Genomic DNA, 47,018 nt, shown 5'->3' with positions numbered 1-47,018 from the left:
AGCCTATGAGGCGAAGCGATGGAATGAGGAAATGTGGGCACAAGCATCTGAGCAATTTATAAACTATCGTGGACATGGAGAACATGCGAAGATGCTTAGCGGTGAACAGATTCCTAAAAATGCTTCCATACTCGAAAGCATTCTCCAAGAGATTTTTGTCCTGAAATAAATGTTGTACCGATGAAAGTTTCGTTTTCATGATTTCCCCTATAAAGAATTTGAATTTGTAGGGGAAATCACTATCTATCTTTTCGAGAGGAGCAGCAGATGAATTTTCAAAAACAAGCGCAAGCATCCTTAAAAAAACCTGTATTCCAGTGGATATTAACGCATGTAAAACCATATCGTTTTTGGGTTTTTCTCTGTATCGTTACTTCTCTGATCGTAGCGACAGTCGAAATTTGGATGGGAATCTTAATTAGAACGATGGTTGAAAATACAAATGACTATCAGAAGCTAGTAAGTTTTGCTACCCTGATTTTAGGATTAACGCTTGTCGGCTTTGTTTCAAAATATTTGATAAAATTTTCAGCCGTTAAATTTAGCGCAAACGCTCTCCGGGATTTAAAAAATAATGTTGCTTATCATATCGAAAAGATGCCGATTTCAGCGATTGAAAAATATCACTCTGGAGATATTACCTCTCGCTTAACAAACGATGCCACGGTATTACAGAATTTTTTGCAGCAACATTTCTACCAAATTTTTTATATGCCTGTTATTTTTATTGGAGCACTTTGCTTACTGGTTTCTACTAATTGGAAATTGGTTGTGTTAAGCATCTCCATTTTGCCCGTAGCAATCTTGATTATGAGTGTTTTGAGTAAACCTTTGCAAAAACATACGGAAGAATTACAACAGAACCTAGGGAAAGCTAACTCCATAGCTCAAGATACGTTGGCAGGGATACATATGGTCAAAGCTTTTAATTTAGAAAATGTGTTATTTGAGAAATATTCGTCTACTATGTCTATCGTTTTGCAGAAAGGAATTTTGGTAGAAAAGAAGCGGGCATGGATGACTGCACCTGGTATGTTGCTTTTCTCTGCGCCAATCGTGTTTTTTATCGCATACGGAGGATATTTAATTCAAACGGGAGAATTAGATTTAGGGAATTTGGTCTTGTTTAGTTATTTGCTTAACTATATTATCGAGCCACTTTCTCTGATGCCTGTATTATTTGCACAAGTTCAAGAGGTTTCAGGGGCATCAAAACGCATGTTCGATATTCTGGAACAGCCAATTGAACAAGAGAATAAGCCATGCTTGGACATAAAAGCAAACACACAACCAGTTGTTTTTAACAATGTATCATTTGCCTATGATGGTCATGAAAAAATATTGGATGAGGTTAGCTTTGCTTTATCTGAAAACAAAACAATTGCATTAGTAGGGGCTAGTGGAAGCGGAAAAAGCACAATCTTAAAACTATTATGTGGTTTTTACCCTGCGACACATGAGGGGGAAGTCAGCAGCATCACTGTTTTCGGACACACTCTACAGGATTGGAACCTAAGCGACATGCGTAAGTATATATCCCTGGTATCTCAAGAAAGCTATCTTTTTCCCGTTTCTATTGCCGAAAATATAGGGTTCGGAAAAACAGATGCTACAAGAGATGAGATCATTGCCGCAGCAAAGGCAGCAAATGCCCATCAATTCATTATGGAACTTCCTGAAGGCTACGAAACCATAGTTGGAGAAAGAGGTTCACGATTATCCGGGGGACAAAAACAGCGCATTGCAATTGCTCGGGCTATCTTAAAAGATGCACCAATTCTGCTGTTAGACGAACCGACCTCCGCGTTAGACACCCAATCCGAAGCACTGGTGCAAGAAGCACTCGAACAGATGATGAGAAATCGTTCGGTTCTTGTTGTTGCTCACCGTCTCTCAACGATTAAGGAAGCTGATGAATTGCTGGTATTAGATAGGGGACATATTGTCGAGCGTGGAACACATACGGAGTTACTCACGAAAAATGGAGTATATGCGAGACTTTATCAAAAGAAATTTATTGAGGGGGAAAACAAAAGGATGGCAGACGAGGAGGTATACTCATGTTCTTAAAAAAATGGATAAACGAACTTGTATATCTGCTATCTTTTATGGGTTCTAAAAAGAAGAAATATATTTTTGGTATGCTAGGGGATGGATTTATACAAGCTTGTATTGTGATCATTTTACCGTTTGTATTTAAGGATGTAACTGATTTTGCTAGCAGCAGCGGCAGGGATACGGCTTTGTTAATTCGTGCGGTACTCATGATTAGTGGGACTCTACTTCTAGTGAGTATCCTCTCCCCGACGTTTAGCTATATATACCGTCGTACTGTCAAAGAGGTAATGGCTGATGTGAGGCTGATCTTGTTTAGACAAGCAGGGAGATTGCCATCCCGCTACTATGAACAGCATCATTCCGGCGATATTATGTCCAGATTGAGTAATGATTTACTTACGATGGAGCGGACGTATTCAGAACATATCAAGACGATTGCGATCGTTCTCATTTCTTTACTAGGTTCCTTGACGGGTATGTTTTTATTAGATTGGAGATTTGCTTCGGTACTGGTTGTCCTTAGTGCAGTAACTCTTTATATTAATACACGGTTTGCTAAATCTGTGCGTAAGGTAAGTGATAAAACACAGCTGCAACAAGGATTTTTGACGGAAAGATTGAATGATTTTTTAGCCGGGCTGCCTATTGTTAAAATATTTCATTTAAAACAAGCTGTAACCGAACGCTACATCGAGATGAATGAACAAGTAACATCTTCAATAATTAAACAAGGGCACAAAAATGCATTGTTAGAAGGAACCAACTTTTTCATTAATTTTTTAAGCTTTGGTGGGATGCTGGTTTTTGGGATTATCATGGTTGTGCAAGATGTAATTGGGGTAGGTTCTCTTGTAGCGATCATTCAACAGCAACTATTAGTAACAGTAGGATTTCTTCACCTGGGCCAGGTTTTATCCATTCTGCAAAGCTCTCTTTCAGGAGCTTCTCGTGTTATTGAGCTTCTCTCAGAACCAATCGAACCCCAACGTTATCTCTTTTTATCCGAAGAGCTACCTTATCAAAAGGAAAAGGTGCTAGAAATGAATCAGATTGTTTTTGAATATGATTCGGACGCAAAAGTACTGGATGATTTTTCATTTTCGATTGGAGAGGGAGAAACGGCTGCTCTTGTAGGAGCCAGTGGCAGTGGGAAAAGCACAGTGATTAAATTATTACTGGGGTACTATCCAGCTAAAAGCGGAACCATTCGCCTGTTTGGCAAAACAATTGGAGAATATACCCTGCAAGAGACGAGAAGCCTGATAGCCTATGTTCCACAGGATGCTTATTTATTTGAGGGAACAATTGAAGAAAATATTCGCTATGGAAAGCTAGATGCTACTCAGGAAGAAGTCGTCGAAGCTACTAGAGCAGCATACGCACATGATTTTATCATGGATCTTCCAAATGGCTATGAAACGCGTGTAGGAGAGCGTGGCGCCATGTTGTCGGGTGGTCAGCGTCAGCGGATAGCGATTGCTCGGGCCATTGTTAAAAATGCTCCTATCCTTTTATTGGATGAAGCCACCTCAGCGTTGGATTCTGGATCGGAATATTGGGTGCAAAAAGCCTTAGCCGAACTAATGAAAGATAGAACAACTCTGATCGTCGCACATCGTCTTTCTACAGTAGAGCAAGCTGATATGATTTATGTTGTAGATAAAGGAAAGGTGGTTGAAAACGGGAGTCATCAAGAACTTCTTTCGAAAAATGGCTTTTATTCTACCTTGTATAAGATGCAAACAAGCCTTTCAGATGAGCATGAGCTCACAGCATCTCCTATTTAACCATTTTTTCTCTCATAGCAGAAATAACAACTTACCGCTTGACAGCACAAAAAAGCTGACTATAATTAATAAAAAGCAACAATATTTCTGCTTGTTAAAATTTACATATGAAAAGCATTGAAAAGGATAGTAGATAATCAAGTGTGTAATTAGAGAGCTGCCCCTTGGCTGGAAGGGTGGTGACAGACTGATTATTGAATGTCACCTTTGAGCTTTACTCGCCAAAGATTGAATAAGATCGAGTAGTGAGTAACGGTTGGTCTCGTTAATAGACCTGAGTCATAATAATTGACTCACAGAGCTTGTTTTTGTGAAAAGGCAAGAAAACTGAGTGGTACCGTGTAAAATATACACCTCAGGATGAAATGATACATGTTATTTCGTTCTGAGGTTTTTATTTTTTTATAAAATGATGTAAAATTTCATATTTTCATTACTTGCAATGAATAGGAGTAGTAGGAAGAAGCTCTAGATGTACAGAAATCCGTTCCACGGCTGAGAGAACGGTCACTATCTTTTTCCGAAGTCGCCTACGAGCAGTGTATGTGAACAGCAATGCTTACGTAATATACACCGAATGATCCACGTTATAGGATGAAAGTCTATGACTTCATAATGTCTAATTCTCGTGAGTGAATTAGAGAAAACTGGGTGGTACCGCGAACCTCTCGCCTCAGTCATCATTTTTGCGATGATAAGGCGGGAGGTTTTATTTTTTTGGATAAAAAGGAGAAGAAAAAATGAAACAGCTATCGTGGAAGGAACAGTTGTATATTGGACTTATGTTATTCGCTTTATTTTTTGGAGCAGGCAATCTAGTATTTCCCCCTGGGCTTGGTTTTTCGGCAGGAGAAAATGTATGGCAGGCTATGCTTGGCTTTCTCATTACCGCTGTTGGTTTACCTATCTTAGGGGTAACTGCGATTGCGAAAAGTGGGGGTTTAGATGTCTTAACGAATCGGGTGCATCCTATTTTTGCTATCATATTTACCTTGACTACTTACTTATGCTTGGGGCCCTTTTTAGTCATACCTCGTGCAGGTAACGTTGCATTTGAAATGGGTGTTGTTCCCTTTTTACCTGATTTTTTACGTGCTAATTCTTTGACATTAACAGTGTATACGATTATTTATTTTACCGTTAATTTTTGGCTCTGTCTCAATCCTTCCAAGATGTTTGCGCGTATTGGAAAAATTTTAACGCCTATTTTACTTAGCATGATTACAATTATTTTTATACAAAGCCAGTTTTATCCGATTGGTGATTTTGGGAAACCAGTTGGAGCATACCAACAGTCCGCTACCTTCAAAGGCTTTATGGAAGGTTATATGACAATGGATACATTAGCTGCATTACTATTTGGAGGAGTAATTGTTGCAGCCTTTGAGAGAAAAAATATCTCTAATAAAAAACATATTGCCCGTCTTACGATGAGAACAGGAGTATTTGCCGGATTCCTATTAGCTCTGATCTACCTTATGCTGGGATATCTAGGAGCGGTTAGCCAAAGCTTATTGCCTTCTTATCAAAATGGAGGAGAGATTTTGACGGCTGTTTCCACCAATTTATTTGGACAATATGGAACGATCTTACTAGGAACAGTATTTACTCTTGCTTGTATCACAACTTCGGTTGGCCTGATAACCTCCTGCGGACAGTATTTCGCAAAGCTTATGCCACGCTTTTCTTATGCGGTGTGGACGGGAATCGTGTGTTTTACGAGTATGATTATTGCTAATTTGGGACTTAATCAAATTATTGTTTTTTCAGTACCCATTCTGCTAGTGATCTATCCATTAACAATTGTGTTAATCGTTTTATCCTTTGGACATTCCCTTTTTAAAGGATATAAGTCAGTTTATAAAATGAGTTTGCTGGGAACGGCTATGATTAGTTTAGTAGACGCCTTACAGCAAAGTAAAATCGTGGATGTTTCGTACATTACAGACGTATATCGTTACCTTCCGCTGTATGAGCAAGGAATAGGATGGGTACTGCCAGCCTTAGTTGGAGCATGCATTGGTTTTTTATGGGAGAAAGGAAAAGAAAATCAGTTACAGCCAGGGAAAAAAGAGAATGAATCCCATACTTCCTTTTCACAAATAGAGGAAGGACAGTAAATAGATAAGGTGTTGTGAATAAATCGCTCTATATGAATACAGACAGCAAAACGTGAAAAACACACGTTAAGACTTTTACGGCGCATTTACGACCTGTAATTTTTTTCTGCGCCTTGGAATCGTGTTCCCCATTACTGTCGCAAAAGGCACCTTTCAAGTCACTTTTCAAACAACAAATTGGTAGGTAGGCACCTGTGCATATTCTGCAGCCCCCAAGGGGGGTACGGTCTGAAGGAGTTCGATAAAGCGAGGGCCAATTGACGCTCGGAATTTACAGATGTTGTGTCTTTGATTGTGTGATCCGGCTTTGCTCACATTGGGCGAGCCGGTTTTCGCTGTGTTTGGTGGGATACAAAAGACAGAGTCATCTATCCCTCAGCGATGGAATTAGAACAGGTATCCTTGGACGGAAGAGGCGTGCTGTCGTTGACGCGATCTGACTGTGCGGGCCTTTGCTTCCTTGATTGGCGGCGGTGAAGGCTTCACGGGTAAACGTGAGGAATGCCTGAAGGACCCTTGAACACGGTTATTTTCGTTTACAGGTACGGGCGCCTCCTGAACAGTCCATCAACGTTACACAATGCAGGGATACATAACGCAGCGACCAAAGGGATCTTTCTCACAGCATAGCTCGGATCCCACGCTGGTGATCTTCCTGAACGCTGTTTTTTACGTCCATTTTCGGTACATGAGAACACACTCGCCCAGTCAAAGGGAATTTCTGTTAATACACTATCATAGATCGTGATACGGAGGTGAGATCACTTGAAAAAGAAAAAATCTAAGTCTAAGCAATTCAAGAAAGTGAATGGTCAATTGGTTGAATTTCGTTATCCTAGCTTTCGCGAATGTATGACTGAATGTATGCGTGTAAGTCCGCCTCATGAAGATGGCACCATGTGTGAAACGATATGTATGCCGTATCGAAGACCAGAATATCTAGTGGATGAACTGTGTTACTCTCGTTGCCGTCGGTATGAATCTCACAGGTATTGTGATGCAATTTGTGCAAGGCCTCTAGATGTTTATCCTTGAAAACGTGGAGGTGTTCCGGGGTTCTCCGGTATTTAGCCACTTACATGCACTGTTAATCGGAAATACGTGGTTCAAAAAATTCCTTCAAGTGCATTTCCTCCTACCTATCGAACTATTGTGCATTATTGTAATATCGGAAATTCAACTATGCATCTTACACGTTTTGTTAAGTTAATCGATGTTTTGCTTTGTCTGGGGTACCGCCAACCAAATGACATAAAACCCTCGCTAAGAATTTGAATGCAATAAAAAAACTCGACTTCTGTACGTTAAGGTGTTCCGAGAAAATAAATTAGTAGCCTGATGATGTTAATTTAACGCAATTTCTCCATTTAAAAAGGCTCTTACCTTTGATAAATAAGTAGTAGACAAATTCTTAACATCCTTACAAAAAGCCAGTCAAAACACGAAAATAAAGTGTTTCTGGCTTTGGTTTTTGTGCACTCTCGATACCGGTAATTCCCATACCAATTAATCCCCTATCGCTTTTTGCGTTGGATCATCCATTTTACTTTTTCGCAGTTGAGCATGATCCAGTCACCTCACTTTTGATTGTTAGCACCTATTCTTCAGTTAAAAGCTGTTTAAGAGTCCGTAATCTTTTCAGATCAGCGGGTGACCTGAAATGTAATCCAGGATGAAGATGGTTTTCTCGATTCATCCCATTTCCCGGAGGTGCGGTTGCTAAACTGTTCTGGCGAGCATAAGATTCGAGTTTCCCCATAATCAGCGATGCCAAAACCGTTCCTTCCCGGATGAAATGCGCAAGCCGCAATACATCATCGCAGTTCTCCTAAATGATGTTTGCATTGATCTGTCCGCGCAGCAGCTTCTCCAGTTTCGGAAAATCGCTGGGCTTTCCGATGGTATACAGCTTGGAATCAGAAAGGTCGCGCAGACCCGGCGCAATGTATCCTGAGAAATCTAAGTGTTTCTATAAAATTTAATCATTACAAAGATCCAAATGTTAGAATAAGGACCGTGCAACCGTTTCTTCTTGTTTGGTATAATACATGGTACAAAGCATGCGAGGAGATGTTCATGATAAAAATACTTGTGGTGGATGACGAGAGCAGCATCAGGGCGGCTGTAGCTTATGCGCTGCGTAGGGAAAGGTATGAGGTGGAGATGGCTGCGCACGGCCAGGAGGCGCTGGACAAGGTGGAGGCGTTCCGGCCTACGGTTATGGTGCTCGATGTCATGATGCCTCGTGTAACCGGTTATGATGTATGCCGCAAGTTGGATGGACAGCCGCGGCCAGCGATTCTGTTGTTGACTGTCAAGGATGATATTGTCGATAAAGTGCTGGGCCTGGAGCTGGGCGCTGACGATTACATGACCAAGCCCTTTGATATGCGGGAGTTGCTGGCCAGAGTCAAGGCTCTATCACGCCGGGGAGGTTGTGTACAACAAATGCAGCAGGACCAGCAGGATGTGCTGAGACTGGGAGATTTGACCGCAGAGATGTTCAGCCGCACGGTGTCTATACAAGGAGAACTGCTGGATTTAACGCCTAAGGAATTTGATCTGCTGGTCTTACTGATGCGCAATCCGGGGCGGGTCTATTCACGAGAAGTGTTGCTGGAGAAGGTGTGGGATATGGATTTTGCAGGCGGCACCCGCACCGTGGACATCCATGTGCAGCGTCTGCGCAAAAAGCTGGGCATCCACCACGGGCTCATTCAGACCGTGTACGGAATCGGTTATAAAAGCACGAGGTCACCCTAGATGAACGGAAAATTTCGGCTGGGCCTAAAGGGGAAAATGTCTTTATTACTCGCCCTGCTGCTCGTTTTTGTCGTAACCTGCCTGAGTGTGCTGGTGCTGAGCGGCATCCGGGAGAACCAGCGAACCATGCTGGAGCAGTCTTTTACCCGGCAGGTAGAAGCTACCAATCTGCGCGTGCGGGAGGAATATCTGACCGAAGGCAGGATGCCGCCGGACCAGTTTATGATGCAGTCGGGCCAACGGCTGGCCGTGGATTTGGGCGCACAAAGCGGTATGGCGGTGACGTTGTATACGGTGGATGGCTCCATTGCCGGCACCTCGCTGCCATTTCAGCCCGAGGCCGATGTGCAGGATGCTCTGAAATTTACAGCCCAAGGGGAGTCGGCGTACATTACCGAAGGGGGTCAGCTGTTGTTTCTCGCTCCCCTGTACAATGCCGAACAGCGTCTGGGCACGGTGCAGTTTCATGCTTTGCTCACCGAACAAAAAGCTTTTTACGTCCGTATTCGCCGGTTGTTTCTTCTTGCCGGAGCCACCGTGCTGGGTGTAGGATTCCTGATCGGTTACGTGTATGTCCGGCGGCAGGTCAATGTCATTGACCTGCTGAACAGGGCGGCATCGCAAATTGGGCAAGGAGATTATTTATCGGCCCCTTCGGTAGTCAGAAAGGATGAGCTGGGTGAGCTAGCACAAGGAATCTATGAAATGAGCAGAAGCATCTCCACGTCTGTCGGTGCTCTGCATGAGGAAAAGCAGAAGCTGCTTGAAACGGTGGGTCGACTGCGAGAACTGGAGCAGCAGCAAAAGCAGTTCATCGGCAATATCAGCCATGAGCTGAAGACGCCGTTAACCTCGATTATCGCGTACGCCGACCTATTGAATATGTACAGCGATGATCCTGCCCTGTTGGATGATGCCGGAAGACGCATCCATGTGGAGGCACAGAGGCTGTACAGTCTTGTGGAGAAGGCGCTTCAGCTGTCAGCGATGGATGTTTACGAGTTTGAGACACATGCGAAGGCAGTTCCTCTGCAGCTATTGCTGGAGGAAGCTGTGGCCCGGCTGCAAGGAAAGGCGGACAGCTGCAGGGTTACGATCCATACTTCGCTTGCTGCAGGTGAGGTGTGGGCCGATCCTGAGAACGTGATGCACATAATTCTAAATTTACTGGACAATGCGGTAAAATATAACCGACCAGGCGGACAAGTTCACCTGCTTAACTACACTGTAGCATCAGCAGACGAAGCACACCGGATGATCATCGAGGTTGCCGATACAGGAATCGGTATTCCGGAGGAAGCCGTATCCCGCATTTTCGATCCGTTTTATACGGTTAGTAGAGACCGGTCAAGAGCCAGCGGCGGAACAGGACTTGGGTTAGCCCTGGTTCGCAATCTGGCCGAGAAGCAAGGGGGAACGGTAGAGCTTGCCGAGACAGGATCGGACGGGTCACGTTTCAAGGTTGAACTTCCTATATACACCAAAGACAAAGGCGAAGCCCGGAATGAATGAGATCATCCGGGCTTTATGCCATGATTCAGCCGATTCCGGCTTCCTGAATTGTTTACATGTTCGTTACAAGGCAGATATGTTTTCGCAATATTGTCTCTTTATACTAAAGAACCATGGGGAAGCTTGCATCGTGTTGAATCGGAAGGAGACAACAACTGGTTCAAGCGACCTGGGTCTGAATAACATTTTTGAGCAGGAGGACCCCGATGACGATCAACAAAGGGAAAAACATCGCCGGACTGCTTGCCGCGACCTTGCTGTCAGCCGGCATCTTATTCGGATGTAATGCAGAGCAGAAGAGCAGCACGTCGGTTACAACAGACCAAACCAGCGCAGGAGAGGGAGGAGGAAAACGTGAACTGACAGTAGTCAAAGAGAGCAAACCACCTGCTGAGCAGGGAATTGCCGTTCAGCGCATACACCGGATTGATGGCGCAAATATCGAGAAATGGCTGTCAGACCATGAACTGGATATCCAGGTAACCACGTTGGAGAAGCAGGCCACCGCTACGAAGGAAGGGCAATATAGCTACCGCCGGTTCCGTTTTGATCTGCAGACAGGAAAGCGGCTTAGCATCAAGGAACAGGCAGGAGCGGGTCAGGGAGAGATCATCAAATCATTCCTATCACCTGATGGGAAATACAGCTTCATTCAGACCTGGAAGAATAAATATGAGGCCGTGAATGCGATCAAAAATATGGCTACAGGGGAGCAGCGTGAAGTCACGGTCGACAATTATATGGAAGTAGGAGGTTGGCTCAATAATGACTCCTATATTCTCGCAGCCGGCTCGATGAAGGATCGAGGCGAGATATGGAACATATCCGTGGACGGTACCCGGGAAAAGATCGAGCTGAAGGATTCCGAAATAGAGAGCTTCACCGAATTTGCCGCGGGTAACGGGAAGATTTATTACAAAGATGCCAAAAGCCGCCTGAAAAGCTTCACTCCTACACAATCTCGGCCAACCCTGCTTGCGGCGGATGTCTCCACCTTGAGCCTGTCTCCCGATAGTCAGCGGATTGCCGTCTCTACGGCAGGAAGCGGCGGGCAAGAAGAATCGCGCCTGCTCATCTACGATACGGGCGGTAATGTGCAAGGTTTGCTGATCGGTAAAGGTGATTTGCTGTCCCATCAATCTTGGTCCCCCGATTCCTCCAAGCTGGCCTTCGCGGTTTATACCGAGGATAAGGGCGGCATGAATGGTATCTATATTTTTGATACTGTCTCCGGTAAGGTATCGCCGCTAGGGTTATCGTATTACCCGGCATATCCGCTAAGCTGGAACCCTTCTGGCTCCAGGCTGGCTATCACCGTGGATGACAAAGAGAAGCTTATCGTAACACATATTGTCGATTTCAAAAAATGAATTTGTTCAGAAAAAGGAGAGATTCGTTGTGAAAAAAACACTTTTGTCCGCCATTGTATTGGGAATGACTTTATCGGGAGCCGCCGGTGTGTATGCTGGAAGCAAGCTGGAGAAGATCAACGCTTATCTTAATCACGGCATTATCTTTAAAGTAAACGGAACCGTTCAATCATTAACAGACAGTAATGGCAAAAAGCTGGTGCCGATCACCTATCAAAATACGACGTATTTGCCTGTGCAGGCCATTTCCAACATGACTGGAATCAATGTCGGGTTCGATGCCGCCAGCCAGCAGATTCGGCTGGAAACGAAGCAGACCGGCGATAGCCACCCTGCAGGTGAATGGACAACGATCAATTACAATGAAGCACAGATAAAGGCGATCAAAGAGGCTTACGCCAATTTCGAATCCTTTGAGACGGCCTATGCTCCAAAGCAAATGGCCAAAAATGACAGCTACGTTAAAGCGGCAGCTTCGGGCGATGGAGTCAATTTGATTTTTAAGCATATGACCGTTAATGTGTCGCCACGGGATTATTCCACCGGCTATAAATTCAAGGAGGTCAAGCTGTCCAACGGCGTCAGCGCGAAGTGGTATACACCTTCCAATACTCCGCTGCTGGGTTTCAAACTGGACGACCGGACGGTGACGATCAGTTCCCCTGACGGTTCCCTGAGCAGTAGCCAGATCGAACAGGTCGCTGTTAGTGTAGCTGAACTGAAGTGAGGAATAGCATAAGTACAGTTTTTCAAACGAAAAGGAATTCCTGATTTGGGGTTCTTTTTTGTTTTAATTTGCTTAAATCGGAAACGATATATGGTCCAAAGTCAGCTTTTTTTGTTTTAGCGATATATATTCCCTCCTAATTCACGTATTAACCCTAGCTTTACCGTAAATTGGGAGGTAAATATTTGTATTATTTTTTCTAATAACATTAAGCTACCGTACCCGTTAATGCTCGATTGGGTAGCACTTAATCGTTTACTTCTCTTCGAGTACACAATTCCTTTCTTTTTTTCTTTAATAGCTTGAACCCTCCGTCGCTTTTGAATCTGTTCTTCTGTCAGCCGATGAATAATAACCCGGGTTGGTAGCTTTTGATACTGACTTATGTATCTATTTGTCCACGTAAAATGGCTTCTAGTTTTGGATACTTACTTGCTTTATCTATTGTAAATAATTTTGAATCGGATAAATCTCTTATTCTTGGAGCAAATTTAAATCTCAATAAATGGGTCAATCCGAAAATCTGGTGTGTGTAAACAGCAGTGTCTCTATAATGCTCTTCTACGTTTAGATCTTTTTCATGATCCAATAAACCATCGAAAACATGAATTGCATCCCTTGAATTAGTATGAATAATCTTTGTGAAGTAAGAAGAGAATTGATCACTTGTAAATCGATAGATGGTGGCTCCTTTTCCAGTTCCGTAATGTGGGTTTGCATCTGCATGTAGTGATGAAACACCTGGCTGCATTCTCATACCATCTGACGAAGATGTTGTACGGTCGTCCCAATAGAAAGGTAATTGTAATTTGTGTGAAAATTCACTAATACGGCTTGGGCTTTATTCATTGCATCTTCATACATGCGCCATTGAGACACATTGGCTAATTGCTTATATGTAAGCCCGGGGTGAGTTGTCAGGTACTCTTTGCTTTTCAGATTCGTTCATTCCTCGGATAATCTCTACAGCTTGTAAAAATGGTTCATTTGCCTTTGTAGAATGAAATCCCAATACCCTTAATAGCGTTGGCGTATATTTTCTAAGTGAATAAAATCGTTTTTGCAGTAAGTCTAAATAATCATAGTCGGCAGGACGTGCTTCTTCCACCGAAGAGACAAAAGAATTCCATTCAATAACGGATTCTAAAACCTTAAAAACGTCTAATTTTTCCTCTTTTGCTTTGATTAAAGCTTGTCCGATGTTTGTAAAGTGTATAACCTTCGCATTTAGCTTTTTACCGTTTTGTTTCTGAATTTCTTCTTGAGCCTTAAGGCCTTTTGATAGCAGACTGAGTATTTGTCTGTCATGAATTTCAAATGCCTTATCCGTTACCTTCTGGATAAGATGTAATAAATAGACGGTTAATATCGAATATCGTTTGCTTTCTTGAAAGTCGCGGAATGCTTAAGGCTCAACCTAAGTGAGTAGCCATAGCAGGCGATTGCGATGCAAATGACCGTTTCATTCGATTCCTCGTATGTATTCGAGTTGTTCTATTACTTTTAGAAATGTTTCGGGTGAAGGATGACCCGGTGGTTCCTTTAACCAACCCAATATCGTTTTATTGGATTCGGATGGATGCTGAAAAGTAATCAATCATGTATCAATAGGGTGTACTCTATTAAAGGATCGCGAACACTCAAAAAATGTTGGAGGACATAAGGAAGGTGACATCATTTATGTTACAGATCTAAATCGAATTACTCGAAGTACACAAGACCTGTTTGAATTAATCGATTACATACGTAGTAAAAAAGCAAATTTAAAATCACTAAAGGATCTTATAGAAGGAACTGGCATTTCACAAATTCTCTTTATACCGATCTATCCAGAAACGAACCCTAGAAACCCCATAGCTGATCAGTTAAATTCCTTTTATGTAAAAGATGTGACGGACTAGAGCAGCAACCCTGTGACTCCCCTTTTAACATACGATGTTTTTCTTGAAGAAAAGAAATTGTCTTTTGTACAACAAGATAACCGTTTGGGGTTATTTGTTAATGATAAATTGATTAGTATTGTATAGTATCGTATTATTGGGAGCGTCAGGCTTCGAATTGGTTAGAAGCTGGGATTGCTATATATAACTATGATTTATTGGAACGGTGGATATGGAACAACCTTTTTTAAAGCTTGGATAGACCATTTATCTTTGCCTTTAGTAAGAGTAGGTTTCACAACAGGTTCAGGGAATCAGCGTATGATGCGTTTAGGTGAGAAGTTGGGAATGAAGCTAGAAGGAAGACTAAGAAATTGTAGACTGGTTAACGGTAAATATTATGACTCAGCAAATTAACACTACAAGAATCAGAATCACATTTATGGAAATCAGCGGATATCCTACGTGGATAAGCGGATTCCAGTGATTATAAATACTATATATTCATATTCGGAAAAGATTCCGGTTGAGAAAAGCAAATCCATACAGGAGAGTTGATAACTATGAGCGATAAAATACTTGTTGTGGACGATGAACATGAAATTGCCGATTTGGTTGAACTATACTTGAAAAACGAGAATTATACGGTTTTCAAATACTATACCGCCAAAGAAGCGTTGGAATGTATAGACAAGACCGATCTTGACCTTGCCATATTGGACATCATGCTTCCCGGCGCAAGCGGCCTCGCTATCTGCCAAAAAATAAGGGACAAGCACACCTATCCAATTATCATGCTGACCGCGAAAGATACGGAGATAGATAAAATTACAGGGCTAACAATCGGCGCGGACGATTATATAACGAAGCCCTTTCGCCCGCTGGAGTTAATTGCGCGGGTCAAGGCTCAGTTGCGCCGATACAAAAAATACAATGGAGTAACGGAGCAGAACGAAAATGTTATCGTTCACTCCGGTCTTGTCATTAATATAAACACGCATGAGTGTTTTCTGAACGAGAAGCAGTTATCCCTCACTCCCACCGAGTTTTCAATCCTGCGCATCCTCTGTGAAAACAAGGGGAATGTGGTTAGCTCCGAGCAGTTATTTCATGAGATATGGGGCGACGAATATTTCAGCAAGAGCAACAACACCATCACCGTGCATATCCGGCATCTGCGCGAAAAAATGAACGACACCATTGATAATCCGAAATATATAAAAACGGTATGGGGGGTTGGCTATAAAATTGAAAAATAAAAATAAGAATAAAAAAACCGATTATTCCAAACTGAAACGAAAACTCTACCAGTATATCGTTGTGATTGTTATGGCAGCAGTTGTGTTCGTGTTGTTTTTGCGTTTATTTATCAAGGGGACACTTGGGGAGTGGATCGTACGTTTTTTGGAAAACAGTTATCACTTAGAGCGTCAGGACGCGATGATAATATATCAGTATACTATACGGAACAATACAGAAATCTTTATTTATGTGGCGATTGCCATTAGTATTCTTATTCTATGCCGCGTCATGCTTTCAAAATTTGCAAAATACTTTGATGAGATAAATACCGGCATTGATATACTTATTCAGAACGAAGATAAACAAATTGAGCTTTCTGCGGAAATGGAGTTCATGGAACAGAAGCTCAACACATTAAAACGGACTCTGGAAATGCGAGAGCAGGATGCAAAGCTGGCAGAACAAAGAAAAAATGACGTTGTTATGTACTTGGCGCACGATATTAAAACGCCCCTTACATCCGTTATCGGTTATCTGAGCCTGCTTGACGAGGCGCCAGACATGCCGGTAGAGCAAAAAGCAAAGTATGTGCATATCACGTTGGACAAAGCGTATCGCCTCGAACAGCTAATCGATGAGTTTTTTGAGATTACGCGGTATAACCTCCAAACGATTACGCTCACGAAAAAGCACATAGACCTATACTATATGCTGGTGCAGATGACCGATGAATTTTATCCGCAGCTTGCCGCGAATGGAAAACAGGCGGTTATCCATGCTTCCGAGGATTTGACCGTAACCGGCGACCCCGATAAGCTGGCGAGGGTCTTTAACAACATTTTGAAAAACGCCGCTGCATACAGCGAGGACAACAGCGTCATTGACATTACGGCGGGCCTCTCCGGGGATGTGGTGTCCATCGTTTTCAAGAACGCCGGAAGCATACCCAAGGATAAGCTCGCTTCCATATTTGAAAAGTTTTACAGGCTGGACGATGCCCGTTCTTCCGATACGGGCGGCGCGGGACTTGGATTGGCGATTGCAAAAGAAATCATTGTTCAGCATGGCGGGCAGATTTACGCGGAAAGCAATGATAACTACACGACGTTTACAGTAGAGCTTCCGGCCTTGCCAGACTCGGTTGATAAAAGGAGTTCCTAAGAAATGAATATCGTTTCTTAGGAAAATCTTAAGGTTATCTTTACTTTTTCTTAGGAAATTAACAATTTAATATTAAAAAACGGCTCGTTCTTGCGCGGTAGACTAAAACCGTAAGAACGAGCTTTTTTCGTTTCGCCAGAGAAGGATATGACAAGTTATGCGTGGATTAAAATACAAGGCCGGTGGTTCACATAGGTAAAACGGAAAACTGGGCGGCGAAGCATTGGATGTATTGGAGGGAGAGGAAGGGATTTTCTACTTTGATTACACACAAAAACGAATTGATAATCAATTTTTACTGAAACTTCAAAGGGTGCCGAACGTGATAATCAAGCCGCATGCGGCTTACTATACCGAACAGGCGTTGCGTGATGCCGTTGAAAATACAATCAAGAACTGCCTGGAATTTGAGAGGAGAGAGACACTTGTATAGATTAAAAATAGCCATCCTGTTTGGGGGCTGCTCAGAGGAACATGATGTGTCGGTAAAATCAGCTAAAGAGATTGCCAACAACATTAACACAGAAAAATATGAGCCAATATACATTGGAATAACCCGATCCGGCGTTTGGAAAATGTGCGAAAAACCATGCATGGATTGGGACAACGAAAACTGCCGTTTGGCAGTGCCTTTCTCTGGACAAAAGAATGCACGGGCTGCTTGTCATGCGGGATAAGGGATATCAAATACAGCGTATAGATGCGGCATTTTCGGTTTTGCACGGCAAATCGGGTGAAGACGGCGCCATACAAGGTTTATTTGAATTGTCCGGCGTCGAGAAAGGAGGAAACTGAAAATGAAGAAGTGGGGTTTTTTATTGTTATTTTTATTGTGCTTTGGTTTTGCCTTCATTAATAAAGCACCGTTTTTTCAGGATAAAGTAGAAATTCAAAAATATGATCAAAATCACAAAGATCATTTAGATAAAAGAGGGACTTCTGAAAGTACCCAAACAAAAACGATTACAAAAGAACAGATTTATCAAGGAAATCTGCTCTTAATCAACAGTAAATATCCTGTTCAACAAAAGAGTATAAAATCGGATGTCATAAATTTATTTACGCACAAAGAATTGACAAAGGGATATGGGTTACTTGATAACGAAATTAAATTATCAGAAGAAATAGCTGAAAAATTTTCTGAAATGATAGCTGCGGCTGAAGAGGATGGGGTTAGTAATTTCTTAATTAGCAGTGGTTATCGAGACATTGATGAGCAAAACAGACTGTACGAGGAGATGGGGGCTGACTATGCTTTGCCAGCTGGTCATAGCGAACACAATTTAGGATTAGCGCTTGATGTAGGGTCTACTCAAATGAAGATGGAAGAAGCACCTGAAGGAGAGTGGATAGAAGGAAATTCCTGGAGGTACGGCTTTATATTACGCTATCCATTGGATAAAACGGATGTTACAGGAATTCAATATGAACCTTGGCATATTCGCTATGCCGGCTTGCCTCACAGTGCGATTATGCAGGAAATGAATTTAGCTTTGGAAGAATATTTGGATTATTTAAAAGAAGAAAAGAGCATTTCTGTTAGTGTTGCTGGGAAAAAATATACAATTTCATATTATCCCATTCCTCAAAACGAGACAATTGAAGTTGAAGTACCAGCGAATGAACAGTATGAAATATCTGGTAATAATATTGATGGAGTGATTGTGACCACATTTTCTTGAATTAGGTTCTAAAATGATAAAGTCATAGGATTTAAATGCAAAGTTAGGAGACGTATTCTATATGCTTACACTTACAGTTTTGTATACTTATTTTTGTACTATTATTTTTTGTATTGTGTTTCAAATTGGATTTTTAGTAAAGGCGCAAAAAAATTTATCTATTAAGCATTTTCTATGGGTGTATGTTTTTCTTTTCTACCTTGCGCTAGTGTATATGGTGACGGGGATAGGGAATATATGGGTAATAGGAAGATATGAAACATTAATTCGTATAAGTGAAATCAACTTACTCCCTTTTGCTTCTGAAGGCAGTACTACGTATATTTTGAACATTATTTTATTTATGCCGTTAGGCTTTTTATTACCAACTATTTGGCCGCAGTTTAGATCAATTAAAAATGTTGCATATACTGGATTATTTTTTTCATTGGCTATTGAGCTAAGTCAATTGCTAAATCATAGGATTACAGATATTGATGATTTACTTATGAACACCCTAGGAGCGATTATTGGGTATTTAATGTATAGTGCTTTATTTGTAATGGTACATAAAAGAGGTGAAATAAAACCTGATATTAAATCCTCTCTAGTAGTCAAATACGAGGCTGTTTTTTATTTAGTTTGCTCGTTTATAGGTATGATATTACTTCATTATCCAATTTTATTTCGAAAAATTATCTAAATGAACATTATGATTGTCTGTATATATAACAAGGAAAGGGGTTAGGTTATCAGTTGCCTGAGGGAACAAAAATTATTTGACAAGAGAGATGTTGATAGTATGAAAAATATCGGCATTACCATTTATGGATGTGAGAGGGACGAGGCTGAAGTGTTCAATGAACTTTCGCTACGCTTTAGCGTCATACCTGCCATTACAAGCACTTGATAATGGTTACGGTTATACAGCTGATGGGGGAAAACATTCCCGTTTCGTGGTAAAGGGATTAATCTTATGCCAACACTTGATGAAGTACTTATATCATTTTCCAGATCGTTCTTTTCTTATTCATATTAAAAGTGATGATAAAAATGAAGGAATCCATGCGCCCTCTGGGTTAAAAGAGATGCAGGATACGCCGCCCAGTCATTTAACTAACAAAAAAAGGACCCTCGTCATGAGGGCCTTTTTGCCTTTTCTATGGCTGTTGTTGAATCTTGTACAGACCGTTCTATAAGGTAACTGTTATTTACAGTATCTTTCAAAAGACCTCTTCCACTCCTGATATTTTTTGATTTTTGCATTTACAGCAATCCCATTTATATATGCATTTGTTTTGCAATAGACCGTTTCCTTGATTTATAGGGGAAGCCGGTCTATTTACGTTGGGGTGATGAAAGGAACAGGCATCTTAATTACAGAAACATTTCAAGCACACATAAAATGACGATTGTACCGCTGATGAGGGTCCCAAATTTACCAAGAGGCAAGGAGCAAATTTTGATCTTTCTTACTTTTTCTCCATAGGCTAGACTCATCCACAAAGTGAAAAAGTTGGAAAGAGATGCTGTGAAACTAATCGTAATTACAGGGAGTTTATGAAAAAAAGCACGCACTTTGTTTGATAAGGTATGAATCGAAAAAGCAAGTAGCAGAATCGTTGCTTCTCCTATTTTTAGTGGAGCAGGTTTATGACAATAGGAGCATTCAGCAGTGCTAAGCATGTGTGTGAACTGTTTCGAAAAAATGTTTTCAAGAATGATCACATTTTTTCGATCGATCGCTAATAAAATAATTTGACTAACAATCACACTTGCGAAGAAGCCAACTACAAGAAGGGAAATCCAGTGACCAAAATAAATGCTGCCTAGGCCAAAAAGAAAGTATATCAGAGGGATCCAGATCGCAGTTGCGTTCGAATTATGAAGCTCTCGTAAGCTATGAACTAAAGTAGCACCTAATTGATCCAGACTAGATGACGAAAGAAGACCAACTAATAACAATGCATTCATTGGAATACACTCCTTTTTTATAATGAACTTAGTTGAGTTAATTACTTTTCCTACGTGAAAGTTATCTATTTCATGAAAAAGCTTTTTCTTACTTGTATGTTACGAAAACGTTTAGAAAATGTGCGTATTGCCTGTGCCCAATGTTTACTTTATCTAAACAGGTTTGCATTCATAAATGTAAATGGGGGAGGATGGGGAATGGGAAACCAGTCAAAAGAGACGGAATTAGGAATTCTCATTAAAAAATTGCTTCAGGAACGGTCAATGTCCATGCGCAAATTAAGCAAGCAGTCTAGAATCAATGTTGCAACCATTTCCCGAATTATTAATGGGAAACAAGCCGCTCGCCCAAGGCATTTAGAGCAAATCAGTAAGTGTCTTGATGTATCAATGGAGCGTTTATATGTAGCGGCTGGGTATCCTTTAACAATCTCTAATGAGTCTCTACCATCCGATATTCATACCTCCATTGATCACATTCAAAAGGTTCTTGAATCATCAGGTCTATTCGACTGGAAATATACGACGAAGCAGGTACAACAAGAATTAGAAAAATATGAAAAGCATGCACAAACGAATGAAGGAAGCAGAATCATTAAAGAAGAGTTTCAAGAGAAAGTGGAGAATGTGAACGGAGAAGGACCGTTTATTGATCAATTAAAAGAAATGTATGCGCGATTTTGTCATGATGAGATTCAACCATTAGAGAAGGCTGTAATTGGCAGTGCGCTGCTATATTTTATTTTGTCAGTTGATATCATTCCTGATTATGTCTTTCCCATTGGATATCTGGATGATGCGATTGCAGTTCAACTGACATTGCAAAAGCTAGGGATACTAGAAGAGAAGAAGAGGAATGAGGAAAGGGAATAAACTTTTCAGTAATTAATAACAAGGGGCTTGTTCAGATATAAACGTAAAAGTTTTCTTGATCAGGAACAAATGTTTGCTATATGATGAGTAGAAAATAGAAGGTACATATAAATGAAATAGATAGAACCTGATGGCTAATAGCATCAAGAACAAATTACACTATGTACTAATTGTACATATAAAATTAAAAAAATGGTGGTTTGTAATATTTCCTTTTCCCCTTTTAGCTCACAGCTTATCCCTTTAAACGAAAATACTTATTCCTTTTGCTGAAAGGGGAAAAGAAAAAGAAACCATTGTATATTTTTTCCTTTTATGTACAATTAGTACATAGTACAAAATAGAAAGAAGGTGACATTCCACTATGTCAGAACGAGAAAGCACTGGGTTTTTAATGAAACAAAGGGCTTTTCTTAAGCTATATTTGATTACTATGGTGGAAAAGAAAAAAGGATATGCCCTACAAATGCTTGATATTTTACAGCATGACTTCAAAAATCTTGGTTATCGACCTAATCACGCGGAGATTTATCGTTCTCTTGATGATCTTGTAGAGGATGGAATTTTATATCGTGTAAAAAAGCTTCAGCCCAATATGAATTCGAAACATAAGGAAGTTGTTTATTATCATTTTGTTTCGGACGGCGGATATGAAACAGCGATGCGTTATAAGGCAAACGTAAAAGCGGATTTAGACAGATGTATCAAAATATTGCGAAAAGCAGTTGCAGATAATTATTAATAGCATCATGAGCTCGTTACGGATAGCCCGATTTCTTACTTAGAAATTAGGGCTTTTCTTGCTTTTTATGCGTAAACATTAACAATGCTTGCAATTTTTTAGATCAACATTCGTGAATGTCTGAAAAGTAGCGAATATCGTGTCGCCACGAACAAAGGAACTAAATGAATTGACCTGAAGAGAACGTATTTTTCAAATCCGTCATCAAGGGGTAAAGGTCTATTTGGAAAAGGGACGGCATATGGAAATGAGAGTTGTTGTGAAAAAGCTGGCCTCGGTCGTGGGATCACTACTATAATCATAAAAGTAGTTTGCTGGAGATTGCTGGCAAGCTCTTCTTTGAAACCCTCGTTGGGACAGCAAGCTCTTATATCAGTAATCATGAAAATACAAACTAAAACATAGATACTGGATGGATGCATGATGGATTGGACAGTTCGTACTGTTGATGGTAAATTCTCCACTCAATATGAGCATACTGTTGTGATAACAAAGGATGATCCCCTAATTCTTACGGAGCAAGACTGGTTCTTCTCCAATATGACGAAACATGCTGTTATTCTTTTATTTCATTTCCAGAGATTCAAAACGTGAAAAAAATTTCAACCAGATACTTATACATGGTATAAGAACCCTTCGTTTTTGGAAACAACTGTTTTCAACAAGAATTAAAAAACGGAGGATAACTGATGACACGTAATGACATAGGAAGGGAAGACCTGCCACGCTTTCCCGAGCCATATTGGAAAGATTTCGTTCAACTGCCGACATTTCCGGCATTGCAAGAAGACCTAAAGGTAGATGTCGTTATTATTGGTGGGGGAATAACTGGAATCACAGCTGCCTATCTTCTCGTAAAAGAAGGCTTGAAGGTAGCATTGCTAGAAGCTGATACTTTAGTAAATGGAACTACTGGGCATACAACAGCTAAAATTACAGCCCAACACAATTTGATTTATGATGAATTAATCAGTCATATGGGACAAACAAAAGCAAGACTGTATTATGAAGCCAATTCAGAAGCACTCCAATTTATAAAGCAGGCTGTTTCGGAGCATCACATCAACTGTGATTTTAGTCAGCAGGATGCCTATATTTATGCTACCACCAAAGAGTATGCCCGTAAGCTGGAGCAAGAGTATAGGGCCTATCAACAGCTTCGTATTCCTGGAGAGCTCGTCAATGACATCCCCTTTGATATTGACATTCATAATGCGTTATCGATGAAAAATCAAGCACAATTCCATCCTTTAGCCTATCTAGACAAGCTTGTGCAATTGATTGTTGAAAATGGAGGCCTCATTTTTGAAAATTCGATGGCCATCGATCTCGAAGAAGGCGATCAGCCAACTGTAATTACCCGCGAAGGTCCACGAGTTACAGCAAATTATGTTCTTTCGTGTTCCCATTTTCCTTTTTACGACGGTATGGGTTTTTATTTTACAAGATTGCACGCACAAAGATCATACGTAATTGCCATTAAAACGAAAAATGAGTTTCCAGGTGGCATGTATATTAGCGCAGATCAGCCAACACGATCCCTAAGGTCCGTAACGATGAATGGAGAAAATCTTGTGCTGATCGGAGGAGAAAGTCATAAAACCGGGCAAGGAAAGGACACTCTTGAACATTACAAAGCCTTAGAAGCATTTGCTCATGAAGTATTTGATGTAAAGGAAATCCGCTATCGCTGGTCAGCTCAGGATCTCGTTACCTTAGATAAGGTTCCATATATCGGAGAGATTACTGCGAGTCATCACAATATTCTAGTGGCAACTGGCTACCGAAAATGGGGAATGACAAATAGCACTGCCGCAGCACTGCTTCTTCGAGATATTGTGTTAAAAAGAGACAACCCTTATCTTGATTTATATCGTCCTTCACGGTTTTATATAAATCCTAGTTTGAAGGAATTCTTTGCAGTAAATCTTGATGTCGCTAAGCATTTAATCAGTGGGAAACTTGAAGTCCCCGATCTGAAAATAGAAGAATTAGCGAATGGGGAAGGCGGTGTTGTTCTATATAATGGAGAACGTGCGGGTGCTTATAAGGATGAAAAGGGTGAATTATTCGTCGTAGATACGACATGTACACATCTAGGGTGTGAAACAGAGTGGAATCATGGGGACCGGACCTGGGATTGTCCTTGCCACGGCTCAAGATTTTCACATGCGGGCGAAATTATAGAAGGTCCAGCAGAGCTTCCATTAAAAAGATTACAATAAGTCTCTTAGAAAAGAGGGCAATGAATAAGTCAATGCCTTCACATAAAAGAATTGAATTTTCTCTTTTTTGCGGTATTAGGCTTACAAGGGATTGTGTTAACTGATCACCGAATTATTTTCTTCCGATATGAGATCGGCTAAGAGGCTGTAACAACCCCCCTGATACCGATAGCTTAAGGGAAAGCGGAGACAGAGAATTCTTATAGAGAAAGACCTCAGGAGATGCGGGCACCTCGTGAGGTCTTTTCTCATGTTTATTTACGGTCTCGAATCTCTTTTTGAATCTGTTTATATGCTTTTTTGGAGCCTCTCTCTAAATCTCTCTGTAATTTGCGGGATTGATAACTAGTAAATAACGTATTTACATCATACCCCTTTGGATATAATTCGATTGCAGTCAGCTCCAGACTAACCCGTTTGCAATTGACCTCGATGAAATCTCCTTTATACAACACAGTAAGATTATTGGAATGATCCTTTTTCTTGTATACGATTCCAAAATCATCATATTCCCATAATTTAACTTTATCCCCAACCTCATATTCATACGTGTCTGCTTGTTGGCTCGCTATCTCTTTGGCTTTTCGCTTTTTATTTTCACGTATGGGGTTCAAATTATATTCTTTATTTCTCATATAATCTGCCGCCCGTTGGAGAACATTTTCATGCAAGTTCATTTTTTTCGAAATCCATAAGGCATTACTTTCCCCGGACTGTCCAATTATTAGTTTATACATAGGAGATAATGTCTCATTATTAAATTGCATAGCAGCATTCATGAAATCAGGATGAATCTCGGAATAGCGTTTTATTTCTCCGTAATGGGTAGTTGAGACAGTAATGCACCCCATGTGGTAAAACTCTTCTAAAATAGCGATCGCAAGTGCAGAGCCTTCAGTAGGTTCCGTACCGCTACCGATTTCATCAAACAGTAAAAGCGTATTATTCGTAGCAGCTCGCATGATTTCAGAAATGTTTTTGACATGGGAGGAAAACGTACTCAAAGCGTTTTCTATACTTTGATTATCGCCAATATCAACAAAAATCTGATCAAAAATCGCAACCTCCGTAGATTGATCTGCTCTGCTATGAAATCCGCACATCGTGGCCAATGCTACGATGCCGATGGTTTTGAGTACAATTGTTTTACCACCAGCATTAGGACCTGTGATTACTAAGCTTCTATAATTTTTCCCAATCTCAAAGTTTAAGGGGACGGTATCACCAGGTAATAGAGGGTGGGTGCATTCCACCAATTTTAAATAACCATGCTCATTAAGCCTAGGTGCTATACCATCAATGCTTTTACTATATTTTCCTTTTGCAAAAATCATGTCATATTGACTAATTGCATCAATATTTATCTTGATAGCATGTATTTCTTCGACAATCATGCCAGATAGAGTTGCAAGAATTTGATACTCCTCGATTGCTTCATCCGCTTTGAGTGTGGCTAGTTCCATGCTTAACTTAGAGATCGCGGCAGGCTCAATAAAGACAGTCGAACCTTTGGAGGATACCTCCACAATGACACCTGCAACGTGATTTTTATAGGAAGCCTTGATAGGAATCGTATATCTGTCATCTTTTTTACTGATGAAATAATCTTGGATATACTCTTTATTTGCACTGCTTTTTAGAAACTTCGTCAGTCTTTCTTCTATTTTTTCTTCTGTAGCCTTCAGGTGATTTCTAATCCGCTTTAACTCCTTGCTAGCCTGCGAATCTACGTGAGTACCTTTAATCGAAAAATGAATTGTATCTTCAATAGCAGAGAATTCTGTTATTGAATGTGCATACGAACAAAGCAGTGGAGCTAAAAATTCTTTGTCTCGCATAAATGTTTTTACTTTCCTGCATCCACGCAAAAAGTCTGCAAAACCAACCAGTTCTGAAGGCTCAAGAATGATTCCCTTTTCCAATTTATCAATCATATGTGCAATCATAGAGGTACCTAACAAGGGCAAATGGCTGTCTGTATCTAATATTTTCCGAGCCTCAGTTGTTTCCGTAAGGCGATGTCTAACCACATTTAGCTGGGTGCTTGGTTGTTGCTTCTCAAGCATTTCCTTACCTAAATCACTGACGCAATATGATTTCACGAGTTCTTTTAACTCCTTGAACTGTAATTTATCAAATGTATTTTGATTCATTTCTATTCTCCTCACAATGATATGGAATCGCTATGAAGATACCTATTTTTAGATTTCAATGAGGCAAAACATAAAAAAGCCGCGGCGACACCGCAGCTTTGCATACATTCATAGGAGCACTGTAAAGCCATCATCCATTATCGCTTGAACTAAAATGAGAATAGAGATGGAATTACACGCTTTTCTACAAGTATGGGTAGGTATCTTCATAGGTATACATAAATAAATCAATGAGAAAATAAGGGTACCCAAAATAAGGGATACGCCTATGTCAATGATTTATTTTGAATAAAATTTTCCTATTTAGAAGATACGACCAGACTCAAAAAAAGCACCTCTCACATATATTTGTTCACTCAATGAAATCTAAATAATTAGAGTCATTATACCTTATTTCTTTGAAACAGTAAATGATGTAACTAGCATATTTTGGATTTGATCAGAAAAAAGGATCTTCACCAGTCTTTTATTTGGTAATTTTAAACATGTATTTATCTGTAACTTTTTTACATTTCCAAGAATATATTGGATTCTTGTTTTTTAATCTACTATTTTGTAAAAAGGTACGCTAGATAAGTCTTTTTGATTATTGTAAGGAAAACCCTATCATTTATAGGACAAGAAAATGAGGGGAGAGAATTGAATCAGGATTAGCTCGTAAGCTTTAAAATCATAGACAGATATAATAAGGACTTTGATTGTTTTATGCTCTAAAGTAGCAAATAATTCTTTTACTAATTATAAACTTGAAGACTGCCATCCATAATAAGCCTTCATCATTTCGTATTTCAAGGTTTTTATTTTTTAACTTTTCTGTTATTTTAGATATTTATTATTACTTTTACTTGATAATTTGGTAATAAAAAACAGAATGAAAAGACAGAATATTGATAATTTCACTTTAAAAAATAATGATACAATTGTAAAAACACAACTTATTAACAAATACTTACACTAAATTCTAGTAGGAGGAAAAATTGGGATGCTCAACCACGGACAGATCTTTCCGCTCACTCACTCCCAGAAACGTATCTGGTTTACAGAGGAATTTTTTCCTAACACCAGTATTTCAAACATCGGGGGTCTCATTAGGCTGCAAGCAGAAAAGCTAGACTACACCCTGTTGCAAAAAGCAATCCAAACATTTATTCAAATGAATGATTCTATTCGCCTACGCATTATGCTGGATTCTCAGACCAATGAACCAAGGCAGTTTATTGCACCTTATCGAGAAGAGGCACCGCCCATCTTAGATTTTAGTGACAAAATGAATGAGGACGAGCTCTACTCTTGGGCTAAAGAAAGATTTGAAATACCATTTAAGCTTTTAAACGAACAATTATTCGAATCTTCCGTCATTAAGTTCAGTGAGCAGGAAGGGTATATTTATCTAAAAACTCATCACATCATTACGGACGGCATGGCTTACGTTCACATTGTGAATCATATTATTTCCATCTATACGGAATTGCTTGCCGGTACAGATGTATTAAACTCTCAAAACATGCATGTACCAGCTTCTTTTATCGATTTTATTCATGATGAGGAAAAGTACATAAGCTCAGTGCGTTTCCAAAAAGATCGAGAATTTTGGCATGAGGAGTTTGCTACTTTACCGGAATTTACCGGGTTTAAAGCTTATGACGCTTATTCAGTAAGTACGAAAGCAAAAAGAAAAAGAATCATAGTGCCACAGGAATTACGAGATCAGGCACAACGATTTTGCTCGGAAAATAATATTAGTATTTTCACGTTATTTATGTCGATGTTTCACGCCTATGTGTATCGTTTGACAGGACAAACAGACATCACCATCGGTACAACCTGCAATAATCGGACACAGCGTAAAGAAAAAGATATGGTTGGTATGCTAGTTAGTACAATGCCGTTCAGGTTTCAAGGTAATCCCGAACAAGATGTTCTTACGTTTATTCGGGATGTAGCCAAGAAGCAGAATAAATTATTTCGTCACCAGAAATATCCATATGATCAAGTCATGCAAAAGGTTCGTGACAAGCATCCACATGTAAATAGTCTGTTTCGCCTTTTTGCCGGGTATCAAATCCTCGATTTTGAACAAATAGCGGGGGTTCGTTATACGGCAGAACAGTTGTTTGTAGGTCATATGACAGAAGAGATTGCTTTACATATTCAAGAGCATAAAGACAAGGACTTATTGACTATTGAAATAGATTATGTAACGGAAATGTATACGGAGGATGAGATAAATAGACTGGCAGATCATCTATTACGCATAACTCAGGATTCAATCTCATTCCCAGAGAAAAAGGTTGCTGAGCTAGAAATGCTCTCGGAAGAGGAAAAACACAATCTTATTGCTTTATCCAATCAGACTGTGAAGCCATTCCCACAACAGAAAACGATTCATCAACTCTTTGAAGAGCAGGCGGCAATGAACCCTGATCAGATAGCTGTCTACTTTGAGGGTTCAAAGCTTACGTACCAAGAATTAAATGAAAAAGCAAACCGACTATCCCGTTGCCTTCGTGATATGGGAGTCACCACCGATCAGCTTGTAGCCATACTCGCAGACCGTTCTGTGGAAATGATTGTTTCCATTTTAGCTATTCTTAAAGCAGGGGGAGCCTATGTTGCCATAGATCCTGTGCATCCATCAGAGCGTATTTCTTACATGCTGCAGGATAGTGAAACCAATATTCTGCTTGCTCAAAAACAATATGTAAAAGATATCTCGTTTGACGGACACATCCTAGAGCTGGATGATGAGAATCTTTTCGTTGGAAACCCTTCTAATCCTACATGGGCAGTGCAAGCGACTGATCTTGCTTATGTCATCTACACTTCCGGAACAACAGGTAAGCCGAAGGGTGTTATGGTTGAGCATCGCGGAATTGTTAATTTACAACAATTCCTTTCTACACAATATGGACTCTGCAAACTGGATCGAGTCATTCAATATGCTAGCTCCTCTTTTGACGTATCTGTAAAAGAAATCTTCATGTGCTTGCTACACGGTGCTACCTTGTATATTCCGACCAAGGAAACAACACAAGATCCAGCCCTATATGAAAGCTATTTGAGTAATCATCAAATCACAGTGGCCGTATTGCCGCCTATCTTTGCTGTTCATATAAATGCAGACAAGCTTCGTTCCTTACGCCTCTTATTTACAGGTGGCTCTGCAACGACATTAGAAATGGTGCGCACTTGGAAAAATCGTGTGATGTATGTAAATGCATACGGTCCCACAGAGGCGTCCGTTCAGGCAACGGCATGGCTTGCTGAAGAGCGAGAAGACGGCATGATCTCTATTGGTAAGCCGATTGATAATGTTCAGGTGTACGTTCTCAACTCCGAGCATCAACTGCAGCCAGTTGGCGTAGCCGGAGAATTATGCATAGGCGGGGTGGGGTTAGCGCGCGGTTACCTTAACCGCCCTGAGTTAACCCAAGAAAAATTTATCGCTCATCCATTTAAAACTGGTGAAAAAATCTATAAAACAGGTGACCTGGTAAGGTGGATGCCAGATGGCAACCTAGAATATCTGGGACGTATGGACGATCAGGTAAAGATTCGTGGCTACCGTATTGAACTACTAGAGATTGAAGCACAAATGCTAGAAATCGAAGAGGTTGTTCAAACTACCGTCATCTCGTTTACCAACGATAATGGCCAGACTGACCTATGTGCCTACTTTGTGGCTACACGAGAAATGAGCATTCTGGAGTTGCGGCAATCCATTGGTAAAAATCTGCCAGCTTACATGATTCCTTCTACGTTTATGCAGCTTGACGAAATGCCGCTTACTGTAAACGGCAAGATTGACAAGAAGGCTCTTCCAAAACCAGAGGGAACGCTCCATACTGGCTTGCCATATGTGGCACCTCGAAATGAGGTCGAGGAATTACTCGCCAGCGCATGGGAAAAAGTTCTCGGGGTAGAGCGCATCAGCATTATGGACAACTTTTTTGAGATCGGCGGAGACTCGATTAAAGCCATTCAAATTTCAGCACGTCTGCATAAAGACGGTTTAAAAGTGGAAATGCGCGATATATTTAAGCATCTATCTATCGCCGAGCTAAGCAAATACGTCAAGGTAGTGAAAAACTCCTATGATCAGGGCATGGTGGTAGGTGATGTTCCTCTTACTCCGATTCAGCATTGGTTCTTCCATAATCAAAGAAATAATAGACATCATTTTAATCAAGCTAATATGCTGTATCGGGCAGAGGGTTTTGATGCTGAAATCATTAGAAAGGTGTTTGAGCGTATCATCGAGCACCATGATGCATTACGAATGACCTATTCTACTCTGGAAAATGAAAGCATTCAGCAGGTAAATCAAGCATTCACTACTGATCGCTTTGATTTTGAAATAATTGATTTGACCGATAAAACAAACGAATCAGTTATAAAAGATCAAATGAAACAGCATGCTGATCGTCTTCAAACAAGCATCGATCTCGAAAATCGGGGGCCGTTGGTTAAGGTAGGTTTGTTTAAAACCGCTTCAGGAGATCATTTATTGATCGTGATTCATCATTTGGTTATAGATGGAGTCTCGTGGCGTATTTTATTAGAGGACTTATCAACAGGTTATAGCCAAGCAGCTAGAGGAGAAGCTCTCTTGCTTCCATCAAAAACAATCTCGTTTAAAGAATGGTCGAATCAGTTGCAATCCTATGCGGCAAGCAAGGCGTTTCTTAAAGAAATACCTTATTGGAGAAAGTTGGAGCAAACCGCAATTCAGCCTTTACCAACTGACGGACCTATAACAAATAATCTCAAAAAGGATAGCTCGGATATTCACATTGAACTTACTCCACAACAGACTAAACAGCTATTAAAAGATGTACACCATGCTTATCACACTGAAATCAATGACCTCTTATTGACTGCATTAGGTTTCACCGTGAAAAACTGGACAGGAGAAGAGAACGTACTCCTATTACTCGAAGGACATGGTCGTGAAGATATCATTGCAAACATGGATGTTACTCGTACGATTGGCTGGTTTACATCTGCATATCCGGTTATTCTGCCAATCAAAGAAGATGAATTGTCGAAACAAATTAAGCTTACGAAAGAAGCATTGAGAAGCATCCCAAATAAGGGTATCGGTTACGGTATCTTACAATATATAACCCCGAAAGAGCATACTGAATCAATGTCATTTGCGTTGCAGCCGCAGATTAGCTTTAACTATTTAGGGCAATTCGATCAAGACACTGCTACAGAGGTGTTCACTTCTTCGCAGATGTCTAACGGTGATTCCATCAGTCCATACTTTGTGCGTAATCAATTACTAGAATGTAATGGTGGCATTTTCGACGGTAAGCTGCAAATGATTTTCACCTACAATCATCACGCATACCATGAATCGACTATTCAACACATTGCCGAACAGTTTAAGACAAATTTGCTACAGCTTGTTGATCATTGCGTAACAAAAACGGCAAGCGAGCTGACTCCATCTGATGTAGGGGCTCAAAATCTTTCTATCGAGGAATTCGAAAGTATTCAAGCAATCTTGCAAGAGATGATCGGACAGACAAGCATCAGCAAAATATATCCGCTGTCACCCATGCAGGAAGGTATGCTATTTCATTCTGAATTGCAGCCTGACAGTCCCGCATATTTTGAGCAAAATGGAATCCCGCTTCATGGTACCCTTGACCTAGCTCTTCTGGAACAAAGTTTAAACGCGGTACTAGCTCGCTATGATGTACTCCGAACTGTGTTCGTCCATCAGGAACTGAAACGCCCGGTACAGGTTGTTTTGCAGGAGCGGAAAACAACCATCCAGTTTGAAGACATTTCTCATTTAGACGAGGTAAACCAGCAATCATATCTTGATTCCTACAAAGAGAAGGATAAGCAGAAAGGCTTTGCAATCACTAAGGACGTACTCCTTCGCCTTGCGGTGTTAAAAACAGGGGAGAACACCTATCAACTGTTCGTGAGCTTCCATCATATCATAATGGACGGCTGGTGCTTTGTTCTCGTATTGGATGAACTGATACGTACGTACCATTCCCTGCTGAACCATACAGCAATTCAGCTTCATGCTGTTTATCCATATAGCGACTATATTGAATGGTTGGAGAAGCAAGACAAAGAAGATGCTCTTACTTATTGGAAAAATGAGCTTCTCGGATATGAGCAGCTAGCTACTCTACCGAAATGGCGCTCGCAGAAAGCGAGAGACTACGTTCAAGCTAACCATCTTTTCCATTTTGATAAAGAGACGACGCTTGGACTAGAACGGTTAGCAAAACAACATCATACTACATTAAACAATGTGTTCCAAAGCCTATGGGGCATTCTTTTAGGGCGTTATAACGGAGTAGACGATGTTGTTTTTGGCGCTGTCGTCTCTGGCCGAAACGCAGATATACAAGGTATTGAACAAATCGTAGGCTTATTTATCAATACGATACCTGTACGCGTGCAGCCATTTGCCGAAATAAGCTTTACTGAGTTATTACAACAGGTAAAAGAACGCGGAACTGCTGCGTCTCAATTCGATTATTTATCACTTGCTGAAATACAGGCTATGAGCTCTTTAAAGCAAGGATTATTAGACCATCTTCTCGTCTTTGAAAACTATCCAACGCCTGACAAAGAACAAGTGTCCTCCAATCAGCGGAGATTGGACTTTGAGTTTGCAAGGATGGAGGTATTTGAGCAGACGAACTATGATTTTAATGTGCTCGTTGCCCCTTATGATCAACTGTATGTAAATTTTAGATACAACGAACAAATCTATGCGCCTCAGCTTGTAGAAAGCATAGCTTCCCACTTGACAGAATTGGCACGTGCGGTTGTTTCCCAGCCAGAAATGAAGCTAGGCAGTATCAATATCTTATCTGAGGCTGAAAAACATCAGATTCTTCATGAATTTAATCAAACAACAGCAGATTACCCACGTCATAAGACGATTCATCAGCTATTTGAGGAGACTGTTGCTAGAATTCCTGACAATACTGCTGTTTATTTTGAGAATGAAGAATTGACCTATCGTATGTTACATGAGCGTACGAATCAGCTAGCTCGAACACTACGAGCGAATGGTGTAACACCGAATAGTATTGTAGGAATCATGCTTGATCGCTCCTTTGAGATGATAATCGGTATTTTGGGTATTTTGAAGGCAGGAGGAGCTTATCTGCCGCTAGATCCGAAGCATCCACAGGATCGTTTGGAATTTACGCTGGAAGACAGTAAGGCACAAATTTTATTAACCCAGTCACAATACAATGGACTAGTCGATTTTAACGGTCTTGTCATCGAGATAGATCAACCTGCTGCATATCACACAGACAACACCAATTTAGAGCATGTGAATCAAGCGAACGATCTGGCTTATGTTATCTATACATCCGGTTCGACAGGTAAACCAAAAGGCGCCATGATTGAACATACGTCTGTGCTTAATCGCCTGCTCTGGATGCAGAAAGCTTATCCGCTCACTGAAAATGATGTCATCTTGCAAAAGACTCCGTTTACCTTCGACGTTTCTGTATGGGAAATGTTCTGGTGGGCATTTGTAGGAGCCAAGGTGTGCTTCCTCATACCAGAAGGAGAAAAAGATTCGTCTACTATTGTAAATGCAATTGAACACCGGCGTGTGACTACCATGCATTTTGTACCGTCGATGCTTCATGCCTTCCTGGAGCATATCAATTTACACGTATCGGAAATCGAAAGACTGGCAAGCTTGCGTACGGTCTTTGCTTCTGGTGAGGCATTGCAAGCCGCGCATGTAGAACGTTTCCAATCGCTTCTTCACAATACGTACCAGACCAAATTAGTGAATTTATACGGACCAACAGAGGCTACTGTAGACGTTTCGGTATTTGAATGCTCCGTAGAAGAGAAAATCGATACTGTACCGATCGGAAAACCGATTGATAATACACAGCTATACATTGTCAGTAAAGAAAATCAGCTCCAGCCTGTAGGAGTAGCAGGTGAACTTTGCATTGGCGGGGTACAATTAGCACGCGGTTATTTGAATCGACCGGAGCTAACAGTTGAAAAATTTGTTTCTAATCCGTATGTAAGCGGAGAACGAATGTATCGAACAGGGGACCTTGCACGATGGATGCCGGATGGAAATATTGAATATTTGGGGCGTATCGATCATCAGGTGAAAATTCGGGGCTTCCGCATAGAGCTTGGCGAGATCGAAACCCAGATATTGGCTTTCGAGGGGATAAAGGAAACCGTTGTGATTGCAAGCGAAGACAATCAAGGAGAAAAATATCTGTGTGCCTATTTTGTAGCTATCAAAGAGATAGACTCCACTGAATTGCGAGACTTTTTAGCAAATGACCTGCCTAGCTACTTTATTCCAGCGCGATTTATTCAGCTTGAAAAAATGCCGCTTTCTCCAAACGGTAAAATTGACAGAAAAGCGCTACCTAAAGACGAATTCATTGGGAAAACTGCTGAATATATTGCTCCACGCACAAAATTAGAAGAAAAGCTGGTTTCAATATGGCAGGAATTGCTTGGCATCAGTCCTATCGGAATTCATGATGATTTCTTTGAACTCGGCGGACATTCTCTCAAGGCTACCATTCTTGCATCTAGATTGCACAAAGAATGCGATGTACAAATTGCATTGCGTGATCTGTTCCAATATAAAACCATAGATTCATTGGCAACACTCATTGCAAATACACAGAAGTCTCATTATTCGGAAATACAACCGATTAAGCCAAGCCATTATTATTCTGTGTCCTCTGCACAGAAGCGCGTGTTAATTATTGCCCAAATGCAAGGTGCAGACTTAGCCTACAATATGCCTGTTGTATACAAATTAAGTGGCTATATCGACCGGTATCGACTGGAAGAAGCATGCAAAAATCTGGTACAACGTCACGAAAGTCTGCGTACTTCGTTTGATTGGATTGATGGGGAGCCTGTACAAATTATCCATCCATATGTTGATTTCAACATGTCTCGCAAGGAGCTGTTCACCGATCCTTCAACTCATGAAAAAGCCGTAGCTAGTACAGTGCAGTCATTTATTAGACCTTTTGATCTAAATAAAGCTCCGTTATTTAGAGTGGAATTAGTCACTTTAGAGGAAGATGAGCATATCCTCATGATTGATATGCACCATATCATCTCAGATGGTGTCTCCACAAACATCTTACTACGTGAGCTATCGAAGCTGTATGCCGGGGAAAAGCTACCAAGTCAACGAATTCAATACAAGGACTTTGCGGCATGGCAACAAGAGCTATATCAGACCGATATGATGCAAAAGCAAGAGGCTTATTGGCTAAAAACATTTGAAGGAGAAATACCGACACTTCAAATGCCGACAGATTATGCTAGACCATCTATCCAAAACTTTGAAGGAGACATTGTTTCGTTTAACATCGATGCTGAATTGACCAATGGCCTTCAACATATTACCTCACAAACGGGTACAACAATGTATATGCTTCTTCTTGCAGCGTTCCAGGTCTTGCTTGCTAAATACAGTGGACAAGAAGAAATTATTGTGGGAAGCCCAGTGGCAGGCAGACAACATGCTGATGTTGAGGAAACTATCGGAATGTTTGTTGGAACACTTGCCATGAGAGGATTCCCCGCTTACGAAAAGACATTTGCCAGCTATCTTAATGAAGTAAAAGAAAGCACTTTGCAAGCGTTTGAAAATCAAGATTATCCGTTTGAAGAACTCGTGGAAAAGCTTGATGTTAATCGTGACATGAGCCGCAATCCGTTATTTGACGTTATGTTTGCCTTACAAAACGTCGGCAATGAAATGCTGAAACTAGATGGGGTTGCAACAACTCCTTACGAAGCCATCTTCAATCTAGCTAAATTTGATATTACATTAGCGGCTTTTGAAGTAGGAGAAGAGATCAATTGCTACTTAAACTACAGCACGAAATTATTTAGAAAAGACACCATTGATCGTTTAGCAGGACACTTCGTTCAAGTATTGCGTTCCATTGTCGATAATCTCGATATTCCAATTTCTCAAATTGACATGGTCACAGCAGCAGAAAAAGAACAGCTTCTCTTCGCGTTTAATGATACTGACAGAGAGTTCGATACCCAAGCAACCATACAGCAGCTCTTTGATAAACAAGCAGCCTTGTCACCAGAGCAGGCAGCCGTTTATTTTGAGGGGAAACAGCTCACTTATCAGGAATTAAATGAAAAAGCAAATCAACTGGCACGCCTGTTACTGAGAAAAGGGATAGAGAAGGACAAAATTGTCGCGATCATGACAAATCGATCTCTGGAGATGATTGTATCGATTATAGCCGTACTCAAGGCTGGCGGCGCGTATGTACCAATTGATCCTGTCTATCCGGCAGATCGCATTCAATATATGCTGGAGGACAGCAATGCAAGGGTTCTGCTTACACAGAAGCATCTTATGGACAAAGTGCCTTTTGATGGTTATATCCTCGATATAGAGGACGAAAAACTCTATCGGGGTGAAGTAGCTAATGTAGACATACAAGCTTCACCAACAGACCTAGCTTACGTGATCTATACTTCAGGTACTACCGGCAAACCAAAAGGAGTTATGGTTGAGCACCATGGAATTATTAGCTTGAAAACCTATTACCAATCAGACTTTGACATTGGCATTGACGATCGTATCGTGCAATTTGCAAGCTCTTCTTTCGATGTATCTGTGTGGGAGATCATGATTAGCTTACTAACAGGAGCAACTTTATACATTCCAACTCAAGATACAATATACGATCCTGTTGCTTTTGGGGACTATGTAGAGGCTCACCAAATTACAATAGGCTTAATTCCACCTGTATATATCGGCAACGTGGAGCCGAACAAATTATCATCGATGCGTCTCCTGCTAACGGGCGGTTCTGCATCGAATAATGAAATTGTAGCTACTTGGAAGAATCGGACGACTTATATGAACGCCTATGGACCTACTGAATCGTCTGTTATAGCGACTACATGGATTGGTACAGATCGTGAAGATGAGGCTTTGCCGATTGGTCGCCCAATTCCAAATACGAAAGCCTACGTTCTTAATACGCAGAACCAGTTGCAAGCGATTGGTGTATTAGGCGAATTATGCATTAGCGGAGCAGGTTTAGCCCGCGGCTATCTCAATAAACCAGAGCTTACCGATAAAGTGTTTATTGAGCATCCATTTGCAGAAGGCGAACGCATGTACAAAACAGGAGACCTAGTAAGATGGCTACCTGACGGAATGATCGAATATTTTGGACGGATAGACGATCAGGTAAAAATACGCGGCTACCGCATTGAATTAGGCGAAATTGAAGCACAATTGCTTTCTCTTGAAGAGATACATGCAGCGGTAGTAGTCGCCTTTACGAATGAAGAGGGACAGCCCGATTTATGTGCATATATCGTTGCTGATCATGAAATCAATATAGCTGATATAAGACAGCAAATTGGACAACATTTGCCTTCTTACATGATTCCAGCATACTTTGTGCAGCTAGATAGCCTACCGGTATCGGTAAACGGAAAAGTTGATAAAAAACGATTACCAAAGCCAGCTACATCAAATTCAACTGGCAGGGAATACGTAGCGCCACGAAATGAAATAGAATCAACGCTTGCAAGCATCTGGCAAGCCGTCCTAGGAATAGAACAGATCAGTATTCATGATAACTTCTTTGAAATAGGCGGAGATTCAATCAAGGCGATTCAAATTTCTTCCCGCCTGCATAAGGAAGGTCAAAGACTGGTAATTAGCGATTTGTTTAAAAATCCGACGATTGCAGAGCTAAGTTCGTATGTAAAGGCAGGCACTCAAACCTTCGATCAAGGATCAATTGAAGGAGACGTACCGCTGACACCAATCCAACGCTGGTTATTCACGGAACACAGTACAAGCTTGCATCATTTTAACCAAGCGAACTTCCTCTTCCGACCGGAAGGATTTAACGTAGAGCATGTTCGTCAGGTATTTACCCAAATTGTCCATCATCACGATGCGTTACGTATGGCCTATTCCTTCCCTTCAAACGATATTGCAAAGCAAGTAAATCGAGGAATCAGTGATACAGAATCCTCTTTCACTATGGAAGTTATCGATTTGTTGGAGGAATTAAACGAAGAACAAGTGGCTGCACGGATTGAACAAGAGGCAAATCGCATTCAAAGCAGTATGGGCTTGCTGCATCAAGGGCCGTTAATCAAATTAGGCTTATTCAAAACTGCAGAAGGTGATCATCTTCTGATCGCCATTCACCATCTCGTAATTGACGGTGTTTCATGGCGTATCTTACTGGAGGATTTTACGACAGGTTATGAGCAGGCACAGAATGGGGAGCCAATTGTTTTCCCTGCGAAGACCGTTTCGTTACAAGAATGGGCAAAACGATTAGAGAACTACTCTACAAGCAAGGAGCTGCTTAGAGAGAAGAGTTATTGGAATCAATTAGAACAAACAAGCATTGATCCGATCCCTACTGATTTCATAACTAGTTATAACCGTATGAAGGATAGTTCTACTCTATCAATGGAACTTTCCGAGAAAGATACAGCTCTTTTATTAACAGATGTGCATCGTGCCTATCGTACTGAGATGAACGACATCCTGCTAACAGCGCTTGGGATAACGCTTAAAGAGTGGACATCAAAAAATGATATAGCGATCTTACTGGAGGGTCACGGCCGCGAGGATATCATGGAGGAGATAGACATCAATCGAACAATCGGCTGGTTTACATCTGCCTTCCCAGTCCTGCTACCTATGTCTAAGGTGTCAGACATTTCATACGGAATAAAGCAGGTCAAAGAAACCTTACGCAAAATTCCTAATAAAGGAATTGGCTACGGCATACTCAAGTATTTGACCCCAGTAGATCAAAAGTTAGATATGTCGTTTGCCCTGCAACCAGAGATAAGTTTTAATTACTTAGGCCAGTTTGACCAAGAAGTAACAACAGAAGTATTTACCATTTCAAAAATGTCAAGAGGTTGCCTTGTAAATCCAGAGATGAATCGGGAGCAATTAATCGATATTACTGGCGCTGCCGTTGGAGGCAAGCTGCAATTGTCATTTGTGTATAACCATCTTGCCTTCCAGAAGGAGAGTATTGAAAAGCTAATCGAAGCATTCACATCAAACCTCCTTCTCATCATTAAGCATTGCACGAGCCAAGCAACAACTGAATTAACTCCTTCTGACTTAGGTTATGCAGGTCTATCTATGGAAGAGTGGGATACCATTCGCACTTATGTACTATCCGAATTGGAAACCAATGAAATCAGCAAGCTATATCCACTTTCCCCCATGCAAGAAGGAATGTTATTCCATGCAAACCTAGATACAAATACCTCTATGTATGTGGAGCAATACAGCTTACCGTTATCAGGGCATATGGATATTTCCAAAATGGAACAAGCTTTCAATTCGATCATTCAACGCTACGATTTGTTACGTTCCATATTTGTGCAAAAAGACCTGACACGTCCACTGCAAATAGTTCTTAATGAGCGTAAAGCCACTGTTCACTTTGAAGATATCTCTGCTCTCGCTCAAGAGGATCGACTGAAGCATATGGAGAGCTTTAAACAACAGGATAAAGAACGCGGGTTTAAGCTATCTAGTGACAGGCTCATTCGATTGGCTATCCTGCAAACGGCGGCAGAGGAATATCTCATGATTTTAAGCTTCCATCATATTCTTACAGATGGTTGGAGCATACCGATTATCATGGGAGAATTTATTCATACGTATCATTCTCTGCTTAATGATCTTCCGTTATCACTTGGTCCGGTTTATCCGTATAGTGACTACATCAATTGGCTGGAAAAACAAGATAAAGCAGAAGCAATCTCGTATTGGAAGGAATATGTGGCAGGATACGAACAACTGGCTACAATACCAAAGGAAAGAAAGGCTGAAGCTGTAGAATACCAGACAGAATTATATGAGTTTTGCTTCGATAAAGCTATGACAAGCGGTTTAGAGCAGATAGCCAAGCAATACCAAACCACTTTAAACAGTGTATTCCAAACGATCTGGGGTATATTGTTAGCTCGATACAATCGTACCAATGATGTGATATTCGGTGCTGTGGTCTCTGGCCGGAATGCTAATGTTACAGGAATTGAACAAATGGTCGGTTTATTTATCAATTCCATTCCTGTTCGCATACAACTAGATGCAGAGAAAAAATTTACTCAAGTATTGCAGCAGGTACAAGAAGATGCCCTTACTTCTGCTGATTATGACTATCTCTCACTTGCTGAGATTCAATCCACAAGTGAATTACGCCAGGGCTTGCTTGATCATTTGATTGCTTTTGAGAATTATCCGACTCCGGCAGAGGATAACCATATTCATTTAGCTAAAAAGGTAGAAATTGACTTCCAGCAAATGGAGGTATATGAGCAAACCAACTACGATTTTAATATAGCAGTGGGACCTGGCGAACAGCTTTATATTAAGTTTATGTACAACGCACATGTCTACAACAAGCAAATGATGGAGGGCATTGCAGCTAATCTGAAACAAATCGCCCAAAGCATTCTAGCAGATCCATCTAGTAAAGTTAGTGAAATAGACATTGTTACTGCTGAAGAAAGACAAAAATTACTAGTAGAATGTAACGATACACAGGCTCCATTTGAAAAAGACAAGACGATTCCGCAAATTTTTGAAGAGCTGGTCATGAAACATCCAAATCATCCTGCTGTTTACTTTGAGGGTGATCAGCTAACGTATCAAGAGTTAAATGATAAGGCAAACCAGTTAGCACGAGAATTAGTTGTACTTGGAGTAGGAACAGATCAAATTGTTGCAGTTCTGACAGACAAAAGCATCGAAATGATTGTTGCGATTATGGCCGTTCTAAAAGCTGGAGGAGCCTACTTACCAATTGATCCATCTTATCCAGGCGAGAGAATCGCATATGTCCTAGAAGATAGCCAAGCTAAGGTTCTGTTGACACAAAGTCATTTACTTGAATCCGTTCATATGGATATCGCTGCGTATCAGGGAAAAATTGTAGAGCTTACAGATGACAGGCTGTATCAGGGAGATACTGCTAATCTCAAGCTATCAATTACACCAACTGATCTAGCATATGTCATCTATACATCTGGAACAACAGGAAAACCAAAAGGTGTAATGCTGGAGCATCACGGGGTTGTTAAGCTAAAGCAGCATATTTTTGATCATTACGGCATGTATCAGGAAGATCGCGTATTACAATATGTTAGTCCTTCTTTTGATGCATCTGTTAAAGAAATTTTTGCTTGCTTGTTAAATGGAGCAACGTTGTACGTACCTAAGAAGGAGACGACTCAAGACCCTGCCTTGTTTGAAGATTACGTAAACCGTCACCACATTACAGTGGCAGCCTTACCGCCTGTCTTCCTCGTACATGTAAATCCTGACAACATAACATCCTTGCGCCTTTTATTTACGGGCGGTTCTGCAATCACTGCCGATCTCGTTCAAGCATGGAAAGACCGGACAGTATACGTCAATGCTTATGGGCCAACTGAAGCGTCTATCCAAGCAACAGGCTGGGTAACAGAAGAAAGAGCAGATGGAATCTTGCCGATCGGGCGTCCAGTCAATAATACCCAAATCTACATTGTTGGAGTCGATTACCAATTGCAGCCGATTGGCATTCCGGGAGAACTTTGCATCAGCGGAGTTGGGCTGGCGCGGGGCTATCTCAATCGTCCCGAGCTAACACGTGAAAAGTTTGTAGACAATCCATTTGTTCCTGGCGAAAAAATGTATCGAACAGGCGACTTGGCAAGATGGCTTCCTGATGGAAATATTGAGTATCTTGGCCGCGTAGATGATCAGGTAAAGGTTCGTGGCTTTAGAATAGAGCTGGGAGAAATTGAAGCCCACTTGCTATCACATGAGGACATCACTGAAGCGGTCGTCCTTGCCCTTACAGATGAGAGAGGGCAAACTGATTTATGCGCTTATTTTGTCAGCACGAATAGCATAGCCATTACTCAATTGCGTCACTATCTTGAGCAAAGCCTGCCTTCCTATATGATTCCGGCATTCTTCATTAAATTGGATAAAATGCCTGTGACAATAAACGGGAAAATCGATAAGCGCAGTCTGCCAAAACCAGACAAAAATGTAGACACAGGAGCAGTTTATGTAGCACCACGCAATGAAATTGAATCTAAGCTAGTTACGATTTGGCAAGAGGTATTGGGTGTAGAACGAATCAGTGTCCTTGATGACTTCTTTGCACTGGGAGGGCATTCATTAAAAGCGACTATACTCCTCTCGAAGATTCATAAAGAATTCGAAACAGAGACATCTCTTCGTGAGATTTTTAAACACACAAAACTCGAAGAAATGGCAACACTAATCAGTCAAGGACAGAAGAGTGTCTATGAGGAAATAAACCCAGTGGAGACAGCAGAAAGTTATCCAGTCTCTTCCGCTCAAAAACGCTTACTTATCCTCACACAGTTGGAAGGAGCTGAACTGAGCTACAATATGCCTATGGCCTTGAGGCTTTCAGGTGATATTGAAGCTGCTCGACTGGAAAACTCATTACGAGAACTAATCAATCGTCATGAAAGCTTGCGGACATCGTTTGACTGGACAGATGGACAAATGAGACAGATTGTTCATGAATCTGCCGTGTTCCATTTGGTTCATACAGTAGGATCAGAGAATGAGTGCAATCAAATCGTCTCGACATTTACACAACCTTTTGATCTGAATCAAGCACCGCTTTTGAGAGCGCACCTTGTCACTTATAAGGATAAGGAACATCTTTTATTGCTTGATATGCACCATAGCATTTCTGACGGGGTTTCAATGAGTATCATACTCACAGAGCTAGCTAGAATTTATGCAGGAGAAGAACTGCCTGCATTATCCATCCAATATAAGGATTTTGCTAGGTGGCAACAAAAAATGTTTACATCGGATGCAATGCAGAAGCAAGAGCTGTATTGGCTTGAGAATCTTTCCGGCGACTTGCCAGTTCTCCAAATGCCGACAGATTATCCAAGACCTCCTGTGTATAGCTATGATGGTGACAATATTCCATTTACTGTGGACAAGGAGCTATCAAGCGCTCTGCGGCAACTGGCAATGGAGACCGGTACGACTATGTATATGGTATTACTAGCAGCATTACAGGTTACCCTTGCCAAATACAGTGGTCAAAATGACATTCTTATCGGAAGCCCGATCGCTGGACGCCCACATACTGATCTACAACAAATTGTCGGGATGTTTGTAGGAACGTTAGTCATGCGTGGGTTCCCAGAAGCCGATAAGCGTTTTTCAACCTTCTTAGCTGAGATAAAAGACACAGCGCTTCATGCCTATGAAAACCAAGACTATCCATTTGAAGAGCTGATAGAAAAACTAAACCTCAAACGTGACATGAGCCGTAATCAACTCTTTGATGTTATGTTTACTCTACAAAATATGGATGGTCCGGAAAGTGGATTAGCCTTTGGTGAAGCTAAAGTTTCCTTATATGAAACCAAGCAGAACATGGCGACCTTTGACCTTACTGTAACTGCTCATGAATCAGAAGAAGGGATTGGTGTTGATCTAAACTATTGCACGAAATTGTTTAAGCGTGAAAGTATGGAACGTTTCGCAGACCATTTTACACAGGTACTCCGTGCAATTAGTAAGAACCCTCACGTCATTTTAGCTGATATAGACATGGTGACAGATAAGGAAAAATATCAATTGGTAACAAAATTTAATGATACAAACAGGGATTTCCAATCTGATAAGACGATTCATCAGCTCTTTGAAGCTCAAGCAGAATTACATCCAGCTAATAGAGCTCTCTATTATGAAGGACAAGCTTTGACTTATCAGGAGTTGAACGAAAAAGCAAATCAATTGGCTCGTGTATTGGTTGCAAAAGGGATAAAGGCGGAGGATAACGTAGCAATTATGGCTGACCGCTCACTTGAAATGTATATTGCAATTCTAGCTGTTCTCAAAGCGAATGGTGTTTATGTCCCAATCGATCCAGCATATCCAATGGAGCGGATTCGTTTTATTCTCGAAGACAGTCAAGCACAAATTCTGCTTACGCATACAACCATAGACGTACCAGCCAACATTTCTGACAGCCTTGAGGTTATTCCATTACATGACCAGTCTCTGTACCAAGGGGAACCACAAAATTTAACATTGCCAGCTTCACCAAGGAATCTTGCCTATATCATCTATACATCCGGCACAACAGGTAAGCCGAAAGGTGTCATGCTAGAGCATCGCGGAGTGGTTAACCTATTAGATCATATTCAAGCAGAATATGGTGTGAGCGAGCAAGACCGAATCATTCAATTCACAAGTCAGTCATTTGATCCATCCATCATGGAAATCTTCTTGGCATTGCACAATGGGGCGGAGCTATACATCCCGACCAAGGAAACAACTCAAGACCCTGCTTTGTATGAGAGATTTATCAATAAACACCTAATAACAGTAGCAGAAATACCTGGAGCATTTGCTAGTGTAGTCAACCCAGAAAGACTCATTTCACTTCGTTTTGTCTCAACAGGTGGCTCTGCTTTGACACCTGGAGTAGCCAAAGCATGGAGAGATTATGTTCGTTTCATCAATGCATATGGTCCGACAGAGACTACTATTCAATCAACAGAATGGGTTGTAGAGGAACGACTCGATGAGGCACTACCAATCGGACGTCCAGTAGCAAATACACAAATCTATATCCTGAATCAAGCAAATCAGCTCCAGCCTATTGGAGTGCCGGGAGAGTTATGCATTGGAGGGGTAGGGCTTGCCCGCGGTTATCTCAATCGTCCTGATTTGACGGCAGAGAAGTTTATTACGAACCCATTTGTTTCAGGTGAAAAGATATACAAAACAGGTGATTTAGCCAGATTGCTTCCTGATGGAAACATTGAGTTTTTAGGCCGGATTGATGATCAAGTCAAAGTTCGTGGCTTCCGTATCGAGTTGCTCGAAGTTGAATCTCATATTCTAGAGCTTGAAGATATTACGGAGGCGGCAGTGACTGTAACTCAGGATACAACAGGTCAAAATCAATTATGTGCCTATTTTGAAGCGAAACGGACAATTACGGTTTCCGAGCTGCGAGAGCAACTGGCAAAAACTCTACCTGCCTATATGATTCCTTCTTATTTTGTTCAACTAAAGAGCATGCCGTTAATGATAAACGGTAAGATTGACAAAAAGGCTTTACCGGCACCTGAAGAAAGTATGGTTATCGGTAATGAGTACATCGCTCCGCAGACTGAGATGGAGGAGAAGCTTGCAGTTATCTGGGAAGAAGTGCTTGGTATCAAACCAATCAGTGTAGAGTCAGATTTCTTTGAGCTAGGTGGACACTCTCTCAAAGCAGTTCAGCTAGTCTCCGCTATTAGTAGAGACATGGGGATAGAAATGCCACTTCAGCTTGTATTCCGCTACCGTAGCATTCGCCAATTAGCCGAGAAGCTGACCGTAGTGCAATATGTTCAGGTGGATGAAGAAATTCCTGTTACCCTGCTAAATGAAGGTGGAAAGCCAATCGTCTTTGCCTTCCCGCCAATCGCTGGTTTAGGTGCTGCATTTAAAGAAATTGCAAGCGAGATTCGCGATTATTCGATCTATTCATTTGATTTTATCGCGCATGACTATCTGATTAATGAATATGTCGATCACATTTTGAATATCCAACCAGAGGGTCCTTATCTACTTATGGGGTATTCAGCAGGGGGTAATCTGGCCTTCGAGGTTGCCAAAGTACTAGAAGAAAAAGGTCGCCACGTTCGGGGAATCATTCTTTTAGATACGCTAAGGCAGACCGATTATCAGCTTGTAAATGATGAAGAAATTCGCGAAAATGTAGCACTGATTGATAAAGCGGCAGAAGAGAATGAAATATTAAAGGTAGCGAGCATACGGAACAAAATTGTTCAAAACATCGAGAATTACGGTGCACTGCTCAATACCATCATCAATGACGGCATGGTTGAAGCTAGCATTCACCTCATTTTAGCAAAAGAGATTGAACGGGAAGAGGAACTAAAATGGAAGAAGTCGACGATGGGCACCTATATGGAATACCAGGGCTTTTCTACGCACCATGAAATGGTTGACAAGAAATATGCCAAACAACATGCCTATCTAATTACTGAAATCTTGGAATTGCTACATCAGGTTAAGGTATCCCATTAAGAAGTAAAGTTTACGTGGAACTGGGTGTTTTCATAGCATGGAATACTCCCAGTTCCTTTCTTCTATCTCATTGTAAGGAGAACAAGCATGGGAGAAATGAAATCGTTATTTAGCAATAAAAATTTTACCTTGCTCATGATTGGCCAAGTTATTTCATTTACAGGCAGTATCATCCAGCGTTTTGCTCTTTCCTTGTATGTCCTTGGGATTACTGGATCAGGTACTTTATTTGCTTCTGTACTGGTTATGTCATTAATCCCAACCATTCTACTGGGACCAATTGCTGGTGTATTCGCTGATCGGTTTAGTCGCCGAAATATTATGATTGTACTGGACATTCTTTGTGCGATTATCGTCGGTGTGATGCTGCTCTTGTCTAAAAACGGACTGCTAGACCTGTCAGCAATCTACATAGGGGTAATTTTACTGTCGGTTTTCACTGCTTTTTACGAACCGGCTGTACAAGCATCTATCCCTTCATTAGTCGGGGAGAAACAGCTTCTTAATGCCAATTCGCTTAATAGCTTGTTCATGACGCTAGCTAATATGACAGGTCCTATTCTCGCAGGAATATTATATGGGACCTTTGGCTTGGATGCTCTCTTGCTAATCAAT

The 47,018-nt window shown here is 41.0% G+C and carries 21 protein-coding genes, 7 pseudogenes and 1 other annotated feature (1 of these 29 only partly in view); of the genes and pseudogenes, 24 read left to right on the top strand and 4 right to left on the bottom strand.

Translation table 11 applies throughout. From position 1 onward, the window contains the following. The first annotated feature begins 267 nt into the window (after nucleotides 1-267). The 3 genes from QZ995_RS16740 (at nucleotide 268) to brnQ (ending at nucleotide 5,965) form a co-directional block, all read left to right on the top strand. Nucleotides 268-2,070 (top strand): ABC transporter ATP-binding protein, encoded by a 1,803-nt coding sequence (locus QZ995_RS16740; RefSeq protein WP_301808988.1) that lies wholly within the window; start codon nucleotides 268-270, stop codon nucleotides 2,068-2,070. Next, nucleotides 2,061-3,845, top strand: coding sequence for an ABC transporter ATP-binding protein (locus tag QZ995_RS16735; RefSeq protein WP_301808987.1), 1,785 nt, complete (start codon nucleotides 2,061-2,063; stop codon nucleotides 3,843-3,845). The genes QZ995_RS16740 and QZ995_RS16735 overlap by 10 nt, the downstream gene beginning before the upstream one ends. A gap of 108 nt (nucleotides 3,846-3,953) precedes the next feature. Beyond that, nucleotides 3,954-4,206 (top strand) — a binding site (T-box leader). A 379-nt stretch (nucleotides 4,207-4,585) separates the two neighbouring features. Then, nucleotides 4,586-5,965: a branched-chain amino acid transport system II carrier protein gene (gene brnQ, locus QZ995_RS16730; RefSeq protein ID WP_301808985.1), complete on the top strand. Its 1,380-nt coding sequence runs from the start codon at nucleotides 4,586-4,588 to the stop codon at nucleotides 5,963-5,965. 1,695 nt (nucleotides 5,966-7,660) lie between these two features. On the opposite strand, the pseudogene QZ995_RS23965 reads toward brnQ, so the two are convergent. Continuing rightward, nucleotides 7,661-7,784 (bottom strand): annotated as a pseudogene (locus QZ995_RS23965) (Tn3 family transposase); the annotation flags it as partial. Between the two features lie 257 nt (nucleotides 7,785-8,041). Here QZ995_RS23965 and QZ995_RS16720 point away from each other — a divergent pair. Genes QZ995_RS16720 through QZ995_RS16700 form a run of 5 tightly spaced genes read left to right on the top strand, consistent with a single transcriptional unit; the run spans nucleotide 8,042 to nucleotide 12,337 of the window. After that, nucleotides 8,042-8,728: a response regulator transcription factor gene (locus QZ995_RS16720; RefSeq protein ID WP_301808983.1), complete on the top strand. Its 687-nt coding sequence runs from the start codon at nucleotides 8,042-8,044 to the stop codon at nucleotides 8,726-8,728. After that, a complete protein-coding gene (locus tag QZ995_RS16715; protein WP_301808982.1) occupies nucleotides 8,729-10,240 on the top strand; it encodes a sensor histidine kinase in 1,512 nt (503 codons plus the stop codon). Beyond that, on the top strand, nucleotides 10,233-10,526 hold the full coding sequence (locus QZ995_RS16710; protein WP_301808980.1) for a hypothetical protein: 294 nt from the start codon (nucleotides 10,233-10,235) through the stop codon (nucleotides 10,524-10,526). The genes QZ995_RS16715 and QZ995_RS16710 overlap by 8 nt, the downstream gene beginning before the upstream one ends. Then, nucleotides 10,447-11,610: a TolB family protein gene (locus QZ995_RS16705; RefSeq protein ID WP_301808978.1), complete on the top strand. Its 1,164-nt coding sequence runs from the start codon at nucleotides 10,447-10,449 to the stop codon at nucleotides 11,608-11,610. The genes QZ995_RS16710 and QZ995_RS16705 overlap by 80 nt, the downstream gene beginning before the upstream one ends. A gap of 28 nt (nucleotides 11,611-11,638) precedes the next feature. Further along, a complete protein-coding gene (locus QZ995_RS16700) occupies nucleotides 11,639-12,337 on the top strand; it encodes a stalk domain-containing protein (protein WP_301808977.1) in 699 nt (232 codons plus the stop codon). Nucleotides 12,338-12,719: 382 nt separating this feature from the next. Here the strand turns inward: QZ995_RS16700 and QZ995_RS16695 are convergent. Next, nucleotides 12,720-13,258: pseudogene (locus QZ995_RS16695) on the bottom strand (Tn3 family transposase). Between the two features lie 720 nt (nucleotides 13,259-13,978). Between QZ995_RS16695 and QZ995_RS23960 the strand changes: the two are divergent. From QZ995_RS23960 to QZ995_RS16645, 10 genes and pseudogenes are all read left to right on the top strand, one after another. Then, nucleotides 13,979-14,151: pseudogene (locus QZ995_RS23960) on the top strand (recombinase family protein); the annotation flags it as partial. Nucleotides 14,152-14,427: 276 nt separating this feature from the next. After that, nucleotides 14,428-14,634 carry a GNAT family N-acetyltransferase gene (locus tag QZ995_RS16685; protein WP_366919707.1) on the top strand — a complete coding sequence of 69 codons (207 nt, stop codon included), beginning with the start codon at nucleotides 14,428-14,430 and terminating at the stop codon, nucleotides 14,632-14,634. Nucleotides 14,635-14,780: 146 nt separating this feature from the next. Beyond that, nucleotides 14,781-15,476 (top strand): vancomycin resistance response regulator transcription factor VanR-A, encoded by a 696-nt coding sequence (vanR-A, locus tag QZ995_RS16680; RefSeq protein WP_301808975.1) that lies wholly within the window; start codon nucleotides 14,781-14,783, stop codon nucleotides 15,474-15,476. Further along, complete coding sequence (gene vanS, locus QZ995_RS16675) at nucleotides 15,466-16,620, top strand: vancomycin resistance histidine kinase VanS (RefSeq protein WP_301808994.1); 1,155 nt, start codon at nucleotides 15,466-15,468, stop codon at nucleotides 16,618-16,620. Before vanR-A ends, vanS begins: the two co-directional genes overlap by 11 nt. Before the next feature lie 199 nt (nucleotides 16,621-16,819). Next, nucleotides 16,820-17,053: pseudogene (locus QZ995_RS16670) on the top strand (D-lactate dehydrogenase VanH-E); the annotation flags it as partial. Continuing rightward, nucleotides 17,046-17,397, top strand: a pseudogene (locus tag QZ995_RS16665) (D-alanine--(R)-lactate ligase VanF); the annotation flags it as partial. The pseudogenes QZ995_RS16670 and QZ995_RS16665, both read left to right, overlap by 8 nt. Nucleotides 17,398-17,417: 20 nt before the next feature. Beyond that, entirely contained in the window at nucleotides 17,418-18,302 is an 885-nt protein-coding gene (gene vanY, locus QZ995_RS16660) for a VanY-A/VanY-F/VanY-M family D-Ala-D-Ala carboxypeptidase (RefSeq protein WP_301808974.1), read from the top strand. 61 nt (nucleotides 18,303-18,363) lie between these two features. Further along, nucleotides 18,364-18,984 carry a glycopeptide resistance protein VanZ-F gene (gene vanZ-F, locus QZ995_RS16655; protein ID WP_301808972.1) on the top strand — a complete coding sequence of 207 codons (621 nt, stop codon included), beginning with the start codon at nucleotides 18,364-18,366 and terminating at the stop codon, nucleotides 18,982-18,984. 99 nt (nucleotides 18,985-19,083) lie between these two features. Beyond that, nucleotides 19,084-19,188: pseudogene (locus tag QZ995_RS16650) on the top strand (D-lactate dehydrogenase VanH-E); the annotation flags it as partial. Continuing rightward, nucleotides 19,178-19,372: pseudogene (locus QZ995_RS16645) on the top strand (glycerophosphodiester phosphodiesterase family protein); the annotation flags it as partial. The pseudogenes QZ995_RS16650 and QZ995_RS16645, both read left to right, overlap by 11 nt. A gap of 286 nt (nucleotides 19,373-19,658) precedes the next feature. Here the strand turns inward: QZ995_RS16645 and QZ995_RS16640 are convergent. Then, a complete protein-coding gene (locus tag QZ995_RS16640; protein ID WP_301808971.1) occupies nucleotides 19,659-20,255 on the bottom strand; it encodes a hypothetical protein in 597 nt (198 codons plus the stop codon). Nucleotides 20,256-20,453: 198 nt separating this feature from the next. Between QZ995_RS16640 and QZ995_RS16635 the strand changes: the two genes are divergently transcribed. The 4 genes from QZ995_RS16635 to QZ995_RS16620 all read left to right on the top strand — a co-directional run bounded on the left by QZ995_RS16635 (nucleotide 20,454) and on the right by QZ995_RS16620 (nucleotide 24,095). After that, the gene (locus QZ995_RS16635) at nucleotides 20,454-21,128 is read left to right on the top strand and encodes a DUF1232 domain-containing protein (protein ID WP_301808969.1); all 675 of its coding nucleotides are present in this window, start codon (nucleotides 20,454-20,456) and stop codon (nucleotides 21,126-21,128) included. Between the two features lie 364 nt (nucleotides 21,129-21,492). Then, nucleotides 21,493-21,870, top strand: coding sequence for a Replication termination protein (locus tag QZ995_RS16630; RefSeq protein WP_301808967.1), 378 nt, complete (start codon nucleotides 21,493-21,495; stop codon nucleotides 21,868-21,870). Between the two features lie 420 nt (nucleotides 21,871-22,290). Continuing rightward, nucleotides 22,291-22,464, top strand: a complete 174-nt coding sequence (locus QZ995_RS16625) for a hypothetical protein (protein WP_301808997.1) — start codon at nucleotides 22,291-22,293, stop codon at nucleotides 22,462-22,464. Nucleotides 22,465-22,559: 95 nt separating this feature from the next. Then, entirely contained in the window at nucleotides 22,560-24,095 is a 1,536-nt protein-coding gene (locus QZ995_RS16620; protein WP_301808965.1) for an FAD-dependent oxidoreductase, read from the top strand. Nucleotides 24,096-24,349: 254 nt separating this feature from the next. On the opposite strand, the gene QZ995_RS16615 is transcribed toward QZ995_RS16620, so the two are convergent. Further along, on the bottom strand, nucleotides 24,350-26,248 hold the full coding sequence (locus tag QZ995_RS16615) for an endonuclease MutS2 (RefSeq protein ID WP_301808964.1): 1,899 nt from the start codon (nucleotides 26,246-26,248) through the stop codon (nucleotides 24,350-24,352). Between the two features lie 982 nt (nucleotides 26,249-27,230). Between QZ995_RS16615 and QZ995_RS16610 the strand changes: the two genes are divergently transcribed. After that, nucleotides 27,231-46,403 carry a non-ribosomal peptide synthase/polyketide synthase gene (locus QZ995_RS16610; protein ID WP_301808962.1) on the top strand — a complete coding sequence of 6,391 codons (19,173 nt, stop codon included), beginning with the start codon at nucleotides 27,231-27,233 and terminating at the stop codon, nucleotides 46,401-46,403. Nucleotides 46,404-46,490: 87 nt separating this feature from the next. Next, nucleotides 46,491-47,018 carry the 5' portion of an MFS transporter gene (locus QZ995_RS16605; protein WP_301808960.1) on the top strand. Its footprint extends 771 nt past the window's final position, so 528 of the gene's 1,299 nt are visible here — the first part of the coding sequence; its start codon is at nucleotides 46,491-46,493; its stop codon lies off the right edge, out of view.

Source organism: Brevibacillus laterosporus, from assembly GCF_030489605.1.
Taxonomy (GTDB): domain Bacteria; phylum Bacillota; class Bacilli; order Brevibacillales; family Brevibacillaceae; genus Brevibacillus_B; species Brevibacillus_B laterosporus_E.
The sequence above is the reverse complement of the archived record's forward strand: the minus strand, read 5'-3'. Positions and strand labels throughout refer to the sequence as shown.

Coding starts and splice junctions, on each gene's coding strand:
- QZ995_RS16740 (WP_301808988.1), top strand. CDS start 268: ATGAATTTTCAAAAACAAGCGCAAGCATCCTTAAAAAAACCTGTATTC.
- QZ995_RS16735 (WP_301808987.1), top strand. CDS start 2,061: ATGTTCTTAAAAAAATGGATAAACGAACTTGTATATCTGCTATCTTTT.
- brnQ (WP_301808985.1), top strand. CDS start 4,586: ATGAAACAGCTATCGTGGAAGGAACAGTTGTATATTGGACTTATGTTA.
- QZ995_RS16720 (WP_301808983.1), top strand. CDS start 8,042: ATGATAAAAATACTTGTGGTGGATGACGAGAGCAGCATCAGGGCGGCT.
- QZ995_RS16715 (WP_301808982.1), top strand. CDS start 8,729: ATGAACGGAAAATTTCGGCTGGGCCTAAAGGGGAAAATGTCTTTATTA.
- QZ995_RS16710 (WP_301808980.1), top strand. CDS start 10,233: ATGAATGAGATCATCCGGGCTTTATGCCATGATTCAGCCGATTCCGGC.
- QZ995_RS16705 (WP_301808978.1), top strand. CDS start 10,447: ATGACGATCAACAAAGGGAAAAACATCGCCGGACTGCTTGCCGCGACC.
- QZ995_RS16685 (WP_366919707.1), top strand. CDS start 14,428: ATGATTTATTGGAACGGTGGATATGGAACAACCTTTTTTAAAGCTTGG.
- vanR-A (WP_301808975.1), top strand. CDS start 14,781: ATGAGCGATAAAATACTTGTTGTGGACGATGAACATGAAATTGCCGAT.
- vanY (WP_301808974.1), top strand. CDS start 17,418: ATGAAGAAGTGGGGTTTTTTATTGTTATTTTTATTGTGCTTTGGTTTT.
- vanZ-F (WP_301808972.1), top strand. CDS start 18,364: ATGCTTACACTTACAGTTTTGTATACTTATTTTTGTACTATTATTTTT.
- QZ995_RS16640 (WP_301808971.1), bottom strand. CDS start 20,255: ATGAATGCATTGTTATTAGTTGGTCTTCTTTCGTCATCTAGTCTGGAT.
- QZ995_RS16635 (WP_301808969.1), top strand. CDS start 20,454: ATGGGAAACCAGTCAAAAGAGACGGAATTAGGAATTCTCATTAAAAAA.
- QZ995_RS16630 (WP_301808967.1), top strand. CDS start 21,493: ATGTCAGAACGAGAAAGCACTGGGTTTTTAATGAAACAAAGGGCTTTT.
- QZ995_RS16625 (WP_301808997.1), top strand. CDS start 22,291: ATGATGGATTGGACAGTTCGTACTGTTGATGGTAAATTCTCCACTCAA.
- QZ995_RS16620 (WP_301808965.1), top strand. CDS start 22,560: ATGACACGTAATGACATAGGAAGGGAAGACCTGCCACGCTTTCCCGAG.
- QZ995_RS16615 (WP_301808964.1), bottom strand. CDS start 26,248: ATGAATCAAAATACATTTGATAAATTACAGTTCAAGGAGTTAAAAGAA.
- QZ995_RS16610 (WP_301808962.1), top strand. CDS start 27,231: ATGCTCAACCACGGACAGATCTTTCCGCTCACTCACTCCCAGAAACGT.